Source organism: Sphingomonas yunnanensis (genome assembly GCF_019898765.1).
Lineage (GTDB): Bacteria > Pseudomonadota > Alphaproteobacteria > Sphingomonadales > Sphingomonadaceae > Sphingomonas > Sphingomonas yunnanensis.
The window spans coordinates 399843-457513 of sequence record NZ_JAIOKB010000003.1 but is presented as its reverse complement, the minus strand read 5'-3'; the positions used below and the strand labels follow the sequence as shown (position 1 = coordinate 457513).

Annotated in this window: 44 protein-coding genes and 2 pseudogenes (2 of these 46 cut by a window edge); 24 read left to right on the top strand and 22 right to left on the bottom strand. The window is 69.7% G+C overall.

The window, feature by feature from the left end:
• Together pcaF and K7957_RS11650 are read right to left on the bottom strand one after the other, a co-directional pair.
• A protein-coding gene (gene pcaF, locus K7957_RS11655; protein ID WP_223012147.1) for a 3-oxoadipyl-CoA thiolase crosses the window boundary here: on the bottom strand, positions 1-995 show its 5' portion. It extends 208 nt beyond the left edge of the window; the window shows 995 of its 1203 coding nt (coding positions 1-995); its start codon is at positions 993-995; the stop codon falls past the left edge of the window.
• Between the two features lie 43 nt (positions 996-1038).
• A complete protein-coding gene (locus tag K7957_RS11650; protein ID WP_223012146.1) occupies positions 1039-2841 on the bottom strand; it encodes a DUF885 domain-containing protein in 1803 nt (600 codons plus the stop codon).
• A gap of 277 nt (positions 2842-3118) precedes the next feature.
• On the opposite strand from K7957_RS11650, the gene K7957_RS11645 reads away from it, so the two are divergent.
• The 4 genes from K7957_RS11645 (at position 3119) to K7957_RS11630 (ending at position 9290) form a co-directional block, all read left to right on the top strand.
• Complete coding sequence (locus K7957_RS11645; RefSeq protein ID WP_223012145.1) at positions 3119-4417, top strand: amidohydrolase family protein; 1299 nt, start codon at positions 3119-3121, stop codon at positions 4415-4417.
• 151 nt (positions 4418-4568) lie between these two features.
• Positions 4569-5033 carry a hypothetical protein gene (locus K7957_RS11640; RefSeq protein ID WP_246616980.1) on the top strand — a complete coding sequence of 155 codons (465 nt, stop codon included), beginning with the start codon at positions 4569-4571 and terminating at the stop codon, positions 5031-5033.
• Between the two features lie 104 nt (positions 5034-5137).
• Entirely contained in the window at positions 5138-7441 is a 2304-nt protein-coding gene (locus K7957_RS11635) for a TonB-dependent receptor (protein ID WP_223012144.1), read from the top strand.
• A gap of 46 nt (positions 7442-7487) precedes the next feature.
• Positions 7488-9290, top strand: a complete 1803-nt coding sequence (locus K7957_RS11630; RefSeq protein WP_246616979.1) for a DUF885 domain-containing protein — start codon at positions 7488-7490, stop codon at positions 9288-9290.
• Between the two features lie 33 nt (positions 9291-9323).
• Here K7957_RS11630 and K7957_RS11625 read toward each other — a convergent pair whose 3' ends face one another.
• The 8 genes from K7957_RS11625 to K7957_RS11590 form a co-directional block, all read right to left on the bottom strand.
• Positions 9324-11759, bottom strand: coding sequence for a beta-glucosidase family protein (locus tag K7957_RS11625; RefSeq protein ID WP_223012143.1), 2436 nt, complete (start codon positions 11757-11759; stop codon positions 9324-9326).
• A gap of 140 nt (positions 11760-11899) precedes the next feature.
• On the bottom strand, positions 11900-14170 hold the full coding sequence (locus K7957_RS11620; protein ID WP_223012142.1) for a TonB-dependent receptor: 2271 nt from the start codon (positions 14168-14170) through the stop codon (positions 11900-11902).
• Positions 14171-14444: 274 nt separating this feature from the next.
• Positions 14445-14849, bottom strand: a complete 405-nt coding sequence (locus K7957_RS11615) for a RidA family protein (RefSeq protein WP_223012141.1) — start codon at positions 14847-14849, stop codon at positions 14445-14447.
• A 35-nt stretch (positions 14850-14884) separates the two neighbouring features.
• The gene (locus K7957_RS11610) at positions 14885-15370 is read right to left on the bottom strand and encodes a VOC family protein (protein WP_223012140.1); all 486 of its coding nucleotides are present in this window, start codon (positions 15368-15370) and stop codon (positions 14885-14887) included.
• A 138-nt stretch (positions 15371-15508) separates the two neighbouring features.
• On the bottom strand, positions 15509-16927 hold the full coding sequence (locus K7957_RS11605; protein ID WP_223012139.1) for an FAD/NAD(P)-dependent oxidoreductase: 1419 nt from the start codon (positions 16925-16927) through the stop codon (positions 15509-15511).
• Complete coding sequence (locus tag K7957_RS11600; RefSeq protein ID WP_223012138.1) at positions 16924-17214, bottom strand: 2Fe-2S iron-sulfur cluster-binding protein; 291 nt, start codon at positions 17212-17214, stop codon at positions 16924-16926. Before K7957_RS11600 ends, K7957_RS11605 begins: the two co-directional genes overlap by 4 nt.
• Positions 17214-18413 carry an NAD(P)/FAD-dependent oxidoreductase gene (locus K7957_RS11595; protein ID WP_223012137.1) on the bottom strand — a complete coding sequence of 400 codons (1200 nt, stop codon included), beginning with the start codon at positions 18411-18413 and terminating at the stop codon, positions 17214-17216. Before K7957_RS11595 ends, K7957_RS11600 begins: the two co-directional genes overlap by 1 nt.
• Before the next feature lie 5 nt (positions 18414-18418).
• Positions 18419-19348, bottom strand: coding sequence for a dihydrodipicolinate synthase family protein (locus K7957_RS11590; RefSeq protein WP_223012136.1), 930 nt, complete (start codon positions 19346-19348; stop codon positions 18419-18421).
• Between the two features lie 129 nt (positions 19349-19477).
• On the opposite strand from K7957_RS11590, the gene K7957_RS11585 reads away from it, so the two are divergent.
• The 4 genes from K7957_RS11585 to K7957_RS11570 all read left to right on the top strand — a co-directional run bounded on the left by K7957_RS11585 (position 19478) and on the right by K7957_RS11570 (position 23676).
• Entirely contained in the window at positions 19478-20416 is a 939-nt protein-coding gene (locus K7957_RS11585) for a LysR family transcriptional regulator (protein WP_223012135.1), read from the top strand.
• Between the two features lie 64 nt (positions 20417-20480).
• Positions 20481-20705: a DUF3311 domain-containing protein gene (locus K7957_RS11580; RefSeq protein WP_223012134.1), complete on the top strand. Its 225-nt coding sequence runs from the start codon at positions 20481-20483 to the stop codon at positions 20703-20705.
• Positions 20702-22150, top strand: coding sequence for a sodium:solute symporter family protein (locus K7957_RS11575; protein ID WP_246616977.1), 1449 nt, complete (start codon positions 20702-20704; stop codon positions 22148-22150). Before K7957_RS11580 ends, K7957_RS11575 begins: the two co-directional genes overlap by 4 nt.
• Positions 22147-23676: a carboxylesterase/lipase family protein gene (locus K7957_RS11570; protein WP_223012133.1), complete on the top strand. Its 1530-nt coding sequence runs from the start codon at positions 22147-22149 to the stop codon at positions 23674-23676. The genes K7957_RS11575 and K7957_RS11570 overlap by 4 nt, the downstream gene beginning before the upstream one ends.
• A gap of 9 nt (positions 23677-23685) precedes the next feature.
• Here K7957_RS11570 and K7957_RS11565 read toward each other — a convergent pair whose 3' ends face one another.
• Genes K7957_RS11565 through K7957_RS11555 form a run of 3 tightly spaced genes read right to left on the bottom strand, consistent with a single transcriptional unit; the run spans position 23686 to position 25027 of the window.
• On the bottom strand, positions 23686-24072 hold the full coding sequence (locus K7957_RS11565; RefSeq protein WP_223012132.1) for an acyl-CoA thioesterase: 387 nt from the start codon (positions 24070-24072) through the stop codon (positions 23686-23688).
• Positions 24069-24563, bottom strand: coding sequence for a MarR family winged helix-turn-helix transcriptional regulator (locus K7957_RS11560; RefSeq protein ID WP_343228385.1), 495 nt, complete (start codon positions 24561-24563; stop codon positions 24069-24071). The genes K7957_RS11565 and K7957_RS11560 overlap by 4 nt, the downstream gene beginning before the upstream one ends.
• A complete protein-coding gene (locus K7957_RS11555) occupies positions 24560-25027 on the bottom strand; it encodes a MarR family winged helix-turn-helix transcriptional regulator (RefSeq protein ID WP_223012131.1) in 468 nt (155 codons plus the stop codon). Before K7957_RS11555 ends, K7957_RS11560 begins: the two co-directional genes overlap by 4 nt.
• Before the next feature lie 135 nt (positions 25028-25162).
• Between K7957_RS11555 and K7957_RS11550 the strand changes: the two genes are divergently transcribed.
• The 10 genes from K7957_RS11550 (at position 25163) to K7957_RS11505 (ending at position 38177) form a co-directional block, all read left to right on the top strand.
• Entirely contained in the window at positions 25163-25942 is a 780-nt protein-coding gene (locus tag K7957_RS11550; protein WP_223012130.1) for a cyclase family protein, read from the top strand.
• 4 nt (positions 25943-25946) lie between these two features.
• Entirely contained in the window at positions 25947-28088 is a 2142-nt protein-coding gene (locus tag K7957_RS11545; RefSeq protein ID WP_223012129.1) for a ferredoxin family protein, read from the top strand.
• Complete coding sequence (locus tag K7957_RS11540) at positions 28088-29581, top strand: indolepyruvate oxidoreductase subunit beta family protein (RefSeq protein WP_223012128.1); 1494 nt, start codon at positions 28088-28090, stop codon at positions 29579-29581. The genes K7957_RS11545 and K7957_RS11540 overlap by 1 nt, the downstream gene beginning before the upstream one ends.
• Before the next feature lie 75 nt (positions 29582-29656).
• Entirely contained in the window at positions 29657-31975 is a 2319-nt protein-coding gene (locus tag K7957_RS11535) for a bifunctional salicylyl-CoA 5-hydroxylase/oxidoreductase (RefSeq protein WP_223012127.1), read from the top strand.
• Entirely contained in the window at positions 31972-32730 is a 759-nt protein-coding gene (locus tag K7957_RS11530) for an SDR family NAD(P)-dependent oxidoreductase (RefSeq protein WP_223012126.1), read from the top strand. The genes K7957_RS11535 and K7957_RS11530 overlap by 4 nt, the downstream gene beginning before the upstream one ends.
• Positions 32731-32740: 10 nt before the next feature.
• Positions 32741-33559, top strand: a complete 819-nt coding sequence (locus tag K7957_RS11525) for an enoyl-CoA hydratase family protein (protein WP_223012125.1) — start codon at positions 32741-32743, stop codon at positions 33557-33559.
• A gap of 1 nt (position 33560) precedes the next feature.
• Positions 33561-34745, top strand: a complete 1185-nt coding sequence (locus tag K7957_RS11520; protein ID WP_223012124.1) for an acyl-CoA dehydrogenase family protein — start codon at positions 33561-33563, stop codon at positions 34743-34745.
• Positions 34742-35140: a RidA family protein gene (locus K7957_RS11515; protein WP_223012123.1), complete on the top strand. Its 399-nt coding sequence runs from the start codon at positions 34742-34744 to the stop codon at positions 35138-35140. The genes K7957_RS11520 and K7957_RS11515 overlap by 4 nt, the downstream gene beginning before the upstream one ends.
• A 27-nt stretch (positions 35141-35167) precedes the next feature.
• Positions 35168-36352: an acyl-CoA dehydrogenase gene (locus tag K7957_RS11510; RefSeq protein WP_223012122.1), complete on the top strand. Its 1185-nt coding sequence runs from the start codon at positions 35168-35170 to the stop codon at positions 36350-36352.
• Positions 36353-36407: 55 nt separating this feature from the next.
• On the top strand, positions 36408-38177 hold the full coding sequence (locus tag K7957_RS11505) for a M14 family metallopeptidase (RefSeq protein ID WP_223012121.1): 1770 nt from the start codon (positions 36408-36410) through the stop codon (positions 38175-38177).
• A gap of 110 nt (positions 38178-38287) precedes the next feature.
• Here the strand turns inward: K7957_RS11505 and K7957_RS11500 are convergent, their stop codons facing one another.
• Together K7957_RS11500 and K7957_RS11495 are read right to left on the bottom strand one after the other, a co-directional pair.
• On the bottom strand, positions 38288-40003 hold the full coding sequence (locus tag K7957_RS11500) for a hydantoinase B/oxoprolinase family protein (RefSeq protein ID WP_223012120.1): 1716 nt from the start codon (positions 40001-40003) through the stop codon (positions 38288-38290).
• Positions 40000-42039 (bottom strand): hydantoinase/oxoprolinase family protein, encoded by a 2040-nt coding sequence (locus K7957_RS11495; protein ID WP_223012119.1) that lies wholly within the window; start codon positions 42037-42039, stop codon positions 40000-40002. Before K7957_RS11495 ends, K7957_RS11500 begins: the two co-directional genes overlap by 4 nt.
• Positions 42040-42179: 140 nt before the next feature.
• On the opposite strand from K7957_RS11495, the gene K7957_RS11490 reads away from it, so the two are divergent.
• The 3 genes from K7957_RS11490 to K7957_RS11480 are packed head-to-tail and all read left to right on the top strand — an operon-like array spanning position 42180 to position 44744.
• Positions 42180-43022: an alpha/beta hydrolase gene (locus tag K7957_RS11490; protein ID WP_223012118.1), complete on the top strand. Its 843-nt coding sequence runs from the start codon at positions 42180-42182 to the stop codon at positions 43020-43022.
• 19 nt (positions 43023-43041) lie between these two features.
• Positions 43042-44382 carry a cytosine permease gene (locus K7957_RS11485; protein WP_223012117.1) on the top strand — a complete coding sequence of 447 codons (1341 nt, stop codon included), beginning with the start codon at positions 43042-43044 and terminating at the stop codon, positions 44380-44382.
• Positions 44379-44744, top strand: coding sequence for a nuclear transport factor 2 family protein (locus tag K7957_RS11480; RefSeq protein WP_223012116.1), 366 nt, complete (start codon positions 44379-44381; stop codon positions 44742-44744). The genes K7957_RS11485 and K7957_RS11480 overlap by 4 nt, the downstream gene beginning before the upstream one ends.
• A gap of 33 nt (positions 44745-44777) precedes the next feature.
• On the opposite strand, the gene K7957_RS11475 is transcribed toward K7957_RS11480, so the two are convergent.
• The 3 genes from K7957_RS11475 to K7957_RS11465 form a co-directional block, all read right to left on the bottom strand.
• A complete protein-coding gene (locus K7957_RS11475; protein ID WP_223012115.1) occupies positions 44778-45689 on the bottom strand; it encodes a sugar phosphate isomerase/epimerase family protein in 912 nt (303 codons plus the stop codon).
• Positions 45690-45807: 118 nt separating this feature from the next.
• Complete coding sequence (locus K7957_RS11470; RefSeq protein WP_223012114.1) at positions 45808-47910, bottom strand: TonB-dependent receptor; 2103 nt, start codon at positions 47908-47910, stop codon at positions 45808-45810.
• 1096 nt (positions 47911-49006) lie between these two features.
• Complete coding sequence (locus K7957_RS11465) at positions 49007-50836, bottom strand: diguanylate cyclase (RefSeq protein ID WP_223012113.1); 1830 nt, start codon at positions 50834-50836, stop codon at positions 49007-49009.
• A gap of 237 nt (positions 50837-51073) precedes the next feature.
• Here K7957_RS11465 and K7957_RS11460 point away from each other — a divergent pair, with 237 nt between their 5' ends.
• The gene (locus K7957_RS11460; protein ID WP_223012112.1) at positions 51074-51481 is read left to right on the top strand and encodes a hypothetical protein; all 408 of its coding nucleotides are present in this window, start codon (positions 51074-51076) and stop codon (positions 51479-51481) included.
• A gap of 90 nt (positions 51482-51571) precedes the next feature.
• Here the strand turns inward: K7957_RS11460 and K7957_RS11455 are convergent, their stop codons facing one another.
• The 4 genes and pseudogenes from K7957_RS11455 to K7957_RS11445 form a co-directional block, all read right to left on the bottom strand.
• Complete coding sequence (locus K7957_RS11455) at positions 51572-52918, bottom strand: methyl-accepting chemotaxis protein (RefSeq protein ID WP_223012111.1); 1347 nt, start codon at positions 52916-52918, stop codon at positions 51572-51574.
• 467 nt (positions 52919-53385) lie between these two features.
• Positions 53386-54102 (bottom strand): IS6 family transposase, encoded by a 717-nt coding sequence (locus K7957_RS11450; RefSeq protein WP_223012266.1) that lies wholly within the window; start codon positions 54100-54102, stop codon positions 53386-53388.
• 17 nt (positions 54103-54119) lie between these two features.
• Positions 54120-54206, bottom strand: a pseudogene (locus tag K7957_RS20785) (hypothetical protein); the annotation flags it as partial.
• 89 nt (positions 54207-54295) lie between these two features.
• Positions 54296-54790: pseudogene (locus tag K7957_RS11445) on the bottom strand (alkaline phosphatase D family protein); the annotation flags it as partial.
• 253 nt (positions 54791-55043) lie between these two features.
• Here K7957_RS11445 and K7957_RS11440 point away from each other — a divergent pair.
• Positions 55044-57305: a TonB-dependent receptor gene (locus tag K7957_RS11440; protein ID WP_223012109.1), complete on the top strand. Its 2262-nt coding sequence runs from the start codon at positions 55044-55046 to the stop codon at positions 57303-57305.
• Between the two features lie 145 nt (positions 57306-57450).
• Positions 57451-57671, top strand: the 5' portion of a protein-coding gene (gene phoA, locus K7957_RS11435; RefSeq protein ID WP_223012108.1) for an alkaline phosphatase. Its footprint extends 1186 nt past the window's final position; only the first 221 of its 1407 coding nucleotides appear in the window; the start codon lies at positions 57451-57453; its stop codon lies off the right edge, out of view.

Below are 57671 nucleotides of genomic sequence, written 5' to 3'. Positions count from 1 at the left end.
GTCGCGATCGCCTGTGCGGCGAAGGCTTCGTTGAGCTCGATCACGTCGAGCCGGTCGAGCCCTACGCCGGTGAGCCGGCACAGCTTGCGCGCCGCCTCGATCGGCCCCGCCCCCATGATCCGCGGCGCGATGCCCGAGAGCGCCAGCGCCAGCACGCGCGCGCGCGGCCTCAGCCCTTGCCGCGCCGCCGCGGCCTCGCTCGCCACCAGCATCGCCGCGGCGCCGTCGTTGAGCCCCGAGGCGTTGCCGGCGGTCACGGTGCCATCGGCGCGGACCACCGGGGTGAGCCGCGCGAGCGCTACGAGGCTGGTCGCGCGTGGGTGCTCGTCGACCGCGACGACGACCGGTTCGGCGCCGCGCCGCGCCACGGTGACCGGGACGATCTCGGCCGCGAGCCTCCCGCTGGCGATCGCCGCCGCGGCTTTCTCCTGGCTGGCGAGCGCGAAGGCGTCCTGCTCGGCGCGTGAGACGCCCCATCGCTCGGCGACGTGCTCGGCGGTCTGCGGCATCGTGTCGACGCCGTACGCCGCGCGCATCGCCGGGTTGACGAGGCGCCAGCCGAGCGTGGTGTCCTCGAGCTGCTGCGCCCGGTCGAACGCTCCCGCGGCCTTGCCCATGACGTACGGCGCGCGCGTCATGCTCTCGACCCCGCCCGCGACCACCAGCGCGGCGTCGCCGCAGCGGATCGCCTGCGCCGCCATGCCGAGCGCGTTGAGCCCCGAGCCGCACAGCCGGTTGACGGTCACTCCCGGCACGGTCTCGGGCAGGCCAGCGAGCAGCACCGCCATGCGCGCGACGTTGCGATTGTCCTCGCCGGCCTGGTTGGCGCAGCCGAGCAGGACATCGTCCACGCTCGCCCAGTCGACCGCCGGGTTGCGCTCGACCAGCGCACGCAGCGGCACCGCGGCGAGATCGTCCGCGCGCACGCCCGCGAGCGCGCCGTTGAGCCTGCCGATCGGGGTGCGCACCGCGTCGCAGAGGAAGGCTTCGGGCATCGGATCGTCCTGTTCCAGCGTGGCGTCGTGCGGTGCGGGTCGCTCAAGCCGCGGCGATCCACGCGCTGATCTTGGCGTCGAGCACGTCCATCGGCAACGCGCCGGTGTCGAGCACCGCGCGATGATAGTCGCGCACGTCGAAGCTGGCGCCACGCGCCGCGGCGGCGCGCTCGCGCAGCTCGCGGAACTTGAGCTCGCCGATCTTGTACGCGCAGGCCTGGCCCGGGTAGGCAATGTAGCGATCGATCTCGACCGCCACGTCCTTGGCCGCCATCGAGGTGTTGGCGAGCATATAATCGATCGCGCGCTGCCGCTCCCAGCGCTGCGCGTGCAGGCCGGTATCGACCACCAGCCGCACCGCGCGCAGCATCTCCATGTCGAGATGGCCGAACCATTGCATCGGGTCGGTGAACATCCCGAGCTCGCGGCCGAGCGACTCGGCATACAGGCCCCAGCCCTCGGTATAGGCGGTCGCCTCGCCGAAGCGAAGCAGCGGCGGCAGCGCCGGATTCTCGCGCGCGAGCGTCAGCTGGAAATGGTGGCCGGGTATGCCCTCGTGCAGCGTCAGCGTCTCCAGCGTCGGGATCGGGCGCGTGCTCAGCATCGCCATGTTGAAATAGAGGATGCCGGGCGACACCCCGTCGGGCTCGCCCGGGCGGTAATAGCCGGTGCCGCGCTGCTCGCCGAGCGCGGGCAGCGGGCGCACCGCGAACGGCGCTTCGGGCCGATCGTGGAAGAGCCGCGGGATCGCGGTCCAGATCTGGGCCTCTATGGCGGCGAAGCACGCGAGCAGCTGCTCGGGCCGGGTGTAATAATAGCGCTTGTCGGTCCGCACGTGCTCGAACAGCGCGTGCAGGTCGCCGCTGAAGCCGATCGTGACCCGCACCTGTTCCATCTCGCCGCGGATCCGCGCGACCTCGCTGAGCCCCAGCCGGTGGATGTCGTCCGCCGAGCGCGCCGTGGTGGTATGGCGGGCGAGCTCCGCGGCGTAGAGCGCGTCGCCGCCCTTGAGCGCCCAGCGGCCCGGCGCCGCGGCGGCGCGCGGCAGATAGGTCTCGCGCAGGTAACGCTGCCAGCGCGCGTAGGCCGGATAGACCTTGCCCGCGATGGCGGCACGGTACGCGAGCGTCAGCCGCGCCCGGTCGGCCGGCGCGACGCTCGCGGGCATGCGCCCGATCGCCTTGAAGAAGGGGCTGTCGTCGACCGGGATGGCGAGCAGCGCGTCGACCTGGCGCAGGATGTTCTCGACGATGATGCGCGGCTGCACATAGCCCTGCGCCACGCCCTCACGTAGCCGCACGACATTCTGGTCGAGATGACCGGCGAAGCCATCGAGCCGTCGCAGTCCGTCCTCATAGTCGGCCAGCGTCGCGAACGGCGCACTCGGGCCGGCGACGAAGTCGGGGAACTCCACCTGCAACCCGAACGACGGGTTCAGCGGCGTGAGCTGCGCGACCTTGAACGATCCGTCGGCGATATAGGCGAGCGTCTGGCGCAGCCGATAGGCGAACACGTCATAGGCGATCCGGTCGACCGGCGGCAGCGCGGCGCGATCGATCGCGCCGAGCCGGGCCAGTTCCGCGCCCTTGTTGGCGCGCAGCGTGGTCGCATAAGCGTCGCCGAGCGGGTCGACGAAGACCGGCCCGCCCGCCGCCGCGCCCTTGCGGGCCGCCGCCAGCGGGTCGAGCCGCGCGTCGGCCGCGGCGCTGTCGTCGAGCAGCGCGCGCAGCCGTTGCGACGCGTCGCTGTCGGCGGCGCGCAGCGGCGTCGCCGCGGCCAGCATCGTCGTGCCGAGCAGCCGAAGCGCCGCGCGGCGCGAGAGATCCGATGCTGTGTCGTCGCTCATATCGCCCCCGTTCGCGCGCAGTCTGCGCAACGAACGCGACCTTGCCAAGAGACCCGCCGGCGCGGGCGGAAGGCGTTCGCCGCACCAGCGAAGGAGCCTTCAGGCCAGGATTTCCCCCATTTCCGCGTTCGCCTGATCGCGCCGCGCTCGTCCGATGGCGCGGGATGTTGCGCCTGACGCAACGACTTACTCGCGCGAACACGCTTGTGGGCGTGCGGTGATCGCCCATGCTGCGGCAGGGGGCCGAGACGCCCCGGGGCAATCAGGGGGGTCTACCATGAAGCGATCGTTCGTCGCGCTGCTGCTCGCGGCCTGTGCCGCCGTCCCCGCGCTCGCGCAGGCCCCCGCGGCGCCGGCCGTGCCGGTGGTGGCGCTGGTCGGCGGCACCGTGGTCGACGTCGCCAAGGGCACCAAGATCGCCGACGCCACGGTGTTGGTTCAGGGCGAGCGGATCGTGCAGGTCGGCCCCTCGAACGCGATAGCGGTGCCCGCGGGTGCCACGGTCGTGCCGATGCGAGGCCAGTGGCTGATCCCCGGGCTGATGAACATGCACGTCCACCTCGGGCTCAAGCTGCCCGGCGCGCAGGGCAACGCGCTGCTCAACGAGACCGACCCCGAGGAGGTGCTGCGCATGGCGGACAATGCGCGCCGCACCTTGCTCGCCGGCGTCACCACCGTGCGACTCACCGGCGAGGACCATGGCACCGACTTCGCGCTCAAGCGCGCGATCGACCGCGGCGAGGTGCCCGGCCCGCGGATCGAGACCGCGGGCGAGGTGATCGTGACCACGGGCGGTCACGGCTCGCTCGAGGCGGACGGGCCCGCCGCGCTCTCGCACGCGGTACGCCAGCAGATCAAGCTGGGCGCGACCTGGATCAAGATCGCGATTTCGGGCGGCATCTCCGATACGCATGGCAGCATCTCCGCGGCGCCGATGACCGACGACGAGCTGTCGACGCTGATCGAGGTGGCGCATCGCAACGGCGTCAAGGTCACCGCGCACAACGGCTCGGCCGAGGCCGCGCGCCAGGCGCTGCGGTTCGGCATCGACGGCTTCGAGCACGGCTACCACCTCGACGACGCGGTGCTCGCCGACATGAAGGCCAAGGGCGTGTGGCTGGTGCCGACGATGGTAGTGAGCCAGCCCGGTGCCTATGAGTTCTACCGCAAGATCGGCTCGCCCGACTGGTACCTCGAACGCGTCGCCTCCACCGGCAGGGATCACTGGGCGATGCTGCAGAAGGCGATCCGGCTCGGCGTCAACATTGCGCTCGGCACCGACCAATTCCCGTTCGAGCCCAACGCCGGGACCAACGCCACGGTCGCCGAGGCCGAACTGTACGTGAAGGCGGGGATGACGCCGCTCCAGGCACTTCAGTCCGCGACGATCCGCGCCGCGACGATGCTCGGCCGCGAGGCGAGTGTCGGCCAGATTGCCGCGGGTCAGTATGCCGACATCGTCGCGCTGCCCGCGGACCCGACCGCCGACATCGCCGCGCTTCGCCGCATCGCGTTCGTGATGAAGGGCGGCGCGATCGTTCGCGACGACGGCGATCCGGCCCGCGTCACGCACTGACACCGCCGGTCGTTGCGTCCAAAGCAACGATCACTACCTTGCGGAGGCATTGTAACAACAAGGCAACTCACCGACACTCCGCCACGAAGCCGTTGCGACAGGGGCAAGGTAGCGCGGCGGTCAAGGGGAGATAGCGAGAATGAGACAGCGCATGATCGCGACGATGGCGGCGGCCATGATCTTGGCAACACCGGTCGTCGCGCAGCAGCCGACCGACGCGCTATCGCGGATGTTTATCTGGTGGGACCAGGCATTCAAGACGCCAGGGGCTTTCACGGCCGAGAACTTCTCGCGCTATTTCACGCCGGACGCGACCTTGACGCTCGAGGGGCGAACCGTGATCCGCGGCGTGGATCAGTGGGCGACGCATTTCCAGAAGATCCAGGCCGGCGGCGGCGACGTCGAGATCGTGGTGCCGTTCAAGGCGGCGTTCCAGCAAGGTGACCGCCTCTACACCTATCACGTGATCCGCTCGCGCCGCGACGGCAAGCTGGGCTGCGTGCTCGCGGCCGGCCACGCCGAGCTGCGCGGCGGCAAGATCGCGTCGATCACCTTGGTCCGCGCGCCGGTCGACCTCGCCAAGGGGCCGCCCGATCCGGCCTGCTGGACCAAGTGAGCCGCTAAGGCCGCGCACCGCCGACACGGCGGGCGGACGTCAGGGGAACGTGGACAGACATGCCGGCGCGCGATCGCGCGCGCCGGCGATCGAAGGGGCATGGCATGAACAATCGTACGCACGGCACCCGCCGCGGCGCACCGCAGCTTCGCCACGGCGCCGCCGTGGCGACCCTCCTCGCCGCGCTCGCGGCACCCGCGACGGCGCAGCAGGCGACGCCGCAGGACGCGACGGTGAGTGAAGCGAGCGGCGAGACGCCGGGCGGCGACATCGTCGTCACCGCGCAGCGCCGCGCCGAGTCGATCCAGGACGTGCCGATCGCGATCACCGCCATCACCGCGCAGACGCTGCGCGATCAGAACGTGCAGAGCGTCGAGGACTATTTCGCGCTCACCCCCAACGTCAGCTTCCAGTCCAACGGCTCGCGCGACCGCAAGGACCTGTCGATCCGCGGCATCTCCAACCAGCTCAACCCGTATGCCGACGTGCGCCAGGGCAGCTATGCCTTCTACATCGACGAATTCAACGTCGCCGCCGCTACCAGCAACCCGCAGATCGTCGACCTCGAGCGGATCGAGGTGCTGCGCGGCCCGCAGGGCACGTACTTCGGTCGCAACTCGGTGGGCGGCGCGATCAACATCATCACCAAGAAGCCGGTCAACAACTTCGAAGGTGAGATCGAGCTGGGTTACAGCAGCTTCGATACCAAGCGCGCGCAGGGCGTGCTGAACGTGCCGGTGACCGACGGCGTGCTCGCGCTGCGCGCCTCCGGCCAGTATGAGAAGTCGGACGGTTACATCAAGAACATCAATCCGATCGGCGGAGGCAACGACAGCAAGTTCTACACCGGCCGGATCCAGGCCCGGCTCACGCCGCTGGACGGGCTCACCTGGGACTTCGCTTATAGCTACTCCGACGAGGCCACCGGCATGCGCAACGGCGTGCCCACCGGCTTCGTCACGGCGACCTGGGCGTCGGTCTATTACGGCCGCACCGCGGGCCCGATCGGCAATCCCGACGGCGTCGGCTTCTTCCCCGACAACACCGATCGCGTGAACTTCAACCGGCCGCAGCGGGTCGGCAGCAGATATCAATATTACAGCACGCGCGCGGTATGGGACGTCGGCCTCGCCTCGATCACCGCGGTCGTCGGCCATCTCAAGTCGGACGTGTTCAACTACGGCGATGTCGACGGCGGCAGCCGCGATTACTTCTACGAGAATCTGAAGCTCACCCGCAAGTCGACCAGCGGCGAGCTCCGCCTCCAGTCCAACGGCACCAACTTCCTCGACTGGAGCCTGGGCGCCTCGGTCGGGCGCGACACCGGCGTGACCGGCCAGCAGACCTTCCACGGCGCGGACAGCCCGCTGTGCCCCGCCGCACGCACCAATAACTGCGAAGGCCTCGCCGTCACCGGGCTGGTCTCCGACAGCGCGACCAAATATATGGCGATCTTCGCGCAGGGCACCTTCAATCTCACCGAGCGCTTCTCGGCCACGGTGGGAGGCCGCTACTCGTTCGAGAAGACGCGCAACTACGCCGAGAACCGCTCCAACGACATCGTCACCGCGGTGAACAACCGCTCGGCCGCATTCGAGGACATTTCGCCCAAGCTGACGCTGAGCTACAAGCTCCAGCGCGACCTGCTGCTGTTCGCCACGGCGTCGCGCGGGTTCAAGTCGGGTGGCACGCAGACCAGCAACAACGTCAACCTCGCCAATGATTTCCAGCCCGAGACGCTGTGGAATTACGAGCTCGGGTCCAAGTTCGACCTGTTCGACCGCCGCCTGCGGGTGGACGTCACCGGCTTCTACATGAAGTGGAACGACGTGCAGCAGACGATCCGCTTCCAATATATCGATCCGGTCACCGGCCTGTTGCGCGGCGTCAGCGGCATCGCCAACGCCGCCGCGGCGGACAGCTACGGCGTCGAGGGCAGCTTCGACCTGCGCGTCAGCGACGCGATCAAGCTGAGCGGCAACGCCGGGTACAACGAGTCCAAGTTCAAGGACTATCGCAACGCGCTGATCGACGGCGTGGTGATCGACATCACCGGTCGCCCGCTCGTGAACGCGCCCAAGTTCACGCTCGGCGCGCAGGCGCAATACAAGCGGCCGATCACCGACCGGATCGACGGCTTCGCGCGCGCCGAGTGGAGCTACCGCTCGGAGATGCTGTCGACGCCGCTCGCCTATCGCTATACCGTCTATCCGTTCGTCTCGCCCGGCTATCACAACGTCAACCTGCGCGCCGGGCTCGAGAACGACCACCTGCGCGCCACGGTGTTCGTCGAGAATCTGTTCGAGGCGCGCTATTTCGCCAATGCCTACGAGAAAGCCTTCTACAGCGGCGTGCAGGTCGAGCCGTCCTATCGCGTGATCGGCGGAACGCTGGGCTACAAGTTCTGACGGCATCGGCCGCGCCGCCGGACGATCGACGATTGAGGGAGAGAGCATGATCGACCGGCGACAGTTCCTGGTCAGCTCGGCGGTTGGCTTGCTCACCGCCGCGCTGCCGGCGGAAGCGGCGACGGGCGCCGACGACGCCGCGCTCGCCGAACTGCTCCAGCGCCACAGCGAGGCCTATCTGGCGCGCTCGCCCGAGGAGGCGACCGCCAACGACTTCGACACCGGCGCGCACGCCGCGCTGCGCGGCCGGCTCGACGACCGGTCGCTGGCGGCGCGCGCCCTTGACCGCGCCGCGATCCGCGTCGCGCGCGCGCAGCTCGCCGGGATCGACCGCGCGCGCCTGTCGCCGCGATCGGCGCTCGACCACGACGTCGCGCGCTTCGTCTACGACACGCTCGACGACCTGCTGGGGCGCTACGGCTATGTCGACGGCAACCTGCGCCCGAGCCCCTATGTCGTCAGCCAGATGAACGGCGCCTATTATTGGCTGCCCGACTTCATCGGGAGCCGGCACCCGATCGATGACGCCGCCGACGTCGACGCCTGGCGCGCGCGGCTCGCGGCGCTGCCGGCCGCGCTCGACCAGGAGACCGATCGGATCCGCCATGACGCCGCGATCGGGGTGGTGCCGCCGGGCTTCGTCATCGCCAAGACGGTGGCACAGATCGGTGCACTGCGTGACGGCGCGCCGCTCGAGTCCGCGCTGCTCGCGCCGGCGCTCGCGCGGATCCGCGCCAAGGGGCTGGGCGACCGCGACGACGCCGCGCTGGCGGTGTTCCGCACATCGATCGCCCCGGCGCTCGACCGTCAGGCCGCCGCGCTGGCGACGCTGGCGCCGCGCGCGGTCGATACCGCTGGCGTATGGCGCCTGCCGGACGGCGAGGCCTATTATGCCGCCGCGTGCCGCGCCAACACCACCGCCGCGCTCACCCCGGCCGAGCTGCACGAGACCGGGCTCGCGCAATGCGCTGCGCTGGCGGCGGAGATCGACGCCAGCCTGCGCACGCAAGGCCTCAGTCGCGGCAGCGTGGGCGAGCGGATCGCCGCGCTCAACGCCGATGCGCGCTTCCGCGTCTCCGACGACGACGCCGGCCGCGCGCGGCTGCTCGCGATCGCCGACACCGCGCTGCGCCGGGTGATCGAGCGACTGCCGCGCGCCTTCGGCAACGTCGCGGTCGACCCGATCGTGGTCCGCCGCATCCCGGTCGCGATCGAAGGCGGCGCGCCGGGCGCCTTCTACAGCGAGGGGAGCAAGGGCGAGCCCGGCGTCTTTTCGCTCAACCTCAAGACCCCCGCCGAGCATACGACATGGCGGCTGCCGACGCTCGCGCATCACGAGGGCGTGCCGGGCCATCACTTCCAGTACAGCGTGCTGGCGCACAGCCCGGCGTTGCCGCTGTTCCGCCGCATGGTGCGCTTCTCCGCCTACACAGAGGGTTGGGCGCTCTACGCGCAGCAGGTGGCCGACGAGCTCGGCATCTTCGAGGCCGACCCGTTCGGCCGGATCGGCTACCTCCAGTCCGAGCTGTTCCGCGCCGCGCGCATCGTCGTCGACACCGGGATCCACTACAAGCGCTGGACCAAGGAGCAGGCGGTCGCCTGGATGGTCGAGCACGCCGGCGAGCAGCCGCTCGCGACCGAGCGCGAGGTGACGCGCTACTGCGTGTATCCCGGGCAGGCGTGCAGCTTCAAGGTCGGCGCCAACCGCATCGTCGCCGCGCGCGAGCGCGCGCGCCGCGCGATGGGCGCGCGCTTCGACGTGCGCGGCTTCCACGACCTGGTGCTGCAGTCGGGCCCGGTCCCGCTCGCGGTGCTGGAACAGGCGGTGGCGAGCTGGTCGGCGGCCTGAGCGTTCATCCCCGATCGCGCCGGGTCCGCGCGCTCAACGGGCGGCCACGTCGATCTGTCCGGTGAGCGCGTGATCACGTGAGCTGCCGCCGACGAACACCCCGGCGCGGCCCGGATGGAGGCGCCAGCCGCCAGACGCCTCGTCCCAGGTCGACAGGTCGCGCTCGGTGAGCGTGAAGTCGACCGTCTCGGCCGCGCCCGGCTCCAGCGTAACTCGCGCGAAGCCCTTGAGCTGCTGGGGCGGCTCGCCGCTCCCGGGCGCCAGCGCGACGTAGAGCTGCGCCACCTCGCTGCCCGCGCGCGCGCCGACGTTGCGCACCGTCGCACGCACCTGCCAGCCGCCGCCCGGTCGCGGCGCCACGCTGAGCCGATCGTAGCGGAAGCGCGTGTAGGACAGCCCGAAGCCGAAGGGATACAGCGGCTCGACGCGCTGCTGGTCGTACCAGCGATAGCCGACCAGCAGGTCCTCGTCGTAGCGCACCGTCGTGCCGACGCCGGGATAACGCTCGGGCCGGTCGGTCGGCCCGCTGGTCATGTCGGCGGGGAAGGTCACCGGCAGCTTGCCCGACGGGTTGGCGCGGCCGGTCAGCAGCGCGGCGATCGAGTCCGCCGCCTGCTCGCCGGGATACCAGGCTGCGACGATGCCCGCCACGCGGTCGCGCCACGGCATCAGCACGGGTCCGACCGTGTGCAGCACCACCACGGTGCGCGGGTTGGCCGCGGCCACGGCGGCGATCAGCGCGTCCTGGTCGCCGGGCAGGCGCAGGTCGGTACGGTCCGCACCCTCCGAGACATGATCGGCGACGAACACCAAGGCGACGTCGCTCGAGCGCGCCGCCGCGACCGCCGCGTCGATCAGGCCGGCGTCGGGCACCTGCCAGCCGAGCCGCAGCTCGGTCGGCGAGAGCGTCGGCGCGTTGCTATAGTCGAGCCGGAAGCGGACCGGGACACCCGCGCGCAGCTCGGCCACGCCGTGGGTGACGAGACGGAAGCTGTTCTTGGGCACGGTGGCGACCCGCCGCCCGTCGATCGTCAGCCGCGCGTCGCCGCCGCCGTCGAGCGAGAAGCGGTACGACCCCGTGCGCGGCGGCACGATCTGCCCCTCCCAGCGCGCCGACCAGGTCGTGGGCAGTCCGACCACCCCCGCCTTCGCCCCCGCCTCGGCATAATCGATGCGCGACTCGGCGCGCGTGACGAGCGCGGTGCCCTGCGGGGTGGCGCCGGCGAAGTAGCGCGCGGTGAGCCCGCGGAACGCCTCCGCCGGGACGGCGGGCAGCGCCCCGATGCCGAGCGTCCCGCGGGCGTAGCGCACCCGCGTGCCGGCGGGCAGCGCGGCGCGGATAGAATCGAGCGGCGCGCGCGGGTGGACCGCGTCGTTCTTGACGAACCCGCCGTAGCGCTCGGTGGTCTGGACGTTGGCGCCGGCGTCGTCGCCGATCACCGCGATCGAGCGCACGGTGCGCGCCAGCGGCAGCACGCCGCCCTCGTTGCGCAGCAGCACGCTGCCCTGCTCGGCGATCTCCTCCGAGAGCGTGAGATGCGCCGGCGCGCGCGCGTCCGCGGCGCTGCTGCCGCGGACCGGCCGGTCCACGAGGCCGAGCCTGAACATCGGCGTGACGATCCGGGTGACCATCGCGTCGATGTCGCCGCGCGAGACCGCGCCGCGCGCCAGCGCCGCGCGCAACGGCGCGCCGTAGAAGTCGGCGAAGCCGAACGGGCTGGCGCCGCCCGGCATCGAGATGTCGAGCCCCGCTTTGACCGCGGCGACCGTGCTGCGATGCGCGAAATACCAGTCGGCGACGACGAAGCCGTCGAACCCCCAGCCGCGGAGCGTCCCCAGCAGATCCTTGTTCTCGCACGCGTAATGGCCGTTCACGCGATTGTAGGCGCACATGATCGAGCCCGCTCCGGCGCGCGTCACCACCGCCTCGAACACCGGCAGATAGATCTCGTGCAAGGCGCGGGCGGAGACGCGCGCGTCGATCGCCTCATAGCCCGGCGCATCGCCCAGGCGGAGCCATTCCTGGTTGTTGGCGGCGAGATGCTTCGGCGTCGCGATCACCCCCCGCGCCTGGATGCCGCGCGTGATCGCCGTGCCCAGCGCCGCGGTGAGATAGGGGTCCTCGCTCAGCGTCTCGGCGGCGCGGCCCCACAGCGGCGTGCGGATGATGTTGATCGTCGGCGCGAGCACGACGTTGCGCCCCTTGGCGGCATGTTCCGTACCGAGCGCCGCGCCGTACCGCTCCATCAGCGCCGCGTTCCACGTCGCCGCCCCCATGATCGGCGCCGGAAATTGCGTGACCTGCGTCATGCCGTTGCCCACTCCGGCGGGGCCGTCGCCCATGCACAGGGCGGGGAGGCCCAGCCGCGGGATGCCGCTGACATGGCCGACGCACGGATTCACCCCGGTGCCGTTGGCGTCAAGCGTGGTGTCGCCCTCGAGCAGCGCCAGCTTCTCCGCCTCGGTCATCGCCGCGACGATCAGCCGCGCACGCTCCGCGGCCGGCCGCGCGGGATCGGCCCAGGGGCGCGGTTCCCCCGCGGTCGCGGCCGTCGCGGCGGTGAGCGCGACGAGCGCAACTGCGCCCTGCCGGAGCTGGACGGGGCGGATCAGAACCGCACCGTGCCGGCGAGCGTGACGGTGCGCGGTCGGCTGATGTAGAAACCGTCGGGGTACACGCCGGGCACGATCTCGTTGTAGTTGATCGGCGTGTTGTCGTCGAACAGGTTGGTCACGTTGAGGTTGAGCGCCCACGGCCCGCGCGAGACCCCGGCGCGCAGCCCGACCAGCCAATAGGAGTCGAGCGCGCGGTAATTGGCGATCGTCGAGTTGAACTTGGTCGCCATCGATCCCTGGTAGCTCGCGTCGGCGCCGATCGTCCCCTCCAGCCCGGCGTCGCCGATCGGCGCGCTGTAGGAGAAGCCGGCCGAGCCGGTCCACTCGGGCACGTAGGGGACGCGGTCGCCCTTGCGCCCGGTCGCGGGGACGGGATTGTCCTCGCTCAGCTCCGCCAGGCTGTAGTTGAGCCCGAGGTTGAGCTGCAACCCGGCGACCGGGCGCGCGTCCAGCGTCAGCTCGGCACCCTTGACCGACGCCTTGCCGCCGTTGCCGGTGAACGGGAAGGAGACCGTGCCCGCGCTGGCCTGGTCGGTCACCTGGATGTTCGACCAGTCGATGTAATAGACCGCGCCATTAAGGTAGAGCTTGCGATCGAGCAGCGCCGTCTTCACGCCGAGCTCGTAGTTCCACAGCGAATCCGAGCCGTAGCCCGCCGGGATCGACACGTTGGCAAGCTCGGCGGCGGTCTGGTCGTTGGTGCCGCCGGAGCGATAGCCCTGCGCCACCTGGACATAGGCGTTGACCTGCTCGTTGACCTTCCACGCCAGGTTGAAGCGCCCGATCAGCCCGCTGTCGCTCGCCTTGAGCAGCGGGCCCGGTCCCGCGCCGGTGCCGCCACCGGCGCTGACGATCGCGACGGAGCGCTGCTCCAGGTTGAAGTCGAAGAGCCGCGCACCGACGGTCAGCGTCAGATTCGGCACGAAGGCGTAGCTCGCCTCGCCGAACAGCGCTTTCTCCTTGATGTCGGTGCCGACGGTGCGATCGAGCAGCAGGCGCGTGCTGGCGTCGATCACCCCCTGCGCGTTCACCGTCGGCCAGTAACTGCGATAATTGCGGTTCTCGTTCTGATAGAAGCCGCCGAACAGCAGCTGGAACGGGCCACCGAAGTCGGAGGCGAAGCGCAGCTCGGCGCTGTCGACGCGGCGGTGCTTGACCTGGCGCAGCAGCGAGCGGCCGGCACCGTCGTACGGCAAGTCGAAGAAGGCCTGCGCCGCCAGCGAGGCATCGCGGTTGAAGTCGGTATCGCGCACGAAGCGCGAGCCGGTCGCGGTGACGGTGCCGAACGGCTGCGCATAAGTCAGTGTCGCGTTGTAGATCTCGCTCTCGTCGTCATACGGCGCGCGCGCGACATCGGCCTGCTGATAGCGGTTACCCGTGAGGGGAGCACCGGCGAAGTCGACGCGATTGTAGAAGTTCTTCGCGTCCTGATGGACCTTCTGGTACATCGCCATACCGTCCAGCGTGAGATCGGGCGTGATCTGGAGCCGCGCCTGCAACCGCCCGGCCTTGCTCTTCTCGGCGTTGGCGCCTTCCTGGAAGCGGTTGTCGATATAGCCGGGCAGATCGGCGTAGAAGCCCGAGGCGCGCACCGCGAGCACGCCCGCGATCACCGGTATGTTGATCGCACCGTCGGTCTGTAGCCCGAGATCGGCGCCGCGCGTCGCGCGCAGGCCCGACTGGACGTAGCCGGTCCAGCGATCGAGCTTGGGCTTGGCGGTGATGTAGCGGATCGTGCCCGCCATCGAACTAGCCCCGAAGGTGGTGCCCTGCGGCCCGCGCAGCACCTCGACGCGGTCGATATCGAACAGCTTGATGTCGGGCGCCTGGCCCGAGCCGTCCTGGGCGTTCTCGCCGGTGATCACGGTCTCGTCGAGATAGAGGCCGACGGTGCCGGCACCGTTCGAGTTGATGCCGCGGATGACGTAGCGCTTGTCGCCCGGCCCCTCGTCCTGCACCGACAGGCCCGGAACGGAGCGATAGAAGTCGGCGAAATCGACCGCGCCGCGCGCCTTGAGGTCGTCACCGCTCAGTGCCTGGACCGAGATCGGCGTGTCCTGCACCGTGCTGGCGACGCGCTTGGAAGCGGTGACGACGATGTCACCCGCCGCGGCGCCGACGCTCGGCTCGGTCTCGGCGGTGGCGTTCTGTGCGTCGTTCGTCGCGGAGGACTGCTGCGCTTGCACGGGGGCAGCGAACAGTGCTGCCGCGATCGCTGCGCCGCTGGCCGACAAAGAAAAGGCGATGATGTTGGGACAACGCATGGAGATCCTCCCCTACAAGGGTTGGTAAGAGTACGATGCCCGCCTGCGGACGCTTCCGACGTGTGAGCCGTCGGTAAGCGTGAGATCATGATCTATCTTGGTCGCCTCCCCTGCAATGCGGCGGAGGCGAGGACTTCGTTGCGCTGCGCACAACACTGCCGTGATACGGTTTCGTTACCGCGCACCCACGCGCGGCGCGCTTGGGTGAGTGCAAGATATAGCCGACATATCTGACCGTTAAGGCACTCAGGTTGGCTGTGGTGTCCCCGCCTGATCAGTCCGGCAGCGCCGCGATCGCTTCTATCTCGACCAGGAAGTCGGGCAGCGCCAGCGCCTGCACCCCGATGAAGGTATTGGGCGCGGGCATCGCCTCGCCGTAGAAGGCGCCGACCTCCTGGAGCACGATGCCGAGCTTGGCGGGTTCGTGGTCGACGACATAGGTGCGCAGCCGCACGATATCGGCCGCGCTCGCGCCCGCCGCCTCGAGCACCAAGCGCAGGTTGGCGAGCGCCTGGCGCGTCTGCGCGGCGAGATCGCCCGCGGCGACGTTCAGCTCCTTGTCCCAGCCGACCTGTCCGGCGAGGTGCAGGGTGCGACCACCGTGCTGCATCGTCGCATGGCTGAAACCGAACTGCAGGCTGTCGTAGAGCGCGGGCGGGTTGAGACGTTCGATCGGCATAAGCTCTCCTGGGTCTGGCGCGGACGGGGCGGCGATCAGTCGACGATCTCGAGCTGATTGCCGAAGGGATCGAGCACGTAGAGGTTCTTGTGGCCGGCGAGCGGGCCGGCATCGATCACGATCGTCTCCATGACCGTGCAGCCGTGCGCCGCCAGGTAGCGTGCCGCCTTGTCGACGTCGTCGACGCGCAGGCCGAGGTGATGGCCGCCGCGGTCGCAGTTGCGCGGCAGCTCGGTGCGGCGGTCGTCGGGCTTGTCATACTGCACCAGCTGGAAGTTGAGGTTGGGCGTCAGCTTGAGCATCGCCAGCGTCAGCCGCGCGCCGGGCACGTTGACGTGCGACGCCATCCAGTCGCGGCCGTCGTCACCGGGCGGGATGTCGGCGGCGTCGAGCGGCCCCATGCGGAACAGCTCGGTCGCGCCGAACACCTCGGTGTAGAAGCGCACCGCCGCGTCGAGGTCGGGCACCGTCCAGGAGACATGGTCGGCCTCGAGGAAGAGCGGGCGATCGTGGTCGGCCATGGGCGCATACTCCTGCTGGTCGGGTCTGGCGGCGAGTGTGCTGGGGCGGCCAGGAACGGACAAGCGCGCGCGGGCGACGACTTCGTTGCGTCAGCGACAACCCGCCCCGTCGCGTGAGCGACAGCCCGCCCCGTCGCGTCAGTGACAGTCCGCCCCGCCGACGCTCGCGATCGGCACCGGACGGACCGGGAAGCGCGGCGTGAAGCCACCGATCGCCGCGGGCGCGACGCCGGTCCGCTCCGCCAGCAACCGCAGCACCGCCGCCTCGCAGCCGCGTCCCTGGCACAGCCCCATGCCCGCGCGCGTGACCAGCTTGAGCGCGCTCGCGTCGGACGGCGCCGCGACGCCCCCGGCCGCGGCAAGCAGCTGCGCCCGCGTGACATCCTCGCAGCGGCAGACGATCGTGTCGTCGCTCGCCAGGCGCGTCACCACAGCGCGCGGGTCGGCGACGGCGTCGAGCAGCGCCGCGAAGCCGCGCAGGCGGGCGAGCCGGCGCCGCGGCTCCGCCGCCGCGCGCTCGGCGGCGACCGCATCGATCCGTCCGGCGTCACGCGCCACCGCGATCCCCGCGATCCGTCCCTCCTCCAGCGCGGCGGGCGCTCCGGCGACGCCGGTGGTCTCGCCCGCGACGTACAGGCCGGGCACGTCGCCGCGCTGCCACGCGTCCGCCACGGTGGCCCAGCCGCCGGTGCGCTCGACCCAGCGCGCGGTCGCGCCGAGGCTACGCGGCAGGTCGGCCTGGGGCAGGAAGCCGAAGCAGAGGCCGACGCGGTCGCAGGCGATCACCTCACCCGCCTCGCCGGGCACGCCGACGCGCGCAGCCACGACCTCGTCGCTGCCCTCGACCGCCAGCACGGTCCGGCCGAAGCGGATCGGCACGCCGGCGCGGCGCAGGCGCACGTAGCTCGCCGCTGCCGCGGCCAGCGGTCCGGCGTGCCGCAGCGCGGAACCGGCATGATGGGCGAGCGCCCCCGCAGCCGCGGCGGACGCCTGCGCGAACAGCAGCGCCGCGACCTGGCCCCCCGCGGCGACGATCTGATCGGCCAGGATCAGTTGCAGCGGGTGCGTGCCCGCGAGCACGAAGCGCTCGCCCGGCACCAGCCGCTGGCTCTTCACGAAGGCCTGGATCGCGCCCGCGCTCATGACCCCGGGCAGCGTCCATCCCGGCAGCGGCAACGGCAGATCGTAGCAGCCCGCCGCCACCAGCAAGCGCCGCGCCGCGATGCGACGGCCCGGCGCGCCGTCGGTCGGCACCGCGATCAGCGCGAACCCCGCCGCTTCGCGCAGCACACCCGCCACCGAGGTGCGCCCCGACCAGGTGAGGCCGGGCAGCGCCTCGGCGCGCGCGAGCTGGCGCTTCAGCGCACGATAACCGCGTCCGTCGAGCCAGCGCGGCACCGTCATGCCCAGGGGCGGCTGGCGCAGGATCTGCCCGCCCATGCGCGCCTGCTCGTCGAGCATCACCACGGTCAGCCCGGCGGCGACCGCCTGCTCGGCCGCCGCCTGCCCGGCCGGGCCGCCGCCGACGATCGCGAGGTCGTAGCAGGGCTCGCTCACGCCGCACCGTCCCGCGTCGTCACACATTGCCCCGGTGCCGCGTCGACCAGGCAGGCGCGCACCCGTCGCACCTCTCCGTTTCGCTCGAGCAGCACGAGGCACTCGCAGCACGTTCCCATGTTGCACCACAGGCCCCGCGGCCGGTCGTGGCGATCGCGACGGAAAGCGGCGTGCCCGGCCGCGAGCATCGCCGCGGCGATGGTCTCGCCGGGGTGAAAAGACACGCGCTCGCCATCCACCATGATCTCGGCCGCGACCCCCCGCGCCGTATCCGCCACCCGAGCCATCACGCCAGCATCGCGTTGAGGTGCGCGAAGCGCGCGGGCGCGACCAGTGCCATCGCCGCGGCCGCGTCGCCCGCGGACCGGCCGAGCATCTCCGCGCTGACCGCGCGCGCGAGCGTCGGGCCGAGCGTGAAGCCCGATCCGCCGGCGATGACGAACAGGCCGGGGCGGCCCGGCACCGCGCCGGCGAGCGGCAGCTGGTCGGCAGTGATGGCGACCACCCCGGTCCAGGTGCGGATCAGGTTTAGTGCGCCGACGCGCGGCACCGTCGCCGCCGCGACCGCGAGATTGCCGGTGAGCGAGTCGGGCAGCACCATCGGCGCGCGCGCGAGGTCGAACCCACCCTCCCCGCGCGCGAGCCGCGACGGCCAGCCACCGCCGATCAGCACGTTGCCGTCATGCGCCTGCTTCATCGAGAGGCGGCGGCCGACGTGCTGCACGAGGTGCGGCAGGAACGGCGCGACACGCTCGGTGACGTTCATCTGCAGCCCGATCGGGAAGACGGGCAAGTGCACCCCCGCGAGCGCGCCCACCGCCATCGTCCACGCGCCCGCCGCGATCAGGACGGCCGCGGCGGCCACCTCCACGTCGTCGGCGCCGCGCCGCAGCGTCGCTCGCCAGCCGCCCGGTGCCGGGACGAGCGCGCGTAGCGCCGTATGGGGCAGCAGCCGCGCGCCCGCCGACGCCGCGGCGTCCGCGAGCGCGCGGGTGACCAAGCGGGGATTGGCGTGGCCCTCGTCCGCGAGGAAGCTGGCGGCACGCACGTCGTCCGCCAGATAGGGTGCGATCGCCCGCGCTTGCGTGCCGTCGATCAGCTCGGTCGGCAATCCCCAGCGCGCCTCCAGCGCCGCCTTGCGCTCGAGCAGACGCACCTCATCGTCGCTCTGCGCCACCATCAGCCCGCCTTGCATCGCCACGTCGAGACGGCCGTCGCCGAGCGCCGCCGGCAGGTCGCGCCACTCGGCGATGGCGAGGCGGCTCAGCGCGACGGTGCGCGCCGCCTGATCCGCCAGCGCGTCGCCGTGTTCCAGGAAGCGCCGCTCGATCTGGAAGTGCAGCGACCCGGCGTTCTGCCCCGAGGCGCCGGCATTCAGCTCGCCACGCTCGACCAGCAGCACGTCGGTGCCCGCGCGTGCGAGGTGCCACGCCGCCGCGCACCCGATCAGCCCGCCACCGATGATCAGCACGTCGGCGGCATCCATGCGCGTCAGGCCTTGCCGAGCGCCGCCAGCGTCGCGCCGATGCGCTCGCGCGCCTCCGCCGATACGTCGAGCAACGGCGGGCGGACTCCGCCCAGGGGCATGCCGCGCGCGGCGAACCCGGCTTTGAGGATGGCCGGCCCCGAGCCGAAGCGCCCGACCAGCTCGGGCGTGTACCAGTCGGTCAGCACGCGGCGGTCGTTGCGCCCGCGCGCGCGCGCGCCCTCCACGTCCCCTGCCCACAAAAGGTTGTAGAAGTCCGGGTGGTCGCGGCCGAGCACCGCGCCGGCGCCCATCGTGCCGTCGCCGCCGCGCGCCTGGAGCAGCGCCAGGCCATGCTCGTCCATGGAAAAGCCGAACACGCGCACCTTCTCCGACAGCGCGAAGAAGGTCTCTACGAAGCGCGCCAGGTTGCTCGTCGACTGTTTGATCGCCACCACTCCGTCGAGGTCTGCGAGTCGCTCCAGCAGCTCGATCGACATATCGATACCGGTGCCCGGCGGCCAGTTGTAGACGCAGATCGGCAGCGGAGAGGCATCGCTCACCGCCTTGTAGAAGCCGAGGATCTCATCCTCGCGCGGGCGGATGTACGGCGGCGGAGTCACCAGGATGCCGTCGAAGCCGGCGGCGTGCGCGTGGCGGGCGAACTCCACCACCTCATTGGGGGTGAACCAGGTGCAGCCCGCGATCAGCGGCAGCTTGCCGCGCATCTGCGCGCCCGCCGCGTCGAACAGGGCCTTGCGCTCCTGCGGCGACAGGCTGGTCCACTCGCCCGTCGTACCCGCGAGCACCAGCCCGTGCATCCCTTCGGCGTGGAGCCACTCGAGATAGCCGCCGAGCGCGCGCGTATCGAGCGCCAGCTCGGCGTCGAAAGGGGTGACGATCGCGGGAATGTAACCCCGCCAGCCGACCCGCGCCCGCTTCCCGGTGTCTGCCATCACGCATCGCTCCCCTGCCTCTAGGCAGCAGATGTCATCGCCGCGCCCGCTCGTGCAATCGCCGCGACGCGGTGTTTTCATTGCGTCTCGCGCAACAAGGCGCCAGCATCATGTTGAAAGGAGCGTGGCATGGCAGACCTGGGCCTGCGGTATCTGTTCGAGGCGGCGCAGGCCGGAACGATGCGCGCCGCGAGCGACAAGCTCGACATTGCTGTTTCCTCGATCAGCCGGCAGATCGCGCAGCTAGAGGAAGAATATGCGCTGCCGCTGATCGAGCGCGGGCGCCGCGCGATCCGGCTGACCGAGGCGGGGCGCGTGGCGGTGGAACACTATCACGCCCAGCTGGCACAGGAGGAGACGTTCCGCACGCGTCTGGGCGACCTGCGCGGCGTCCGCTCCGGGCACGTGCAGATCGCGGTGGGCGAGGGCTTCCTTGGCCAGTCGCTGACCAGCCTGTTCGATGAGTTCCAGCAGCGCTTCCCCGCGGTGCGCCTGACGATCCTGACCCCGTCGACGGCCGAGATCGTCAGCATGGTGCTAGAGGACGAGGCGCACGTCGGCCTGATCTTCCAGCCGCCGATGGAAGCGAAGATCCGCCTGCGCGGCTCGGCGCGGCAGCCGCTCAAGGTGATCGTCGCGCCGGACCACCCGTTGGCGGAGCGGCGCGGCGTCGAGTTGCGCGACCTTCAGGGCCATGCGCTATGCCTCGCCCCGAAGCAGTTCCGACTGCGCCAGATCCTCAGTTTGGCCGAGGCGTCGCAGCGGCTCTTCCTGGAACCGGTGATGACGAGCAGCTCGATCCAGATGATGCGCGCCGCGGCGCTGTCGGGCCATTACGCCACCGTGCTGCCGTCGATCTCGGTACTGGCCGAGCTGCGCGAGGGATCGCTGCGCGCGGTGCCGCTGCACGACGAGGGGGTGGAGGAGACCGCGATCGGCCTGATCACGCGCAGCGGCCGCCAGCTCGAGGGGGCGCCGCTCAAGATGCTCGGCGTGCTCGAGCGGCAGCTGCGGCAGTGGACCGACGACGAGGCAGACGCGGCCGACGTTGCGTCCAGCACGACATGAGCGCGCACCCATCGCAATGGCGGTGTGGCTAGCCTGGCGGCTCCCCGGAAAGGAGCGTAGCGCCATGGACGAAGCCGACAGCCCGCCCTCGGGAGGCCTGCGCCGCCGCCACCTGCCGCTCCTGCTGCCCTTCCTGTGGCAGGTCGGCGGCGTGCCTTGGGCCAACGGCGTGGCGTGGCGGCCGTGGCACATGCCCTTCCTGCTGCTGTGGGAGCTGGCCGGCGTCGTCATCGCCAGCCTCGCCATCGCCCTTGTCTACCGGCTCGACGCCGCGGCGGCGGCGCGATGATCGCCGCGGCGGTGACGGTGGGCGTGGTGACGGCGACGATGCTGGGCACCGTCGCTTATGGCCGGATGCAGGCGCGCGCGCGCACGATCAGCGAGTGGGCGATCGGCGGGCGCAGTCTCGGGCTGCTCGTCTTCTGGTTCCTCAACGCGGGCGAGATCTACACCACCTTCGCGGTGCTCGGCATCTCGGGCTATGCCTGGGCGCACGGCGCGCCGGCGACGCTGGCGCTGTGCTCGGTCTCGCTCGCCGCCGCGATCGGCTATTGGCTGACGCCGCGGATCTGGCGCAGCGGGCGCGCCAGCGGGCTGATGACCCAGGCCGACTTCTTCGCGCACCATTATCGCTCTCGCTGGCTCGGCATCCTGGTCGCGCTGGTCGGGATCGCCGCGCTGGTGATCTACGTCCAGATCCAGATTACCGCGCTGGGGCTGGTGCTGCGCGTGACGCTGGGCGACGTCGACGCCGCCACCGCCGCCGCGCTCGCCGCGGCGGCGATGCTGCTGTTCGTCTTCTTCGCCGGTCTGCGCTCGGCCGCCTTCGCCGCGGGGGTCAAGGACGTGCTGATGGTGCTGCTGGTCGGCGGGCTCGCCCTCACCGTCGCGCGCGAAGTCGGCGCGAGCTCAATCGCGGACCTGTTCCGCCGCGCCGAGGCACTGGCACCCGCCGCCGCGACGCTGCCCGGCCGCGACCCCGCCGCCGGGCTCGGCGTCACCTGGCTGATGACCACCGCCATCAGCGTCGCGGTCGGCACCTATATCTTCCCCCACATGTTCCAGCTCTGTTACGCCGCCGACGCCGCCAAGACGCTGCGCCGCAACGCCATCTTCCAGCCGCTCTACTCGCTGTCATACCTGTTCATCATCCTGCTCGGCGTGGCTGCGCTGGTCGCGGGGACACGCCCGCCCGGCGGCGACGCCAATGCGGTGCTGCTGCAGCTTGTCACCGATCGCTATCCCGCCTGGGTGACCGGGCTGTTCGGGGCCACCGCGGCGCTGCTCGCGCTGGTACCGGGTTCGGTGCTGCTGCTGACGATCGGGACGATCTTCACGCGCAACGTGGTCTTGCCGCTGCGCCCCGCGCTCGACGAGCGCGCGCAACTGCTCGCCTCGCGCGCCGCGATGGTCGCCTTCGCCGCGCTCGCGGCCTGGCTCTCGGTTGGGCCGAGCCAGTCGCTGGTGACGATCGGGCTGACCGCTTACGCCACGATCGGCATGCTCGCACCCGGCGTCTATCTCGCCTTCCTGCGCCCGGGCGTACCGGCGGTGGCGCTCGGCGCGGGACTGGCGGTGGGCTATGCCGCGATGCTGCTTCCCAGCCCGTTGGCGGCCTGGGCGGCGGCGAGTGGCTTCGATCTGGGGCTCGCCGCGCTGCTTCTCAACGGCGCGACGGTGCTCATCGTCGATGCCGCGCTGCGCCGCGGCCGCGCGCCGCTGGCGGTCGCGTGAACCGGCGCGAGCTGCTGCGGCGCGGCGGTGCCGGCCTCGTCGCGCTCGGCGCCTATCCCGGCGGTGCGGCGGGCGCGGCGGCGCCGGTGCTGCGCGAGCCGCGATGCGGGCCGATCCGCGGCACGAGCGACGGCACGGTGGCGCGCTTCCTCGGCATCCCGTTCGCCCGCCCGCCACTCGACGCACTGCGCTTCCGCGCACCCGAGCCGGCGGCGCGCTGGCGCGAGCCGCTCGCGGCGCTGGCCTATGCACCCTCGCCGATCCAGCCCGGTTCGCCGCCCGAGGACCCGAGCGCGCCGCTGCCGACCTCGGAGGACTGCCTCTATCTCAACGTCTGGGCGCCCGAGCGGCCCGGGCCGCATCCCGTCCAGGTCTGGGTGCACGGCGGCGGCAACGTCACCGGCTCGACGCGCTTCCCGGTGTTCGACGGCAGCGGCTTCGCGCGCGCCGGCGTCGTCTGCGTCACGATCACCTATCGCACCGGCTGCTGGGGCTTCCTCGACCTCGAGGAGGCGCTTGGCGGGTCCTACGCAGACAGCGGCAACAACGGCCTGCGCGACCAGATCATGGCGTTGCGCTGGGTGCACGACAATATCGCGGCGTTCGGCGGTGACCCCGCGCGCGTGACGCTGGCGGGGCAGAGTGCAGGCGCGAAGGACGTCGTGTCGCTGCTCGCCGCGCCCGCGGCACGCGGCCTGTTCGCCCGCGCAATCGTCGAGAGCGGCGGCGGTCAGACGATCGCGGATCGCACTCGTGCCGCCGAGCTGACGCGCCGCGTCGCGGCCGCCGCCGGCGTCGCCCCCGCCGCGCTGCGCGACCTGCCTGCGCGCGCGCTGCTCGCCGCGCAGACCGCCGTGGTGGCGGCGTACCCGCGCAAATATCCCTTCCGGGCGGTGGTCGGCGGCGCGCTGCTCCCGCAGGCGCCGCTCGCCGCGATCGCCGCCGGCGCGGCGCGCGGCGTGCCGCTGCTGCTCGGCTGGAACCGCGACGAGGTGGCGTTCTGGGGACCGCCGGAGCCTGGCGCGGACGCGGTGCGTGCGGGCGAACTCGCCAACCTCGATCTCGCCACCTTCGCGCCGGTCTATGCGCGCTACGCCGCGCTCGTGTCCGACCCGCGCGCGCGCCGCTACGCCGCGGTGAGCGCGGAGGAATATGGCATACCGACGATCCGGCTGGCGGCGGCGCAGGCGCGCGCGGGTGGCGTCGCCCATCTCTACCGCTTCGACCTGCCGCTCACGACCGGGGCGCGCCGCGGTTACGCCATTCACGGCGCCGAGCTGCCGCTCACCTGGGCCCGGCTCGACGATCCCGCCTCGGCCGCCTACGGCCCGGTCGGGACGTCGGCGGAGCGGCTGTCGGCGGCGATGCACGCGATGTGGCTGCGCTTCCTGCGCGGGGGCGCGCCCGCCGCGAACTGGCCGAGCTACGACCTGCGTCGGCGCGCGACGATGCGGCTCGACGCCCTGCCCCGCGTCGTCGACGATCTCGCCGGCGCCGAGCGGCGGCTCTGGGACGGCGTGCTGTGACGCCCCCGCTCAGCGCGGGCGCATGTCCTCGGGCCAGGGCACGGCGCGCGCGCGGTCGAGGTCCATGCAGACAAGCACCACCTCGCCGCGGAGGCGCTGCTCCCCGCCGCAGCTGACCTCCACCCCGATCGTCGCGGACGAGCTGCCGACGCGCCGCACCGTCAGCGCGAGATCGAGCTCGTCGCCGAGGCGGCTCACGGCGACGAACTCGGCGCTGAGCGACACCGTCGGCACCCCGAGGCGTCGCGTCGCGTGCATCTGCGCGAAGCTGGCGCCGAGCGCGGCGAAATAATCCTCGACCGCCGCGTTGAGCATCTCGAAATAGCGCGGATAGAAGACGATGCCGGCGGCATCGACGTGCGCGAACCGGACGATCTGTCGCGACACGAAGCTCATCGATCCCCCTCCCCCGGCGCGCGCTCGGCGGCGATCGAGCTCTTCACCAGCGCGAGCAGCCGATAGAGCGTCGCCAACTCGTCGCGCGGCACGCCCGCGAGCATCGCCTGAACCCAGCGGTGATGCGACTCGGCCAGCGTGCGGAAGTGCGCGCGCCCCTCCTCGGTCAGCGCGACGATGCTGGAGCGCGCGTCGCCGCTCGCCACGCGGCTCGCCACCATCCCGTCCTGCTCGAGCTGCCGCACCAGTGCCGTGACGTTGCCGTTGGAGACCAGCAAAGCGCGCGACAGCTCGCTCATCGTCATGCCCGCGGACTGACGGTCGAGCGCGGCGAGGACGTCGAAGCGCGGCAGCGTGGTGGCGTGGTGCTCGACGAGGCGGCGGCGAAGCCGCTTCTCCATGACCGTGGAGCAGCTCAGCAGCCGCAGCCACACGCGCACGTCCATCTGCTCGGAGAAGGCGCCGTCATGCTTCTCGCGCAGTTCGCTCACGCGACCTCGTCCAGATTGGCGTGGACGCGGCCGAGCAGGTCGAGCAGCTGGTCGAAGTCGCGTTCGCTGAGGCCGCGGATCACCTGCTCGTACACCGGCGCGCTCGCAGCGCGCGCGGCCGCCAGGCGGCGCTCTCCCTCGGCGCTGAGCGACACCTCGGTGACCCGCGCGTCGTCGGCGCTGTCGCTCACCGCGACCAGGCCGGCGCCGGTCATGCGCTGGATGATGCGAGTCATGGTCGAGAGCGGGATGACGGCAGCGTCCGCGATGTCACGCACGCCGCGCGGCGCGCGCTCGCCCAGGATCATCAGGACGCGCCATGAAGGAATATCGAGGTCGATCGCGCGCAGACGCTCGCCGATCACGCCATTGTAGCGCGAGACCAAGCGGTTGAGCAGGTAGAAGGGATATTTCTCCACCCGGAAGGCAGCGGTGCCAGGATTGCCAAGCTGTCGATCGTCCACGTGCGCCCTCCCAGGAGCGGGCTCTATCGGGGCCGAACGCACGCCGCAACGCACGATCCGAATTTAATTGCATATGCACGTTTCTCATGACAGGCTGCGTGTCACGTCGTCTTCCAGACCCTCGGAGAAGATCGCATGTCGCACGCCGTGCTCGCCGACCTTGCCGCCGCGCTCCAGCGCGGTTCGATCCGCACGATCGACCTGACCCAGCCGCTGTCGGAGGACACGCCGGTGCTGATCCTGCCCGAGCCGTTCGGCCAGACCGCACCGTTCAGCCGGCAGGAGATCTCGCGCTACGACGATCGCGGCGTCGCCTGGCACTGGAACAACTTCACGGTGGGCGAGCACACCGGCACGCACTTCGACGCGCCGGTCCACTGGGTGACCGGCAAGGACCTGCCGCGCAACACGGTCGACACGATCGCGCCCGAGGACTTCGTCGCGCCCGCGGTGGTGATCGACGTCTCCGCCGCCGCGGCGGCCGACCCCGATTATCTCCTCACCGTCGCGGACATCACCGACTGGGAGGCGACGCACGGCCGCATTCCTCCGCGCAGCTGGGTACTGCTGCGCACCGACTGGTCGACGCGCGACAGCGACGCCTACACCAACCGCCGCGACGACGGCGCACACACGCCCGGGCCCTCCGCGGAAGCAGTGCGCTTCCTCATCGAGGAGCGCGACGCGCACGGCCTGGGCGTTGAGACGATCGGTACCGATGCCGGGCAAGCGCACCTGCTCGATCCCGCCTATCCAGCGCACACGCTGTTCCACGGCGCCGGCCGCTACGGGCTGCAATGCCTCGCCAACCTCGATCAGCTGCCGCCGACCGGCGCGGTGGTGATCGCCGCCCCGCTCAAGATCGCGGGCGGATCGGGTAGCCCGCTGCGGGTGCTCGCGCTGGTGGCGGGCTGAGACGATGGCGGAGCGCTCCTTCAAGCGAGAGGTGGAGCAGCTCCGCCTCGGCGCCGGCGAGACCTTCGCCGGCGAAGGGATCCTCGCGGTCACCAAGGCGCTGCTCCAGGCCGGGGTCGCCTATGTCGGCGGCTACCAGGGCTCGCCGATCAGCCATCTCATGGACGTGTTCGCCGACGCCGACCCGCTGCTGCGCGAGCTGGGCGTACACTTTGAATCCAACGCGAGCGAGGCCGCCGCCGCGGCGATGCTGGCCGCCTCGGTCAACTATCCGCTGCGCGGTGCGGTCGCATGGAAGTCGGTGGTGGGCACCAACGTCGCCTCCGACGCGCTGTCGAACATCGCCAGCGGCGGGGTCAAGGGCGGCACGCTTATCATCGTCGGCGAGGACTACGGCGAGGGCTCGTCGATCATGCAGGAGCGCACCCACGCCTTCGCCATGAAGTCGCAGATGTGGCTGCTCGACCCGCGCCCCAACCTGCCCAGCATCGTCGACATGGTCGAGGCCGGCTTCGAGCTGTCCGAGGCGTCGAACACGCCGGTGATGATCGAGCTGCGCGTGCGCGCCTGCCACGTCACCGGCAGCTTCGTCGCGCGCGACAATCGCCGGCCGCCGCTCACCGTCGGCGAGGCCGCGGCCAACCCGGTGCGCGACGTCGACCGGATCGTGCTGCCGCCCGCCAACTTCCTGCACGAGCGCGAGAAGATCGAGCGGCGCTGGCCCGCGGCGCAGCGCTTCATCGCCGAGCGGCGGCTCAACGAATGGTTCGGGCCGGCGCAGGACGAGATCGGCATCATCGTCCAGGGCGGGCTCTACAACACGCTCAATCGCGCGCTCGAGCTGGTCGGCCTGTCGGACGCGCACGGCGCGGCGCGCGTGCCCGTCTACTGCCTCAACGTCACCTACCCGCTGCTGCCCGACGAGGTCGCCGCCTTCTGCGCGGGCAAGCGCGCGGTGCTGATCGTCGAGGAAGGCCAGCCCGAATTCATCGAGCACGAGCTCAACACCCTGTTGCGCCGCGCCGACCTGTCGACGCGCCTGGTCGGCAAGGACCTGCTGCCGCGCGCCGGCGAATATTCGGGCGAGGTGCTGCGCGACGCGCTGCTCGCCTTCCTCGCGGCGCACGCGCCGGGGCGGGTCGCCGCCGCCCCGCCCGCCCCGCCGCCCCCCGAGCCCGAGCTGGCGCGCACGGTGCCGCCCCGCCCCGCCGGCTTCTGCACTGGCTGCCCCGAGCGGCCGATCTTCTCGGCGATGAAGCTCGTCCAGCGCGAGCTCGGCGCGCTGCACGTCTCCGCCGACATCGGCTGCCACCTCTTCTCGATCCTGCCGCCGTTCCACATCGGCAACACGACGATGGGCTATGGCCTGGGCACCGCCGGCGCCTCGGCGTTCAAGCCGAGCGAGGGCGCGGGAGCGCGGCGCGCGGTGGCGATGATGGGGGACGGCGGCTTCTGGCACAACGGCCTCACCTCGGGGATCGGCAACGCCGTCTTCAACCAGGACGACACCGTCACGATCGTGGTCGACAACGGTTATTCGGCCGCGACCGGCGGGCAGGACATCCTCTCCTCGCGCGCGGCGAGCGCGACGCGGCGCACCAACAACCCGATCGAGCGCGCGCTCCGCGGCATGGGCGTCGGCTGGGCGCGCACGCTGACGCGCACCTACGACGTGGCGCGGATGCGCGACACGCTCAAGGAAGCGCTGACGACCCCCGAGAAGGGGCCGAAGGTGATCGTCGCCCAGTCGGAGTGTATGCTCAACAAGCAGCGCCGCGTGCGGCCGCTGCTGGCGCAGGCGGCGCGCGAGGGAAAGCGCGTGGTGCGCGAGCGGTTCGGGGTCGATCCCGACACTTGCACCGGGGATCACGCCTGTATCCGCCTGTCGGGCTGCCCGTCGCTGAGCGTCAAGGCCAACCCCGACCCGCTGCGCCACCATCCCGTCACCGCGATCGACGACAGCTGCGTCGGCTGCGGCAATTGCGGCGAGGTGGCGCATGCCGCGGTGCTGTGCCCGTCCTTCTACAAGGCCGAGATCGTGACCAACCCGGGGCGGCTCGAGCGGCTGCTGGCGCGCTGGCGCGCCGCGCTGATCGGCTGGATCCAGGCGCGCGACGCGCGCGCGCTCGCGGCGAGGGCGTTTTGATGGCCGCGTCGACCGCGGGCGAGCGCGATCGGCTCACCGTCGCGATCCTGGCGCTGGGCGGCCAGGGCGGGGGCGTGCTCGCCGACTGGATCCTCGCTCTGGCCGAGGCCGAGGGCTATGTCGCGCAGGGCACCTCCGTCCCCGGCGTGGCGCAGCGCACCGGCTCGACGATCTATTACATCGAGATGGTGCGGCGAGGCGCGCCCGGCGCCAATCACCCCGCGCCGGTCCTGGCGATGACTCCGACGCCCGGCGACGTCGACGTCGTGATCGCATCCGAGCTGATGGAGACCGGGCGCGCGATCCTGCGCGGCTTCGTCAGCGCGGACCGCACCACGCTGATCGGATCGACCCACCGCATCTACGCCATCTCGGAGAAGTCGGCGCTGGGGGACGGCACCGGCGCGGGCGAGCGCATCCTCGACGCCGCGGCGCGGCGATCGAGGCGCTTCGTCGGCTTCGACATGGAGGCGGCCGCGGCGGGGGCCGGCAGCGTGATCAGCTCGGTGATGTTCGGCGCGCTCGCCGGCGCGGGTGCGCTGCCCTTCGCGCGAGAGTCGTTCGAGGCGGCGATCCGCCGCGGCGGGAAAGCGATCTCCGCCAATCTCGCCGGCTTCGCCGCGGGCATGGCCGCGGCGGGCGAGCGCCGCACCGCGATCGAGGCCGCCGCCGCGCCGCCGGCGGCCACCACGCCCGCCGGTGCCGAGCGCCAGGCGCGCGTGCTCTCCACCCTGCCCGCCGCCGCGCACGCCTCCGCGCTGGAGGGCGTGCGCCGGCTGATGGACTATCAGGACGCAGCCTACGCCGACCTCTACCTCGACCGCCTCGCACCGATCGCCGCGCGCGGCGAACCGGTGCTGTCCGAGGCGGTGGCGCGGCATCTCGCCGTGTGGATGAGCTACGAGGACACGATCCGTGTCGCCGACCTGAAGGTGCGCGCGGCGCGCGCGGCGCGCGTAGCAAGCGAGGTCCGGGTCGGCGCGACCCAGCTCCTCACCGTCACCGAATATATGCACCCGCGGCTGCGTGAGGTCTGCGAGACGCTGCCGGCCCGGTTTGGCGCGGCGATCTGGCATCGCCCCGCGCTGCGGCGGCGACTCGAGCCCTTCTTCTCGCGCGGGCGTCACGTGCGGGCCACCCGCTTGCGCTGGTTCCTGCTGCTGCGGACGGTCGCGGCGATGCGGCGGATCCGCCGGTCGACCTGGCGCTTCGCCGAGGAGCAGGCCCGTATCGAAGAGTGGCTCGCGCTCGTCGCTGCCACGGCGGCGACCGATGTCGCGCTCGCGATCGAGATCGCCGCCACGCAGGAGTTGATCAAGGGCTATAGCGACACGTTCGAGCGCGGCCTGCGCCACTTCACGCTCGTCAGCGAGGCCGCTCGGCGGCTGACGGGTCGCACCGATGCGGCGGCGCAGGTCCGCGCGCTGCGCGCCGCCGCGCTGGCGGATGAGGACGGTCACGCGCTCGCAGCGGCGCTCGCCACGGCGGCGTGACCGCAGAGATATTTTAAGCTTGAAGTATCAGCGCGGTCCGATAGTTTGGCTCGCGTCCCCGTCGAGGAGAGTGCGATGAAGGTGGCATGCGTCGGCGGCGGCCCCGCCGGGCTCTATTTCGCGATCTCGATGAAGCTGCGCGATCCGTCGCATGACGTCACTGTCTACGAGCGCAACCGCGCCGGCGACACGTTCGGCTGGGGCGTGGTCTTCTCCGACCAGACGATGGATCGGCTCGGCGAGAACGACCCGGTCAGCGCGCGCGTGATGATCGACGAGCTGGCGCACTGGGACGATATCGCGGTCCATATCGACGACGGGGTGCGACGCGCCGACGACCGCTCGACCGGCCATGGCTTCATCGGCATCGGCCGCAAGCGCCTGCTCGACATCCTCCAGGCACGCGCACGCGAGCTGGGCGTGACGCTCGCCTTTGAGACCGAGGTGGAGCCGGACAGCGCCTTCCTCGCCGACAACGACCTTGTCGTCGCGGCGGACGGGCTCAACAGCAAGTTGCGCCGCCGCTACGAGGCGAGCTTCCAGCCCGACATCGACACGCGTCGCAACCATTTCGTCTGGCTCGGCACGCACCAGCGCTTCGACGCCTTCACCTTCCTGTTCAAGAAGACCGAGTTCGGCTGGATCTGGGCGCACGCCTACCAATTCGACGAGGACACCGCGACCTTCATCGTCGAATGCTCGCCCGACACCTATGAGCGCGCCGGCTTCGCGACGATGAGCCAGGCGGAGAGCTGCCGTCTGTGCGAGGCGATCTTCGCCGATCACCTCGGCGGCCATACGCTGATGTCCAACGCCGGCCACGTCCGCGGCTCGGCCTGGATCCGCTTCCCGCGCGTGATCTGCCACGGCTGGAGCCACGAGAACGTCGTGCTGCTCGGCGACGCCGCGCATACCGCGCATTTCTCGATCGGCTCGGGCACCAAGCTGGCGCTTGAAGACGCGATCAAGCTCGCCGAGGTGATGAGCCGCCCCGGCATCGACACGCGCGACGGCATGGCGGCGGCACTGCGCGACTATCAGGAGGAGCGCCAGCTCGAGGTCGTCAAGCTCCAGAACGCGGCGCGCAACTCGACCGAATGGTTCGAGAACCTCGACCGCTACCTGACGATGGATGCCAAGCAGTTCACCTACACGCTGCTGACGCGCAGCCAGCGCGTCAGCCACGAGAACCTGCGGCTGCGCGACCCCGCCTGGCTGGCGGCGCTGGAGCGCTCGCTGGTGACGGGCGCGCTGGGGCGGGAGACGGACGACCCGATCCCGCCGATGTTCCTGCCGTTCCAGCTGCGCGGCATGAGCTTGCGCAACCGCGTCGTGATGTCGCCGATGGCGATGTACTCGGCGGTGGAGGGCGTACCCGATGACTTCCACCTCGTCCACTACGGCGCGCGCGCGCTCGGCGGCGCGGCGCTGATCGTGACCGAGATGACCTGCGTCTCGCCCGAGGGCCGGATCACGCCGGGCTGCACGGGATTATGGAACGAGGCACAGGCGGCGGGCTGGCGCCGCGTCACCGACTTCGTCCATCGTACTCCGGGCGCACGGATCGCGGTGCAGCTCGGCCACAGCGGCGCCAAGGGGTCGACGCGGCTCGCCTGGGAGGGGATCGACCGACCGCTCGAAGTCGGCAACTGGCCGGTGGTCGGGCCGTCCGACGTTGCCTGGACGTCGGACAACCAGGTGCCGGTGGCGCTCGAGCGCGCGGCGATGGACGACATTCGCGACCAGTTCGTGCGCGCGACCGAGCTGGCGGAGGCGGCGGGCTTCGACATGATCGAGCTGCACTGCGGCCATGGCTACCTGCTCTCCGCCTTCCTCAGCCCGACGCAGAACCGCCGCACCGACGACTATGGCGGCACGCTCGCCAACCGCTTGCGGTGGCCGCTCGAGATCTTCGCGGCGATGCGCGCGGTGTGGCCCGCGGAGAAGCCGATGTCCGTGCGCATCTCCGCGCACGACTGGGTCGGCGCCGACGGCAACACGCCCGACGACGCGGTGACGATCAGCCGCGCCTTCGCCGCCGCCGGAGTCGACCTGATCGACGTGTCCTCGGGCCAGGTCACCAAGCGCGAGACGCCGGTCTACGGCCGCATGTTTCAGACTCCGTTCTCCGACCGCATCCGCAACGAGGTCGGCATCGCCACCATGGCGGTGGGGAACATCTGGGAGATCGACCACGTCAACTCGATCGTCGCGGCCGGGCGCGCCGACCTGTGCGCGATGGGCCGTCCGCACCAGATGGACCCGAACTGGACGATCCGTGCCGCCGCGCAGCAGCAGCTCGACGACGCCCACGTGCCGCCGCAGTACAAAAGCGGCTATTTCCAGCTGAAGCGCAACGCGGCGCGCGCCGGCCAGCTGACCGCGCTCAAGTGAGCGACGGCGCGCACGCTCTGGTCACCGGGGGTGGCAGCGGCATCGGGCTGGCGATCGCCGCCGCGCTGGCCGCGACCGGGTACCGCGTCACCGTCACGGGGCGCGACGCGCGGCGGCTCGAGCGCGCCTGCGCCGAGCTGCCCGGCGCGCTGCCGGTCACCTGCGACGTCACCGACGCCAGCTCGGTCGCGGCCGCGCTGACCACCGCGCGCGAGCGCTCGGGGCCGGTCGCGGTGCTGGTCAACAACGCGGGCGTGGCGCGCACCGCCACCTTCGAGAAGACGGACGACACGGTCTGGGACGAGGCCTGGCGCACCAACGTGCTCGGCGCGGTCCACCTGACCCGCGCGGTCCTGCCGGGCATGCGGACGCTGCCGCACGGACGCATCGTCAACGTCGCGAGCACCGCCGCGCTCAAGGGCTATGCCTATGTCAGCGCTTATACCGCGAGCAAGCACGCGCTGCTGGGGCTCACCCGCTCGCTCGCGCTGGAACTCGCCGCGACCGCGATCACCGTCAACGCGGTGTGCCCGGGCTATACCGACACCGCGATCGTGCGCGACGCGGTCGACGCGATCGTCGCGCGCACGGGGCGCGACCGTTCGGCGGCCGAGGCCGTCTTCACCGCCACCAACCCGCAGCGCCGACTGATCACGCCCGACGAGGTCGCCGCGGCGGTGCTGTGGCTCCTCGCCGACGCGGCGCGCTCGATCACCGGCCAGGCGATCGCGGTCGCTGGCGGCGAAGTCATGTGAGGCCGACACGATGACCGTCTTCGATCCCGCCAGCTATCGCCCCGCGCATTTCGTGTTCGACGTCGCCGATACGGTCGCGACCGTGACGCTGCACCGGCCCGAGCGGAAGAATCCGCTCACCTTCGAATCCTATGCCGAGCTGCGCGACCTGTTCCGCGCTCTGTCCTCCGCACCCGCGGTGCGCGCGGTCGTGCTCACCGGCGCGGGCGGCAATTTCTGCTCGGGCGGCGACGTGCACGAGATCATCGGGCCGCTCACCGCGATGGCGATGCCCGAGCTGCTCGCCTTCACGCGCATGACCGGCGACCTGGTCAAGGCGATGCGGCACTGCCCGCAGCCGATCGTCGCCGCGGTCGACGGCGTGTGTGCGGGCGCGGGCGCGATCCTGGCGATGGCGTCGGACCTGCGCCTCGCCACGCCCGCGGCGCGGACCGCCTTCCTGTTCACTCGCGTCGGCCTCGCCGGCGCCGACATGGGCGCCTGCGCGATCCTGCCGCGGATCATCGGCCAGGGCCGCGCCGCCGAGCTGCTGTTCACCGGGCGCGCCTTCGACGCAGCGGAGGGCGAGCGCTGGGGCTTTTTCAACCGGCTGTGCGCGGCCGAGGCGCTGCTCGGCGAGGCGCAGGCGCTCGCCGCCACGCTCGCGCGCGGCCCGACGTTCGCGCACGCGATGACCAAGAACCAGCTCAACATGGAATGGGCGATGCCGCTCGACAGCGCGATCGAGGCGGAGGCGCAGGCGCAGGCGATCTGCATGGCGACGCGCGACTTCGAGCGCGCCTACCACGCCTTCGCCGCCAAGCAGACGCCGGTGTTCGAGGGAGACTGAGATGGCGGACACGACCTTCCTCGACTGGCCCTTCCTCGACCAGCGCCACCGCGACCATGCGACGTGGCTCGATGACTGGTGCGGCGCGCAGGGCAACGCGCTTCATCGGGAAAGCGGCGACGTCGGTGCCGACTGCCGCGCGCTCGCTCGCCTGCTCGGCGACGCCGGCGTGCTGCGCCACGCCGTGCCCGCGGCCTATGGCGGTGCGGGAGAGCGCGTCGAGGTGCGGACGCTGTGCCTCACGCGCCAGACGCTGGCCTATCATCACGCGCTCGCCGACTTCGTCTTCGCGATGCAGGCGCTCGGCACCGGCGCGATCGCGCTGTTCGGGCAGGAATCGGTGCGACGTGCCTATCTGCCGCGGGTCGCCGCAGGCGAGTGGGTGGCGGGCTTCGCGCTGTCGGAGAAGGAGGCCGGCTCCGACGTCGCGGCGATGGCCACCACCGCCACGCGGGTGCCGGGCGGCTGGCGGATCGACGGCGAGAAGACGTGGATCTCGAACGGCCCCATCGCCGACGTGCTGACGCTGTTCGCGCGCACCGGCGAGGGCGAGGGCGCACGCGGCCTCTCCGCCTTCGTCGTTCCCACCGCCACCGCCGGCTTCGCGGTGACCGAGACGATCGACGTGATCGCGCCCCACCCGCTCGCCACGATCCGCCTCGACGGCTGCGTCGTCCCCGAGGATCATTTGATCGGCACCGCGGGCGGCGGCTTCAAGATCGCGATGGCGGTGCTCGACATGCTGCGTTCCACCGTGGGCGCGGCGGCGCTCGGCCTGGCGCGGCGCGCCACCGACGAGGCGATCGCGCGCGCCACGACGCGGCGGCTGTTCGGCGCGCCGCTCGCCGACCTGCAGCTGACCCAGGCCGCGATCGCGGACATGGCGCTCGGCAATGACGCGAGCGCGCTGCTGATCTACCGCGCCGCCTGGGCGAAGGACCGCGGCCAGCCGCGCGTCACGCGCGAGGCGGCGATGGCCAAGCTGCACGCCACCGAGGCGGCACAGCGTACGATCGACGCCGCGGTACAGCTGTTCGGCGGCGCGGGCGTGGTCAGCGGCAACGTGGTGGAGCGGCTGTATCGTGAGGTCCGCGCCTTGCGCATCTACGAGGGAGCGAGTGAGGTGCAGAAAGTGGTGATCGCGCGCGCCGCCATCGCGGCCGCGGCGGGGAGCAGTGCCGCATGAGGATCGTGCAGCCACCCGGCTGGCCGCGCCCGCGCGGCTACAGCAACGCCGTCACCGCGAGCGGGCGCCAGCTCTTCGTCGCGGGGCTGATCGGCTGGACCGCCGAGGAGCGGTTCGAGGCGACCGACCTGCCCGGCCAGTTCGAGCAGATCCTGCGCAACCTGCTCGCGATCCTCGCCGAGGCGCGGGCGGCACCCGAGCATGTCGCGCGCATGACGTGGTACATCACCGACAAACAGGCCTATCTGCGCGACGCCCGGCGGATCGGCGAGATCTACCGCGCGCTGATGGGACGGCATTATCCCGTGATGGCGGTCGTGCAGGTGGTCGCGCTGATGGAGGACGCCGCGCTGATCGAGATCGAGGTCACCGCGGTGATCCCCGATGAGCTGTGACATGATTCCGACACGAGGCACTGAACGATGACCCAGATGGGCCGGTTCGACTGGGCAGACCCGTTCCTGCTCGACGATCAGCTGAGCGAGGACGAGCGGATGGTGCGCGACACCGCGCGCGCCTATGCCGAGGACAAGCTCGCGCCGCGCATCGTCGAGGCGTTCGCGCACGAGCACACCGATCCCGCGATCTTCCGCGAGATGGGCGCGCTGGGGCTGCTCGGCCCGACCATCCCGGAGGAATATGGCGGCGTCGGCGCCTCCTACGTCGCCTACGGGCTGGTGGCGCGCGAGGTGGAGCGGATCGACTCGGGCTATCGCTCGATGATGAGCGTGCAGTCGAGCCTCGTGATGTATCCGATCTACGCGTACGGCTCGGAGGAGCAGCGCCACCGCTGGCTGCCCGGGCTGGCGCGCGGCGAGCTGATCGGCTGTTTCGGGCTGACCGAGCCCGACGCCGGCTCCGACCCGGGCGGGATGACGACGCGCGCGCGCAAGAGCGACGGCGGCTACGTCCTCTCGGGCGCCAAGACCTGGATCTCGAACAGCCCGATCGCGGATGTCTTCGTGATCTGGGCCAAGAGCGACGCGCACGACGGCGCGATCCGCGGCTTCGTGCTGGAGAAAGGCGCCAAGGGGCTCGCCACGCCCAAGATCGAGGGCAAGCTCTCGTTGCGCGCCTCGATCACCGGCATGGTGATGATGGACGAGGTCGCGGTCGGCGAGGACGCCTTGCTGCCCAACGTGGCGGGGCTGAAGGGACCGTTCGGCTGTCTCAACCGCGCGCGCTACGGGATCAGCTGGGGTGCGCTGGGCGCGGCGGAATATTGCTTCCACGCGGCGCGGCAATACGGGCTCGACCGCAGGCAGTTCGGCACGCCGCTCGCCGGGCGCCAGCTGTTCCAGAAGAAGCTGGCCGACATGGAGACCGAGATCGCGCTCGGGCTGCAGGCGAGCCTGCGTGTGGGTCGGCTGATGGACGAGGGCCGGTTCGCGCCCGAGATGGTCTCGCTGGTCAAGCGCAACAACGTCGGCAAGGCGCTCGACGTGGCGCGCGCGGCGCGCGACATGCACGGCGGCAACGGCATCTCGGGCGAGTATCAGGTGATGCGCCACCTGATGAACCTCGAGACGGTCAACACCTACGAGGGCGCGCACGACGTCCACGCGCTGATCCTCGGCCGCGCCATCACCGGCATCGCGGCGTTCTGAGCGCGCCCTCCCTCCCGTGTCGCGCGCTGTCTCTGCGCCCTTTCCGGAGTGCCTCATGACCCTCGCTCCATGGCCCGACGATCGCCGCGCCCCACTACCGCCCGTGCCCGCCTGGTCGGGCGCGAGCGAGGCTTTGGTCGCGCCTGCCGGCGCCAATTGGCGCACCCCCGCCGAGGCGGACGACTTCGCCACGACGCCGACCTACGCCGAGACGCTCGCCTTCCTCGACGACCTCGCCGCCGCCACCCCGCTGGTGACGCTCGGCACCTTCGGCCGGTCGGTCGAGCGCCGGCCGCTGACCATGGTCACGGCGTCGCGCGACACAGCGGCGGCGCGCTTGCCTCCGGCGGCATCCAGCCGGGCCCGCGTGCTGGTCCAGTGTGGCATCCATCCCGGCGAGATCGACGGCAAGGACGCCGGCCTAATGCTGCTGCGCGACATCGCCTTCAACGGCCGCGACGACCTGCTCGACGGTGCCGACTGGTATTTCGTCCCGGTGCTCAACCCCGATGGGCATGAGCGGCGCTCGGCGTTCAGCCGTCCCAATCAGCGCGGACCGGCGGTGCAAGGGTGGCGCGCCTCGGCGCAGGGGCTCAACCTGAACCGCGATCTCATCAAGGCGGAGTCACCCGAGATCCAGTCGCTGATCCGGCTGATCGACGCGATCGAGCCCGATCTCTTCGTCGACCTGCACGTCACCGACGGGCTCGACTACCAGTACGACATCTGCTTCGGCTTCCAGGACGAGCCCTACGCCACGTCGCCCGCGATCAGCGCCTGGCTTCATCGCCAGTATCGACCCGCGGTGACGGCGTCGATGGAGGCGATGGGGCACCTTCCCGGCCCCTTGATCCTGGCGCTGGACGATCGCCGCCCCGAGCTGGGGCTGGTGCTGCCCGCCTTCCCGCCGCGCTTCTCGCACAGCTACGGCGACATGCGCCATCTCGCCACGGTGCTGGTCGAGAACCACTCGCTCAAGCCCGTCAGGCAGCGCGTGCTCGGCACCTATGCGCTGCTGGAAGCGACCCTGAAGGTGGCCGCCGAGCAGCTCGATGCCTTGCGCGCCGCGACCGCGCGCGATCGCGCCGAACGAGTGCCGGAGCCGATACTGACATGGGAGATGGCGGCCGAGCCGGCGCGGAACATACCCTTCCGGCCGATCGCCTCCGATTTCTACGACTCGCCCGCGTCCGGCGCGCGCGAGGTACGCTGGCTGGGCGTGCCGCTACCGGAGGTCGAGGTGCCGCTGCTAGGATCAACACCCGGTCTCACCATCTCTCGCCCGCGTGGCTACTGGGTGCCCGTGTCCGAGCCCGACGTGATCGAGCGGCTGGGGCGTCACGGCATCGCGATGGAGATCGCCGCCGAGGCGGTGGAGGCAGAGGTCGAGATGATACGCCTCCGCGACGTCGCGGTGGCGCCGGCGATCTCCGAGCGGCGCCCCGCGGTGGCCGCCGACTGCGCGCTGGTCGAGCGACAGCGGCGAACCTTCGCGGCCGGCTCGGCCTTCGTCACGACGGATCAGCCGCTCGGCGAGCTGGCCATCCATATGCTCGAGCCGGCCTGCGCCGACTCCCTCTTCGCCAAGGGCTTCGTCGCCGGCTGCCTCGACGCGGTGGAATATATGGAGGCCTATGTCGTCGCGCCGATGGCGGAGGAGATGCTGGCCGCCGATCCAGCGCTCGCCGACTCGTTCGCCGCCGCGCTGGCGGCCGACCCCGCCTTCGCGGCCGACCCGCTCGCCCGGTTGAGGTGGTTCTACAGCCGCTCGCCCTACCAGGATCGCGACCACCTCCTTTATCCGATCGGGCGAGTCACGGCCTGAGAGGAAGCCGCATCGCCGCCCGCCGCGGCGGCAGCGACGTCAACGAACTGGCCGCCGGCTCCGACGCGAGGAGGATAGCAGCGTCGACGACCCGGCGAGCGCGGTCTCCATCACGCCGCCGGCGCGCGCAGCCGCGCGGTGCCGTCCTCGTCTACCCGCGAGCCGGCGATCACCACCTTATACTCGCGCTCGGCCGCCGCGACCGTGACATAGCCGTCCAGCACGTCCTCCAGGACGGCGCCGGGATCACGCTCGAAGGCTATTCCATAGCCCGCCCCGCCCGCGGCGCGCGCGACGGCGCGGTCGCCGGTGCGGACCGGAAGGCGATAGGTCCCGACGCGCTTCTGCTCGGATGTGCCGGCGCGGACCAGGAGCTCGTTGGTCTCGGGTCGCGCGCCGCCGAGCAGCGACCAGGGCCGCTCCTTGCTGCGCTTGGTGATCGACAGGAACTCTCCGTCCTCGACGAAGCGGATCGAGCGCTCGGTACCCACGCCGCCGCGCGTGCGCCCGGCGCCGCCGGAATCGGGCCGGATGCCGAACGTTTCCATCCGCATGCCCGTCTTCATCTCGATGACCTCGATCGGCGTGTTGCGGACGAGACTGCCGGAGATGTGGTTGGTGGCGTTGATCCCGTCGTGCGTGGCGCTCGCGCCCCAGCCGACCGGCTCGTTGTTCGATACCGCATACATCTCGCCGGTCGCCTTGCTGCGGCCGATCATCATGAACCCCAGCGTATCGCCGCCCGAGCAGGCCGCCACCCGCTCCGGCATGCCCTGCGCCAGGGCCTTGTAGACCAGCTCGAGCGCGAGATGCGCCGGCCATTGGGTGTAGGTCGCGGAGGGGTAAGCGGCGTGGAACAGGTTGCCCTCGGGCGCGATCACCGTGAGCGCGCGGAACGAGCCCGCGTTGTTGCGCTGCATCGGCGTGGTGAGCGACTTGAGCGCGAACTTGCAGATCGTCTCGGTCAGCCCGATCGGGATGTTGATCGGTCCGCGCACCGCCGGCGACGATCCCGAGAAGTCGCAGGTCATGCCGTTCTCGTCGATCGTGACGCGGACGTGGATCGGCACGGGATCGTCGCTGACGCCGTCGTCGTCGACCAGGTCATCCGCCTCCCAGCTGCCGCGCGGCAGCTCGGCCAGTGCCTTGCGGACGAGCGCGTCGCTGTGGTCCTTGATCCGCGTCACTGCTTCGCCGAACGCGTCGGCGCCGAACTTCGCAAGGATCGCGTTGAGCCGCACGATGCCGGTCCGGGTCGCGGCGACCTGCGCCTCCAGGTCACCCAGCACCGGGCCGGGCATGCGCGAGTTGAAGCGGATGATATCGATGATGTCGCTCACCGGCTCTCCGTCGCGATAGATGCGTGTGCCGGGGAAGATAAGCCCTTCCTGGTGCATATCGGTCGAATCGAGCACATAGCCCGGGTCCTTGGCGCCCAGGTCCATCCAGTGCGCGCGGATGCAGGTGAACGCGAAGGGCCGGTCCGCACCCGGCGCGAACACCGGCGCGAACAGCGTCGCGTCGGCCGCATGCGCTGAGTTCCAGTAGGGATAGTTCATGATCAGGATGTCGCCGGGCTTGAGCGTCTCCAACCCGGCATGCGCCACGCCCTTGCGGATCGCATAGTCGTTCGCGCCCAGGAAGAAGGCGAGGCCCGGCGCGTCCGCGATCAGCTCCAGCTCGGCGTCGAAGATCGAGATGCCGAAGTCGAGCACCTCGTAGATCACCGGGTTGAAGGCGGTGCGGATCAGCGTGCGCCGCATCTCCTCCGCGGCGGAAACGAGATAGCTGCGGATGACCTCGACCGTCGCGCCGTCCAGCGTCATGCGACCCTCCTGCGAATGATAAGATGGCCATATTCGTCGACCGTGACCGTCTGATCGGTGTGGATCACCGTGGTGGCGGTGCCTTCCTCGACGATGGCGGGCCCGTCGAAGGCGTGGCCCGCCGCGAGGCCCGCCCGATCGTAGACGGCGAAGGCGGTACGCTCGCGCCGCGCGAAGCAGAACGCCTCGCGTCGCCCTCGCACCGCGTCCGATACAGGCCCCGTCGCCGCCGCCGCGCGCGGCAGGGTCGGCTTGGGCAGCACCGCGCTGGCGCGCACACGGAGCGTCACCACCTGGATGGCGGTATCAATGGCATGGCCGTAGCGCTGTTTGTGCAGCGCGTGAAAGCGCGCGCGGATCGTGTCGAACGGCTGCTCGTCCGACTGCTCGACCTCCAGCGCATGCTCCTGCCCGACATAGCGGCACTCCACCAGTCGCACGATCCGCTCCCCGACGCTGCCGCTCGCCTGATCGGCGAGCGCCGCGCGCGCTTGTGCGACCAGCTCGTCGAACGCGGCCATCACGGGCGCCTCGGCCGCGTCGTCGAGCGGCCGCAGCTCGGTGCGGGCGACGTCGGTGACGACGTCCGACATCAGCATGCCCCAGGCGGAGAAGACCGCCGGCGACTGTGGCACGATCAGCTCCGCGTTCTCGACCTCGCGCGCGATCAGCGGCGCGATCATCGGGCCGGCGCCGCCGAAGGCGAGCATCGAGAAGTCGCGCGGGTCGCGCCCGCGCTCGACCGTGATCTCGCGGATCGCCCCGGCGGTGCGCGCCACCAGCACGTCGAAGATGCCCGCGGCCGCCCGGGTCGGGTCGATGCCGAGCGGCCCCGCCACCTTCGCCTCCATGCCCGCCCGCGCCGCATCGACGTCCAGCTCCACGCTGCCGCCCAGGAAATTGGCGGCGTCGAGGAATCCGAGGATGAAAGCGGCGTCGGTGGTGGTCGGCTCGGTGCCGCCGCGGCCATAGGCGATCGGTCCCGGCTGCGATCCGGCGCTGTGCGGGCCGACCTGGAGCAGACCTTCCTGCACCCAGGCGATCGACCCGCCGCCGGCGCCGATGCAGCGTATATCGAAGATCGGGATCAGCGCAGGCAGGTCCGCCAGTGGCGCCTCGTGCATCACCAGCGGCTCGCCGTCCTCGATCACCGCGGCGTCGAGGCTGGTGCCGCCGTAATCGAGCGTCAGCACCCGGTCGCGCTTGATCTCGCGCGCGAGATAGCTCGCCCCGATCAGGCCGCCGGCGGGCCCCGACAGCACCGTGTAGATCGGCGCCTGGCGCGCCGTCTGGGCCGTCATCGCGCCGCCGGCCGAGCGCATGATGAGCAACTTGCCGTCGAAGCCGGCATCGACCAACCCGCCCTCGAGCCGGCCGACATAGTCGTTGAAGATCGGGTTGATATAGGCGTCCACCACCGCCGTGGCGGTGCGCTCATACTCCCGATACTCGCGCGTGATCGCGCTCGACGCGGAGACGGCGACCGACGGATAGGCGGCGCGGATGAGCGCGGCGGCGCGCTCCTCGTGCGACGGGTTGCGATAGCTGTGAAGGAAGCACAAGGCGATCGAGCGCAGACCCGCCGCGACCAGCTCGCCCGCCGCCGCGACGACGCCCGCCTCGTCGAGCGGCTCGAGCTCGCTGCCGTCCGCCGCGATGCGCCCGTCGACGCCCTTGCGATGGCGCCGCGGCACGATCGTGGGCGGCCGCTGGTAGCGAAAGTCGTACATCGATGCGGCGGGGACATCGCCCCGGCCGATCTCGAAGATGTCGCGGAAGCCGGCGTTGGTGATGATGCCGGTGGCCACGCCGCGCCGCTGGATCACCGCGTTGAGACCGAGGGTGGTGCCGTGCACGAACAGCTCGGTGTCGGCCAGGTCGATCCCCAGCCGCGACAAGGCTTCCAGCACCCCGCGCGCCGGCTCGTCGGGCGTAGTCGACGCCTTCGCGAGACGCGTCTGCCCGGTCTCTGCGTCGAACAGGATCGAGTCAACGAACGTGCCGCCTATGTCCACCGCGACGCGATACCGCTTCATTCAGAACAATCCCCAATCCGCTTCACCCCGCATTGATATTCCATTCTTGACCCAAATCTTCGCGAGTTTGTTGCGCGGGGCGCAAAGGAGCGGATCGCTGCTGGTGGGAAGAAAGCGCCGGTGACAGGATCGGGCCTCACATGCTGCGACCGCAATCCTCGATCAACGCGACGTGCGACAGCTATCATGGCGTGGCCATGGCGCTGTGGCGGCATGCCGTGGCCGCGCTGCCCCATCGCCTCGACGTGGCATATGGCGCGCACGAGGAGCAGCGCCTCGATCTTTTCTTCCCGCCGCAGGCCGCCGTCGCCGCGCCGCTGCCGATCTTCCTCGACATCCACGGCGGCGGCTGGACGCACGGCTACAGGGAGTGGATGGCGCTGGCCGCACCGGCGATCACCTCCTGCCCCGCGATCTTCGCGTCGCTGGACTACCGGCTCGCGCCCGCGGCGAAGCACCCGGCGCAGCTGCAGGATTGTCTCGCCGCGATCGCCTGGCTGGTCCGCCACGCGGAGGAGTTGGGCGGGGATGCGAGCCGCATCCATGTCGGCGGCCATTCGGCGGGAGCGCATCTCGCCGCGCTGGCGAGTCTGCGCACCGATCTTCACGCCGCGCACGACCTGCCGCCGAACGTGATCCGCAGCTGCTTCTGCTACAGCGGCCTGTATGATCTCCGCGGCGCGCACGATCAGGCGGTGATGACAGGAGTCTCACCCGTGCCGATGCTCGTAGACGCGGGCGCCGAGACCGACGCCTCGCCGCTGCTGGCGGTGGGAAAGGTCGTCACCGCTTTTCATGTCTCCTGGGGCCAGCAGGAGCTCGCTGTCTTCCGCGAACAGGGTCGCAGCTTCGCCGACGCGCTCGTCGCCGCCGGTAATCGGGTGACGGTGGAGACACCGGACCTCGACCATTTCTGGATCCATCTCGATCACGCGCGCGGCGACAGCGACTGGGTCCGCGCGCTTCACGCGCGGATGCGCTGAAGCAAGGGGACGTTCTACCGTGGCCATCGTCAAGCGCATCGCCGGCATGATCGAGCGTCATCCCGATCGTCCGCCGGCCGAGCAGGACATGCGCAGCTGGCCCTTTCTCACGATGGTGCTGGTCGGTGTATCGATCTCGGTGCCGTTCTTCGCCTTCGGCGGGCAACTCGGCCAGCGCGCCGATCTCACCACGGTCACGCTCGGGATCCTCCTGGGGAGCCTGCTGCTCGGCTTCTGGGGCATCGCCACCGGCTATGTCGGCGTGACCGCGCGGCTGCCCACCGCGATGGTGCTTCGGCGCACCTTCGGCACGCGCGGCTCGCTGGCGATCGTCGCGCTGATGGTGGTCACGTCCTTCTGCTGGTTCGGGCTCCAGACGCAGATCCTGGTGAAGAGCGTCGCGGCGATCCTCGATACCCAGCTGGGCTACACGCTGGACCAGCGGGTCGGCATCGCGCTGGTCGGCGCGCTGATCGCCTCCACCGCGGTGATCGGCGTCAAGGCGATGGGCAAGGTGGCGGTGGTCAGCGTGCCGCTGCTGCTGCTGGCGACGCTGGTGCCGCTCGCCATCGGGCTCGATCGCCACGGCACCGCGGGTCTGTTCGCACCGCGCGCGCTGACCGAGCCGCTGGGGCTCGGCATGATCGTCTCGATCGTCGTCGGCGCGGAAGTGTTCGGCTGCTCGATCAACCCCGATCTCAGCCGTTTCCTACGAACGCCGCGCGACAATGCCACGGCGATGTACATCAACTACGGCGTTGCCTTCCCGCTGCTGCTGATCCTCGCGGCCACGCTGGGCATCCTGTACGGCAACGCCGATCTGGTCGCGACCATGCTGGCGGCCGGGATCGCGCTGCCCGGTCTGCTCGTCATCATCCTCGCCACCTGGACCAGCAACGACAAGAATCTGTACGCCTCGGCACTGTCGCTGTCGGCGCTGTTCCCGAAGGTGGAGCGATGGCTGCTCGCCGCCATCGCGGGGGTGCTGGGCACGTGCCTCGCCGCCGCCGACATCCTCGGCCATTTCATCGTCTGGCTGACCTTCATGGGGCTGCTGATCGCGCCGATGTCGGGCGTGTACGTCGCGGACTTCTTCCTCGACCGACAGCGCTACGCGACCGCTGCGCCGCCGCCTGCTGCTTTCCGGCTCGTGCCGCTGTCCGCCTGGGGGTTCGGGATCGTCGTCGGGCTCGCCACGCTGCCGCGCGCCAATCTCGGGCTCGGCCTGTTCGAGCTGACCCGCGCGCCGACCGTCGACGCGCTGCTCGCCGCCATGGCCTTTCTGTTCGTCGCCAAGCGCTTCTCGCGCGCCTCGGCGCGCGCCCTCCCCGCCCTCTCGCCGTCGACGGAGCTGCCATGACCGACAACCCCATCACCCGCTTCTTCTCCTGGTGGAACCAGGCCTATCGCGAGCACGACTTCACCCCGGCGGGCTTCGCGCGCTTCTTCACCGCGGACGCGCCGTTCATCGTGGACGGTGCCGTTCGTGGCACCGGACCCGAGGCGATCTGCGCACACTTCAAGCGGATCCGCGCGAAGACCGACGCGGTGACATTGGAGACGCCGGTACGGGCAACGCTGGCCGACGACCGGCTCGCTTTCGCCCGCTACGCGGCCACCTTCGAGGGCGCCGAGGGTGCCGGCGCGGAGGAGTGTCTCGCGGTCGCGACGATCAGCGACGGACGGCTCGCCTCCTTCGAGGTGATCAGCCGCCAGCGGTGAACGAGATGGGCCGCGCCGCTGCCGGCGCGGACGTCACATCAAGGGCGCGAGATAGCGCCGCGCCGCCGCCGACGTCGCCAGCGGGTCGGTGGGCACGTCATATTCGACGTAGAAATGCTCGACACCGGCGGCCTCGGCCGCGGGGATGATCGTCTTGAACGGCACGATGCCCTCGCCGGGGTCGCGGACCGAGCCGTCGCGCGCGATGTCCTTCATGTGCAACATGCGGAAGCGGCCCGGGAAGCGCCGGAAATAGGCGACCGGATCGACCCGCGCGTTGACCGCCCAGGCAAGATCCATCTCGAACTTCAGCTTGGCGGGATCGGTGCCCTGCAGGATCAGATCGTAGGGCACGTCGCTGCCGACCCGGGTGAACTCCTGGCTGTGGTTGTGATAGGCCAGCGTGAACCCGGCCGCGTGCGCCACATCGGCGGCGCGGTTCAACGCCTTGATCAGCTGATCGATCTGCGCGCGCGTGCGCAGCTGGGACGGCCAGCTGATCTGCCACACGATGTATTTCTGCCCGAGCGGTCGCGCCTGCGCGACGCACGCCTCGATCAGACCCTCGACGCGATCGAACGAGAAGGCCTCGATGAACTTGCGCTCGAACGTCGGCATGTCGATCCGCTTGGCCACCCCGTCGTCGAAGACCTTGTAGAGTCCAGGCGGCATGATGTGCTGCGACGGCGACACCAAGCCGTGCTTGTCGAGGATCGCGCGCACCTCGGCGGGATCGCGGCCGAAGCTGCCGAGTGTCTCCACCTCGCGATAGCCCATCGCCGCGACCTTGCCGATCGTGCCGTCGAAGTCGGCGTCCAGCGCCGCCATGAGCGTGTAGAGCTGGATTCCGAGCGGGCGGCGGCGCGGACGCGCGACCGCGTTAGCGGACAGCGCCAGCGCCGCCGCGCCGCCCAGCACGGCGCGGCGGTCGATCGCGTTAGGCATGACCCTTCTCCTCACTTCAGTGGACCGACTGCTCGGTCGCCGATCCGCTCACGCCATCGCAGTGCGAGACAGCGCGGTGGCCCAGCTGAAGAAGCTCGGCCACCGGCACGCGTGTCGCTCAGAACTGGACGCCCAGCTGCGCGCCATATTGCGCGGGTTCGTTGTAGCTGACCAGGCTGGTGGTGCCGAGCGCGTGTGGGCCGACCGCGGCAGGCGTGCGCTCGTCCGTGATGTTGCGGCCGACGAACGATAGCGTCCAATTGTCGCGGCGAATGCCGATCTTGGCGTTGAGGAAGGTGCGCGGCGAGGTGCGCAGGCTGTTCTCCACGTCCCAGTAGACGTCGCCGCGATGGGTGAGATCCCCGTGTGCGACCAGGCTGAAGCCGCCGCCGAGCGGCCGGTCGACATCCAGCGAGCCCTGCAGCGTCAAACCGTAGATCTGCGGCGTGCGATTGTCGCGGAAGGCGTCGCGATCCTCGGGGAGGAACTGCTTGATCTTGACGTCCGAGTAACCGACCGAGCCGCTGATGCTGAAGCCGTCGAGCGGCCGGATCGTGGTCTCCGCCTCGAAGCCGAACACCTTGGTCTTCTCGATGTTCGATATGGCGATGTAGATGCCTTGACCCGGCAGCACGCGCGAGGTCTGGAGCAGCTGGCCGTTGAAGTCGGTGTAGAAGACAGCCCCGTTGAACGTGACACGTCGATCGGCGAAGTCGCTCTTGAAGCCGAGCTCGTAATTGTCGGCTGTCTCAGGATCGTAGCTCAGCAGTGCCGCGATGCTGCGCGGGTTGAAACCGCCCTTGCGATAGCCGCGCGAGTAGCTCGCGTAGGTGAACAGGCTGGGCGAGACCTTGTAGGACAGCGAGGCCTTGCCCTGCGGCTCGCTGAAGGTCTGGCGGAAGGTCTGGTTCGCGAGCTGGTCGGTGAGCCGCTGCCGCTCCCAGTCGTAGCGGAACCCGCCGGTGAACTCGAGCCGATCGGTGAAGGCGTAGGAGGCCTGACCGAATAGCGCGAAGGTGCGATACTCGCGCTCGTCGTCGTTCTGGGAGAAAAAGTCCGGCGGATTGCCGACGCTGCCGTAATTGCTGACTTGGTTGCGCGTCTCGTCCTGGTAGAAGGCGCCGACGTTCCACTTGAACGGCCCCAATCCGTCGGAGGTCAGCCGCACCTCCTGTGACCAGGCCTTGTCGATGAAGCGGACGTTCTGAGTATAGGTATCGGCCGCGGAGAAGTCGCCGTCGGCGGTCGTATAATCGCGACCATAGGAATTGGCAGTGATCGACGTCAGCGTCGCGAAGTCGCTGATCGTATAGTCCATCTTGAGCGACAGCGCGCGGAGCTTGGTGCGGACGATGCCCAGCTGGTTCTCGCTGACCGGCGCGACGATCTCGTCGAACAGCTCATCGGCGACAGGCGCGAGCCACAGCCCGCCCACTTTGCTGTCAGTCGTCGAGAGGGTCAACGCGGCCCGGAAGTCAGGCGTTCCCGCCCACACCAACGACGAGCGGCTGGTGAGCGCGCGCGCGAAGTCCGCTTTCTGATTGATCGCGACATTGTCGATCAGACCGTCGAAGTCATAGGCTGTGGCACCCGCCTGAAAGTACAATTTGTCAGCGATGAGCGGGCCGGACAGGTTGAGGTTGACGCGCTTCTCGTTGCCGCTCAGCCAGGCCGCCGTGGCGCTGCCCTCGAACTCGTTGGTGGGCTGTTTGGTGACGATGTTGATCGCTCCAGCGATCGCGCCGCCGCCATAAAGCGTGCCCTGCGGGCCGCGCAGCACCTCGATCTGCTGGACGTTGACGAGTTCCTGCTGGAAGAACATCTGGCCGGGCTGCACCACGCCGTCGACGATCGTCGCGAAGGGGAACTCACCGTCCCGCCCCAGCGTGGTAAATCCACGGAACGACACCGTCTTATAGCCGGGGTACAAGCCGTCGAGCACCACCAGGTTCGGTGTCAGGCGCACTGCGTCCTGCAATGTGCGCAGGTCCGCGTTCTGGATCGCTGCCTCGGAGATGACGCTGACCGGATCGGCCATCGTCTGCACCGTCTCGCTGCGCTTGCGTGCGGTCACGACGACGTCGTTGTCGACGCCCGCTGCGGTCGGCGTGGCGAGCGGCTGCTGATCACCTCCACTGGTTTCCTGCGCTTGCGCCGTTCCGGCGGCGAGCGCGATCGTTATCGCGGCCAGGGCACTCGCCCCGAAATAGCGCTTTCTCATACCAACCCCCTTCTGATGCCAGTGGAAGGACACGGCGCCATCGCGCTTACGCCTCCCGTTCGTTAGCCGAGCGACCAGCGGCAAGACGGGCAGTCCCGCACCTATCCGCTCTAACTCGGGTCGCCGCGGCATCTTAGACGATCGTGGATCGCCCGGCGTCCGGGTCAACTCGAGCAGGTCGCGCGGCGGCCATGTCCCCGCGGTCGCTCCTCCGAGGAGAGAGGTTGCAGCGGCTGGCACCGTCGTTCAATGGACCGCTTGCTGCGCGATCGTTGCGTTTGAAGCAAACTAGGATCGGGGCAGAGCCGTCTGGCGCATGATAATTGCTTTGATGCGTCTCTCACCACGATCGCTCACGCTGTAGCTGCCCGACGTGTCGAGCCGGTTCGATCGGTTCTTTGGTCTGCCCTCATGACCAGTCGCTCGAAATCGAGCAGGTTGCTAGGCGCCCCCGTAGGCGATCGGAGTTCGCCCGACGCCCGACGAACCTCGAGAGCGCGCAATCAGGCGCCCGACAACGGAAAGCGCATCATCCAGTCTCCGACGGATGATGCCGTTGAACAAGCCTTCCCGCATGTTCACGCCAACCGAACGGATCCAAGCGGCCATCAATCTCTTCAATGCGAAGTCATACGGTAGCCCGCGTCGAGTCTGAGTTGAGGATGGTCACGCTTTCGTGGAAGGACATGATGGAGACATCGTTGCTATGTTGCCCTCAGTCGCAATCTCGATGGGCCAGCTATTGAGTGAAGCTGGAGCGCCATCCTTGATCGACCGCGTGCTAGACGCTAATAGTTAAATCCTGGCTGCGCTTGGTCATAAAGTTCTTCAAGACAATAGAGCATGTGGCCTTCGAAGCCTTGTCATCTGACACAGAGCGCAGGCACCTCTGAGATCTACACCGACGATTATTTCATGTTTGATTTCAAAGGACTAAGGTATTTTGTGGCCGTCTAAGTTTGCGGTTCTAGGATGAGGGCTTGATCGCCAACCTAGACGCATAGTGGCTCGCCAAGCTTATTACCGGCTTCTTGGGGGACCCTTCGAGCAGAGGACAGGGCGTGATTGGCATGTTTCTGGCACCGTCCAATGCATGTCAGGCGGCCAACCTCTCGGCCACGATCGCTCGGTCTCGCCCCTCCCGCTTCGCACGGTAAAGTGCCGCGTCCGCGCTGGCGATCAGCGGCGCATTGTCCCGGCCCAGGCCGGCGCCCCACTCGGCCACGCCGAAGGAAAGGCTGACGGCGCCCAACGCTTGCGCGCCCTGTCGCGCCCGCAATGCGCCCAGCGCGGCGCGGAGCCGCTCGATCCGGGGCAGGAGCGCCGCTGCCGTCGCCCCCGGCGCGATGATCGCGAACTCCTCGCCGCCGTAGCGGCAGGCGACATCGCCGTCACGGAAGTGCTCCCGCAACGCCGCGCCGACGAGCTGTAGCACCGCGTCGCCGGCGTCATGGCCGAATTCATCGTTGAAGCGCTTGAAGTGATCGACGTCGCACATGACGAAGGCGAGCGGCGTCCCGGCGCGCGCGGCGCGCGCGATCTCCAGCTGAAGGGCCTCCTCCATGTAGCGGCGGTTGTTCAGTCCGGTGAGCGCGTCGCGGACCGTCTGTTCCCTGAGATCGCGCTGAAGCCGATGATTGACGAGCGCGGACGCGATGTTCTCGCCGAGCGCGTTGAGCCGGAACGCCTCCTCCTCGCCGACGACACCCTGTAAGAAGAGCAGTCCGATGACCTCGCCACCGGCGAGCAGCGGCTCGCAGCGGTACGCGCCGGCATCGTCGGCAGCGTGACGGCACCCCACCTCATGGCCGTCGCCTAGCACGACATGCCCTTGGCCAAGCCGCAGCGCCCAGCATTCGTCCGGGCCGAAACTCTCGGGGAGCGCCCCGCCCTCACCCCAGCCGGCGAGCCGAACCAGCAGGTTGCGCGAATTATTGTGTGCGTAGAGCGCGCCCGCCACGCCCGGCAGCACCTGCGGCACGTAACAGTCGATGATCTGCGCCAGCTCGGCGTCGGTGCGCGCCGCCTGCAGCCGATGCGCCATGTCGCCGAGCCGCGCGATGACGTGTCCCCGCGTCTCCAGCGCGCCGCGCTGTGCGAGCAGGTCGGCGTTGGCCGCCTGCAGTCGTCCATCGGTGGCACGTTGCTCGCCAAGCGCCTCGCTGAGCCGCTCCGCCATGCGGTTATAGCCACCGGCGAGGCGATCGAACTCGAGCGAGCCAGTGCGCGTGTCGAGCCTGCTCTCCCCCTCACCTTCTCCCAGCGCCGCCATGGCATCGAGGACACGACGGAGCGGGCGCCGCACGCCGATCGCGACCGTGATGACCAAAAGAGCAAGCAGAGCTGCGACGAGCGGGCCGCCGACCATCACCGCACGCTTGGTGCCGGCGAGCCGCGCTTCCGCGTCCGCCGCGCGCTGCGCCAGCAGGTCGCGCTCGCGCTGTAGCAGGAGGCTTGCGCGCCGATCGACTTCGGCCATCAGCTCGCGCCCTTGCCCGCCGGCGACGATCCGCGTCGCTGCCGCGAAGTCACCGCGACGGCCCAGCAGCAAGGGCGTGCGCAGCACCGCGATGCGCCGCGCGACCGCCTCCCTGAGCGCGACGGCGCGCTCGTGCTGGAGTGTATTGTCGGCCGTGAGCCGTTCGAGCCGGCGGAACTGACGGGCCGCGTCTGCGAGCCGCTGGTCGACCGTCGCGACGAAGCGGAGGTCCTTCGTCAGCAGGAAGCCGCGTTGGCCCGATTCCGCCTCGCGCAGCTCGGCAAGAGCCTCGTCGAGGCCAACGATGACCTGCTGGGAATGAGTCACCCAGGCGAAGCTCTCGCGCGTCTCCAGCGACGATTGCAGCAGAAGCGCGATCAGGCCGGCTAATGCCGCACCGACGATGATGCCCAATGCGGTCACGCGCGAGATCAGCGATGGGAGCATGGCGGATGATCCAGATCAAGTTGCTACGTTCCGGGCCTAAGGCCGCCATGGTTTCTGACACGTTAAGAACAAGCGGCAGCTCAAGCCCGTGAGCTCTACCGATGCCGCTCTCGCCCAGCGCGCGAGCGAGCATGCCGCTAACACCGAAACCGCCTTTGGCGCCGTGACCGCCTGCGACTTGCCGAAGGCTGGTATGCTGATCTAGGTCAGCTTTATGGAAGGAGAGCCTACGGTAACATGCTGCGGACGTTGAGCGACTATCACCGTCGGATCGAGCTGGGTCTGGATGATATTAAACGCTTGTGCCGGGATGATGCTCCGGACCCGATCATGTTGCCCCGCGCGCGCGCCACGCTTGGACAAGTCAGCATCGAACGCGGCCGCTTTATCAACCAGGTGGTTGTACCTCGGCTGTTGGCAAGCGCGAATTACGCCTCTGCGCGAGACATACTAGCCCTGCAGAACTCGTTCGCTGCCAATCGTCTGGTTTCGGATCAGCACGTGTCTCGCTGGACGGATGAGACGATTGCTGCTGACTGGCAGGGCTACCGCGCCGCGGCCGCTGCTATCTGGCGCATGATGGAGCAGCAGAGGGATGATGAGCAGGCACTCGTCATCAGACACCTTGAACACGTCTGTCTTTGACTGATTGGAGTGTCGACTGCGCCTGTCCTGCCCTAGCCGTTGATCCGAACCAAAGCGCTCAGGAGTAAGGGCGCTCCGGGCTAGATTGGTCTAGCCGGAAACCGTACGTGAATAGCTCTCCGCACTGTCTCTTAGAAGGGTCAGCCGGCCGCCAAGCCGATCAAATCCGAGACCTACGTTGTCGATCTCAGCCGCCACATTTTGCGTCTGCTGCCTTATGGCGGCTATGGTACTGGACATCGTCTCTGCTGCGAGCGCAGTTTCGTCGACCGCCGAGGTGATCGCGGTAACGGTTTGCGCCTGCGCGTTCATAGTGCGCCGGATCCGATCGGCGCCCTCCTGCACCTCGGCCACCGTCGTTCTGATGCCGGCGCTCACATTCACAGTTGCCTCAGTAGCCGACTGAATCGAGGCGATCTTAGCCGAGATCTCGTCGGTCGCGCGCGCGGTCTGGCTCGCAAGGCTCTTCACCTCCTGCGCTACGACGGCGAAGCCTCGCCCGGCGTCCCCTGCGCGGGCCGCCTCAATCGTCGCATTAAGGGCTAGCAGGTTGGTCTGCCCGGCGATGTCTCTGATCAGGCTCAGGATCGATGCGATCGATCTCGCGTGTCCACTCAGCGTCTCGGACGTTCCTACTGCGCTGCTGGCTTGGCTGCTTGCCCGGCCGGCAACTGCGGCTGCGCCATCTACCTCATTCTGTACCTCCCGGATTGCCAGTATGAGGCCGGAGGCGGTACGTGCGGCGTCGCGCATCGCGACGGCGGACTGCTCGGCAGCCGCCGCGACCTCGCTCGCCTGCCCCAGCATCCCGCGCGCGGCGATCGCGGTTGCCGTCGTCTGTTCGCGGAGGAGGGCGCCTTCACTGACGCTGCCGCTGACGAGCGATGCGATGCCGTTGCGAAAGCTCTCAGCCGTGGTGTGGCGCTGCCGCTGCGCAGCGGAGTCGACCTGAGTGGCATGGACCGTCGCGAGCACGTCGCAGTGGAGAGCCTGCAGGCGTAGGAAGAGGCGGTTGATGGCAGTCCGCTCCTCTTTCGAGCAGTTGTACTCCTCGGTCATCAGCTCGACGCACAAGGCAATAGTGCCGCTTCTAAGCGCCAGGACGGCAGTCAACGGCACCCCAGCGTTGAAGGCCGCGACTACCCACTCCGCGCTGAGCGACGACCAACAACCCGCCTTGAGGTCGCAGAGCATGTCACGGACAACCCCGTTGAATGATGCGACATGCTGGTCAAGCGCTTGGTGCGGGAGGCGCGGTAGCAAGCTGTACCATCCAGCGACCTCCGCTTCTACGACGCGGTGTGCATACGGTTGCAGGATGGTCCAGATGTGGCGGCCAAGCAGATCGTCGTCCGCGGAAAAGCCGAATAAGTGAAGCTTCTCGGTGAGGTGAAGCTCACCGAGTCCGACCTCGCCGATGATGCTCAGATCGCCCATAGCGACTTGCTAAAGCGCCATAGTTAAGCCGACGTTAGCGTCGGCACGTTTGCCGCTCGGCAAACGCGAACCGATTTCACTGTAAAAAGCTGCTTGGCAGTACAGCAGGAGGCTGCGTGGTGAGAAGCCCAGAGGCGAGAACCCAGGCAGCGTCACCAATTGGGTGGCTGAAGCTCTCCTGGCCAAGATCGTAACCCGACCCCCTTCTGGTCGTTTAGTGCCCTTTGAACGCGTCCATGGTCGGACGTTGGTTCATGCGCCGCCACCCCCGGCACCATCGATAGCCCGCCCTTCTATGTACTATCCCGGCTACCGAAATCAGGTCTCTAGTGCCGGCTGTCCGGCGAGCAGCGATGCATAATCTGCGAGCCGGGCCGACAGGAAGGCGGTGAAGAGCCGCACGGGTGCTGTCAGTCTAACGCGAACTCGTCTCTACACGATGCACCTCGGGCTTCGTGGGCGGCGGGTCAGCTGGCAAGCGCCTGCCACGCTGCGAGCGCCGCGGAGCGGCGCTGCTTGTAGGTCTGGCGATCGACGAGGTGGCGTTCGTGGTTGAAGTGGTTGTGGACGTTGGCGTGTACCGAGGCGAACTTCTGTAGCGTTCGCATCTGCCGGAACCGCAGCATCGCCCGCTCTCGTCGCCTGAACGGCAGGTGCGAGTTCTCCACCCGGTTGTTGGCCCAGCGCCCCACCTCCTGCTTCTCGCGGCTACCAAGCTCGTTCAGTGCAGCGCCGTAGGAGCGCAGACCGTCGGTGGTGATCGCCTCAGGCGAGCCGTGGCGCTTGAGCGCTTTCTTCATGAAGGCAAACGCAGCCTTCTTGTCGCGCGTTTTGGTGACGTAGCTCTCGAGGATCTCACCTTCGTGATCGACGGCGCGCCACAGGTAGACCATCTCGCCGTTCAGCTTCACGTACATCTCGTCGAGGTGCCAGCGCCAGTGGCGAAAGCCCCGCATCCGGCTCACCCGCTGGCGCCGCACCTCGCCCGCGAACAGCGGACCGAACCTGTTCCACCACAGCCTCACCGCATCGTGGCAGATGTCGATCCCACGCTCGAACAGAAGGTCCTCCACCTTCCGCAGCGACAGCGGAAAGTGCACGTACATCAGCACCACCAGCCGGATCACCTCGGGCGACGAGTTGAAGTAGCGGAACGGACTGGCTGGCTTGCGCGGGCGGGGCATGCCTCGCCCTACCCCGATCACCTGCTCAGGTGCATTGGCTTTGACAGAGGCCATGTCACCACCCACGGGCACTCGCGATGTGCGGCCTGGAGGTCCGGGTCGGTCTTGTAGAGCGCGTGGCGCTGCCGATAGCCGGCGAGGTCGCCCGGCTCGGGCGCCCCAACGAGCGGACGGTCGGCAGGTCAGGGTAGCTCTGCTCGTAGATGTAGTCGCCGAGTTGCAGCACCAGGTCGGGCGCCGACGCGACGATGTCGCGATAGACGCCGAGCCGCGCCTGCTCCCAGTGCTGGCATGACGTGACCGCCAGCCTGAGCCGGTCGGCGGTGTGCGGTACCGTGGCGGCGCGGCCTACCGGGCTCGTGGCGCCGAGAGCGTGAAAGCGGTACCAGTAAGGCCTTCCGGCAGGCAGCCCAACGATCTCGACGTGCACCGCATGTCCGCGCTCCGGACGCGCGGCGCCCCGACTAGCGCGCACAATCTGCCGGAAAGCAGGGTCGGTCGCGACCTCGTACCGGATCTCAACAGCGCCTGCCCTCAACGGCTCGGCGAATGCTCCGACTAGTAGCGTCCAAAGCACAAAGCCGTCGACGTCCGGATCACCGCTGGCCACGCCGAGTGCGAACGGATCGGCGGCGCCACGGGCGCCTTTATCGATGGCGGTCGCTGGCGTCGCCGCCAAGGCAGCCATGGCACCGAGTACGGCACGTCGATGCCAGTCAGAGTTCGCTCCGGTTATGGCGTGGCCTAAGCACGAGCCGTGACCAACCCGTGACATCGGAGGTGAGTGTCACAGTTCCGTAGCGCCCCGGTCATCGAAGCGACCCGAACCGCCCCTAGTCGAGAAGCCAACGAACGCTGCTCGAGTGGCGACACCCCCGACATCGACAGGTAGGACCCAGATGGATCCGAAGACTCTTCTTCTCGCCTCAGCGAGCTTCATGATGGCCATCCCGGCATCCGCCTCGGCGCAGACCGTCGCTCCCGTTGGCGCTCCCATCGATGCGTCAACGGCGAGTGCAGCAGACGATGACGGCGAGATCGTCGTGTACGGCAACGGCGAGGTGCGCCAGGAGCAGACGGTATCGCGCAAGGCGATCGAGATCCTTCCGCCAGGCAGTTCGCCGCTGAAGGCGGTTGCGCGCCTGCCCGGTGTCGCGCTGCAGAGCTCGGACCCGTTCGGCAGCTACGAGCTCGGCACGCGTCTCTCGGTGCGCGGCTTCAACCAGAGCCAGATGGGCTACACGCTCGACGGCGTCCCGCTCGGTGACATGTTCTACAACGGACACAACGGCCTGCACGTCAGCCGCGCGATCGCGGCCGAGAACATCGCGCGGGTCGACGTGTCACAGGGAGCGGGCTCGCTCGGCATCGCCTCGACCAGCAACCTCGGTGGCAACCTGGAGTTCGTGTCGCGCGTGCCGTCAGCGGTACCGAGCGGCGAGGTGGCGCTGACGTACGGCATGTACGACACCGTCCATCTCTACGGTCGGCTCGACAGCGGCGAGCTTCCGACCGGCACGAAGCTGTCGATCTCGGGCGTAATTCATGACGCAAGCAAGTGGAAAGGTTTCGGCAGTCAGTCCGACACCAAGGTGAACGGCAAGGTCGTCCAGGCGATCGGCAGCGGTACGCTGACCGGCTGGCTCAACTACTCGCTCCACAAGGAGCGCAACTATGCCGATCTGTCGCCCGCGACCCTCGATCGCATCGGTTACGACCTCGATTTCCTCCGCCCCGATTATACCACCGCCATCCTGCTGTCGCAGGTCGGCGCCAACCAGACGGCGCGGGCGGCCAATCGCGCGTTGCCTTTTCCAACCGCGGGTACGGCCTTCCCCGCGCCCTACACCAACGTCAACGACACCTATTACGACAGCGGCGGCATTCGTCGCGACTGGCTCGGCGCACTAACCCTCGACGTGCCGGTCTCCGAATGGCTCGACGCGACGGCGACCTATTACCATCACTACGACAAGGGCAGCGGCGGCATCTACACACCTGCGGTGTTCTCGCCCGATGGCTTCCCGCTTTCCGTTCGCACCACGGAGTACGGGATCAAGCGCGACGGCGGTATCGCGAAGGCATCCGCACGATTGGGCGCGCACACGATCCAGCTGGGCTTCTGGCACGAAGACAATCGCGCGAGCACCGATCGCAACTATTATGCGGCGAGCCTCACGAACCGCCCCGACGTGACCGCCTTCCTCACGAACGCGTTCAGGAGCGATTTCCTCACCGATCTCACGACCGTGACCAACCAGTATTTCGTCAGCGACAGCTGGCAGGTCCTCGACGCACTGACCGTGGCAGGCGGATTCAAGGGCACGCGCGTGTCCAACGGCATCACGACGACGTTCGGCACGCCCTTCATCAACGGACGGATCGCCGCCAAGGACTGGTTCCAGCCGCAGGTCGGGGCGACCTACCGGATCGGTCGGCAGGAGCTGTTCGCCAATTACGCCGAGAATATGCGCGCCTTCATCAGCTCATTCCGCGGGCCATTCGGTACGACCCAGGCCGGTTTCGAGGCGATCCGCGACACACTTAAGCCTGAGACGTCGCGCACGATCGAGGGCGGCTGGCGCTTCGACCTGGGCCAGCTACGCGGCGTCGTGGCCGGCTACGACGTCAAATTCAAGAACCGGCTGCTCGCCGCCTTCAGCGGCGCGAACATCTTGGGTAACCCCAGCATCCTACAGAATGTGGGGAGCGTGACGAGCCGCGGCGTTGAGGTGGGCGCGACCTATCAGGTGGCTCGACCGCTGGCGCTGATCGCCTCCTATTCGTACAACGACAGCACGTACGACGACGACACGATCAACGGCACCGCCTTCGTCGCGACCAAGGGCGTCCGCACCGTCGACACGCCGGCGCACCTGGCCAAGGGCGAGATCAACTACGACGACGGCATGTTCTTCGGGAACGTGGCCGGCGCCTACACCTCCGGGCGCAACGTCACCTACACGGGTGACGTCACCGTGGGAGGCTACACGCTGTTCGACGCCGCGATCGGCTACCGCTTTCCAGCCAACAGCACCTTCGCCGGGGTAGAAATCCAGGTCAACGCCGTCAACCTGACAGACGAGCGCTACATTGCCGCGCTCGGGTCGGGGCAGTTCTTCAACACGGCGTCGTCGCTCAACAACACGCTGCAGGCTGGTTCGCCGCGGCAGGTCTTCGGAACGGTCCGACGACGTTTTTGATCTGGACTGCTGAGATGATCGAACTTGCGATCGGTCGCTAGCTTTTGTCAGATCGCCCGTGCTCTTCGGGACCGCAGAGGATCTCGCTCAGCTCTGACGCCGCGCCGACCGTGATGGAAACGCCATGACTCTCAGGAGAAACACCATGTTCCCGCGTCTCGCTCTGACCGCGCTGCTCGCCGGCACCGTGCAGCCGGCGCTGGCGCAACGCGCCGCGCCCGACCTGTCGCGCGCCGCGGCGGGCGATCTCAGCCAGCCCGGCGGCGCGCGACGGCTGCGCGGCGACATGCGCGCCGCCTATCGCGCGCTCGCGTCCGACGGTGAGGTGCGCAACGTCATCCTGCTGATCGGTGACGGCATGGGCGA

Bases quoted from the DNA above. Each gene is read 5' to 3' on its own strand.
- K7957_RS11635 (WP_223012144.1), top strand. From the start codon at position 5,138: ATGAACAATCGTACGCACGGCACCCGCCGCGGCGCACCGCAGCTTCGC.
- K7957_RS11615 (WP_223012141.1), bottom strand. From the start codon at position 14,849: ATGCCGATCGAACGTCTCAACCCGCCCGCGCTCTACGACAGCCTGCAG.
- K7957_RS11510 (WP_223012122.1), top strand. From the start codon at position 35,168: ATGACCCAGATGGGCCGGTTCGACTGGGCAGACCCGTTCCTGCTCGAC.
- K7957_RS11460 (WP_223012112.1), top strand. From the start codon at position 51,074: ATGCTGCGGACGTTGAGCGACTATCACCGTCGGATCGAGCTGGGTCTG.
- K7957_RS11520 (WP_223012124.1), top strand. From the start codon at position 33,561: ATGGCGGACACGACCTTCCTCGACTGGCCCTTCCTCGACCAGCGCCAC.
- K7957_RS11480 (WP_223012116.1), top strand. From the start codon at position 44,379: ATGACCGACAACCCCATCACCCGCTTCTTCTCCTGGTGGAACCAGGCC.
- K7957_RS11580 (WP_223012134.1), top strand. From the start codon at position 20,481: ATGGACGAAGCCGACAGCCCGCCCTCGGGAGGCCTGCGCCGCCGCCAC.
- K7957_RS11440 (WP_223012109.1), top strand. From the start codon at position 55,044: ATGGCCATCCCGGCATCCGCCTCGGCGCAGACCGTCGCTCCCGTTGGC.
- K7957_RS11600 (WP_223012138.1), bottom strand. From the start codon at position 17,214: ATGGCTCGGGTGGCGGATACGGCGCGGGGGGTCGCGGCCGAGATCATG.
- K7957_RS11620 (WP_223012142.1), bottom strand. From the start codon at position 14,170: ATGCGTTGTCCCAACATCATCGCCTTTTCTTTGTCGGCCAGCGGCGCA.
- K7957_RS11575 (WP_246616977.1), top strand. From the start codon at position 20,702: ATGATCGCCGCGGCGGTGACGGTGGGCGTGGTGACGGCGACGATGCTG.
- K7957_RS11545 (WP_223012129.1), top strand. From the start codon at position 25,947: ATGGCGGAGCGCTCCTTCAAGCGAGAGGTGGAGCAGCTCCGCCTCGGC.
- K7957_RS11550 (WP_223012130.1), top strand. From the start codon at position 25,163: ATGTCGCACGCCGTGCTCGCCGACCTTGCCGCCGCGCTCCAGCGCGGT.
- K7957_RS11630 (WP_246616979.1), top strand. From the start codon at position 7,488: ATGATCGACCGGCGACAGTTCCTGGTCAGCTCGGCGGTTGGCTTGCTC.
- K7957_RS11535 (WP_223012127.1), top strand. From the start codon at position 29,657: ATGAAGGTGGCATGCGTCGGCGGCGGCCCCGCCGGGCTCTATTTCGCG.
- K7957_RS11515 (WP_223012123.1), top strand. From the start codon at position 34,742: ATGAGGATCGTGCAGCCACCCGGCTGGCCGCGCCCGCGCGGCTACAGC.
- K7957_RS11645 (WP_223012145.1), top strand. From the start codon at position 3,119: ATGAAGCGATCGTTCGTCGCGCTGCTGCTCGCGGCCTGTGCCGCCGTC.
- K7957_RS11470 (WP_223012114.1), bottom strand. From the start codon at position 47,910: ATGAGAAAGCGCTATTTCGGGGCGAGTGCCCTGGCCGCGATAACGATC.
- K7957_RS11495 (WP_223012119.1), bottom strand. From the start codon at position 42,039: ATGAAGCGGTATCGCGTCGCGGTGGACATAGGCGGCACGTTCGTTGAC.
- K7957_RS11450 (WP_223012266.1), bottom strand. From the start codon at position 54,102: ATGCCCCGCCCGCGCAAGCCAGCCAGTCCGTTCCGCTACTTCAACTCG.
- K7957_RS11455 (WP_223012111.1), bottom strand. From the start codon at position 52,918: ATGGGCGATCTGAGCATCATCGGCGAGGTCGGACTCGGTGAGCTTCAC.
- K7957_RS11590 (WP_223012136.1), bottom strand. From the start codon at position 19,348: ATGGCAGACACCGGGAAGCGGGCGCGGGTCGGCTGGCGGGGTTACATT.
- K7957_RS11565 (WP_223012132.1), bottom strand. From the start codon at position 24,072: ATGAGCTTCGTGTCGCGACAGATCGTCCGGTTCGCGCACGTCGATGCC.
- K7957_RS11595 (WP_223012137.1), bottom strand. From the start codon at position 18,413: ATGGATGCCGCCGACGTGCTGATCATCGGTGGCGGGCTGATCGGGTGC.
- K7957_RS11585 (WP_223012135.1), top strand. From the start codon at position 19,478: ATGGCAGACCTGGGCCTGCGGTATCTGTTCGAGGCGGCGCAGGCCGGA.
- K7957_RS11540 (WP_223012128.1), top strand. From the start codon at position 28,088: ATGGCCGCGTCGACCGCGGGCGAGCGCGATCGGCTCACCGTCGCGATC.
- K7957_RS11650 (WP_223012146.1), bottom strand. From the start codon at position 2,841: ATGAGCGACGACACAGCATCGGATCTCTCGCGCCGCGCGGCGCTTCGG.
- K7957_RS11640 (WP_246616980.1), top strand. From the start codon at position 4,569: ATGATCGCGACGATGGCGGCGGCCATGATCTTGGCAACACCGGTCGTC.
- K7957_RS11465 (WP_223012113.1), bottom strand. From the start codon at position 50,836: ATGCTCCCATCGCTGATCTCGCGCGTGACCGCATTGGGCATCATCGTC.
- K7957_RS11525 (WP_223012125.1), top strand. From the start codon at position 32,741: ATGACCGTCTTCGATCCCGCCAGCTATCGCCCCGCGCATTTCGTGTTC.
- K7957_RS11490 (WP_223012118.1), top strand. From the start codon at position 42,180: ATGCTGCGACCGCAATCCTCGATCAACGCGACGTGCGACAGCTATCAT.
- K7957_RS11505 (WP_223012121.1), top strand. From the start codon at position 36,408: ATGACCCTCGCTCCATGGCCCGACGATCGCCGCGCCCCACTACCGCCC.
- K7957_RS11475 (WP_223012115.1), bottom strand. From the start codon at position 45,689: ATGCCTAACGCGATCGACCGCCGCGCCGTGCTGGGCGGCGCGGCGGCG.
- K7957_RS11610 (WP_223012140.1), bottom strand. From the start codon at position 15,370: ATGGCCGACCACGATCGCCCGCTCTTCCTCGAGGCCGACCATGTCTCC.
- K7957_RS11500 (WP_223012120.1), bottom strand. From the start codon at position 40,003: ATGACGCTGGACGGCGCGACGGTCGAGGTCATCCGCAGCTATCTCGTT.
- K7957_RS11625 (WP_223012143.1), bottom strand. From the start codon at position 11,759: ATGACCGAGGCGGAGAAGCTGGCGCTGCTCGAGGGCGACACCACGCTT.